We start from the raw sequence: 57,671 nt of genomic DNA on the forward strand, positions 1-57,671 counted from the left end.
CGGAGACCTTCACGAGGGCCTTGCGGGCCTCGGTCAGGTGACGAATCGCATCCTGGACCTCGGTGGAGGTGGCGTTCTCCTTGGCGAGCACCTTCTTCGCTTGGGCCAGCGCATTGGCGTAGGCCTTCCACGAATCGGCGGTGTAATCGTCCTGGTTCAGCTTCTCGGCTTCGGCCTTGGCAATGGCGTCTTCGAGCTGCTTGAGCTCTTCCTCAGTGGCCAGATCGGGATCCGGAGTCGGCGTCTCGTCGGCAACGACCTTCACGGTGAACGTGGCGGTCTTGGTCGAATCGGCCACAGACTGCACGGTCACGGTCACCTTGTCGGAGGCCTTCGAGGAGTCGAAGCCGAGCAGCTCGTACTCATCGGCGGCGAGCTCACGGGTGGTGGAGCCGCCGTTGCCATCGGCCACGGTCGCGGTGACGACCAGACCGGCAACGTCGAGCGCTTCACCAACCTTGTACTCGGCCTTGGCGGGCTGCGCGGTCACGGCGATGGAGAGGATCGTGCCTGCGGCCGGGTGCTCCGGCTCGGGCTGGCTCTCCTCCAACGCATTCTGCGCGTCGGTCAGGGCCTTGGCGGCGGCATCGACATCAGCCTGAGACAGGCCGGAGTCAAGGAAGGTCTGCTTGGCCGTCTTGGCTGCGGCGAGCGCATCCTCGAATGCCTTCCAGCTGGCCTCGGTGTAAGCAGAGCCATCGGTGCCGAGCTTGTCGGCCGCTTCAATCGCGCCATCAAGCGCCGTCGTATCGGCCATCTCAATGGACACGCCTTCGTCGGTCGGGTGAATGGTCTGCATCAGGCCGTCCGCGTCGAAGGTGATCTCGTCGATGGCGGTTTCACGGTGGTAGCCGAGGCCGGAGGTGAACACGCCGAGCGGCGTGTAGTGGCGATGGTAGGCCATGAGCCAACGGTCGTTGCCGTCCGCGTCGGTCACATGCACGTCGGACTGGTGCGCGGTACCTTGCAGGTTCTTGGAGGAATCCTTCTGCAGCAGCACACCCTTGTAGGTGATGGTGCCGTCGATGGAATCGGAGACGCCGTACCTCACATGGTAGTTCGGGGAGTTGGCGTCGTCGCACGACCAGGTCCAGTGGTACTTGCCGTCGCGGTAGGCGACGACCACGGACTCGCGGAAGCCGTTCAGACCGTTGAGCTTCTTCACCGTACCGGCCTTGATGCTCACCATGTCGTCGTTGAGTTCGGCGATGGCGGGCGAACCGTTGCCGTACAGGATGTACGACTTGCCGGTGTTCGGGTCGGTGAAGATGGACGGGTCGATGGCCTGTCCAACGGTGACGCCTTCCATCGTGCGAGTGACCAGCGGCTGATCGGCGGCCTTGAACGGACCGGCCGGGTTGTCGGCCACGGCCACGCCGATGGCGGATGTACCGTTCGGCAACTTCGCGCAGTAGTAGAAGTAGTACTTGCCGTTCTTCTTCTCGATGGTCGGCGCCCACGCGGAGCCCACGGACCACGGGGAGATGGCGGTGTTCTCATCGCCATCGGTGGTCGGCTGGTGGTCCTTATTGACATCGAGGATCACGCCCTCGTCGGTCCAGTTCACCAAGTCGGTGGAGCTGAACGCATGGAAGTAGTTGCCGCTCCAGCCGGAGAAGCCGTCGGTGGTCGGGTAGATCCAGAACTTGCCGTCGAAGTAGTCGATGTCCGGGTCGGCGTACTGGCCGGGCAGTACCGGGTTGTTGCCCACGGTGACCTTCTTCAGCGTCCAGGTCTGCGGCGCACCGTCGCCCAAATCAACGACCAAAGTACGGTCCTTAGCCAGGTCGGCCGTACCACCATTGGTGAACGCCTGACCATCAAGGGTGAGCTTGATGGAGTCGTCGCTACGGTTGACAGACACCTTGACGGGCACCTTGGTCGCGCCGCCACGGCGGTTGAGCACGGTGGTGACGGTCTTCGTGGACCAGTCGAGGGTGGAACGGACCTGAGAGTGGTCGTCAGTGCCACGCAGCGAGTTCGGGTCAGACGGCACAGTGCCCACAGAAATACCCTGCAGAGCAATCGGGCTGGTCTTCTCGACCTCCTGAGCAGTGAGCGCGCGGTTCCACACGTTCACATTGTCGAACGAACCCTTGAAGTATGGGTCGTTGTAGAAGGACTTGCCCAAGTAGGCCAGCAGATCGTTACCCAAATCGGTGACCTTGTTCTTGGTCGCCTTGTTCTGAGCCACCTGCGCACCGTCAGAGTACACGGTCATCACGTTGTCGTCCAACGTGACCGTGACACGATGCCATGCGCCGTTGCCAGACAACGTAGCGTTAGCCGCGTCCTCCGCACCATACGAGTTGGTGGTGATGCGGCTGGCGAGCTCGCCGGAGTTGTTGTACTTCAGGAAGTAGTACTTGGTGGAGTTCTGGCCGAAAGCGAACGTGAACTGGTTTTTATTGATCTCCGACTTGACATCCATCTGCACAGTCAGCTTGTCACGGCCGTCGAACAGGCCCTTCGGGAACTCGGCGTAGGTGCCGTCAGAGCCGTCGAGCTTAAGCACCTTGCCCTTGTCGGCATCCTCGGAGACCTTGGCGTTGCCGTTGAAGGTCAGGTCGTTGTTGTTCTCAGTGGTGTCGGTACCCTTGCTGTCTTCGAAGTCATACTCGGCAATCGGACCGGAGCCGTCCTCATCGGGAGTGACTGGCCCAGCGTCCTTGTTCTTGTCGAACACCTTCAGGATTGCGTTGTACTCGGTTTCGGTGACAGGCAGGATGGTGCCGTGACGCTTCTTCAGGGAACCGAAGTTCACATCAGAGGCAAAGCCCCAATCAGCCTTATCAGTGCTGCTTAAATCGGCAGAACGGTATGGGGTGTAACCCTTACCGGCTGCGTACTGGTCCCACATCAGACCATAGAGCATCTTCTTGCCCGCATCACTGGCCTGCACGTCATCTTCATTGTAGAAGAACAGCTCCGGGCCTTCCAGCTGCGCACCGGTCAGACCGGTACCAGTCAGGTCTCCGAAGGTACCGACAAGCGTCCACCGGTTCGGATCACTGTCAGTGTTGTAGTAACCATTCGCGATTGTGTCACCAGTGGTGAGCGTTGTGGCATACGGATCCTTGCTACGCTCGATGCCGAGGTACGTGTCGCCGGAAACACGGTAGTAGTAACCGTCATCGGCCTTAATCATCGTGGTATCGATAACGGACTTGACTCGGTCGATCCACTTGACAGGCGTTGTGAAGTTCACGAAATCACGCGTGGTGGAGTAGTACATGTTGGTGCGATCACCGGACTTGTTGTCGGAGTCGGATGCGGTGGCCCAGTACACCATGTACTGCTTGTTCACATCATCCCAGTGGGCTTCCGGAGCCCAAGCCATGCCGGCTCCCGGAATCTGAGAGGCAACGTCAACGGCGCGCGGTTCGCTCCAGTTGACGAAGTCATGCGACTCCCACACGATCAGGTTGGTGCTACCGGTGCTGGTGGCCGCGGCCGCGCCCCAACCGCCACGGTTGCGGATGCTCAGCTCGGTAGCGATGAGGTAGACAGTGTCGCCTTCCGGAGAGCGGACCAGATACGGGTCGCGCACGCCGTTGTCCTTGCCACGAGAGTTGCCGGTCTGGCTGTTGTTCCAGCTGAGTACCGGATCGCCGGACTCGCGGGTGTCATGCCAGCTCAGGCCATCCTTGCTGGTGGCGAAGTACATCTGCTCGTCGGTAGTGCTGCCTTCGGTGCCGGTGAAGTGCGCGAACAGATAGTCCGTGGTCTTCGGCTGTTCGACGGCGGCCTTGACGGTCAGCTCGAATTCCTTGGTTTCCGTGTTGCCGTCAGCATCGGTAATGGTGGCAGTGAGCGTCACCTTGGCGTCGGCCTTCTGGCGAGTGACGACGCCGGCTGCGATGTCGCCATCTGCAGCATCAGTAATGACCTTGGCGTCGCTGGACTTCCATGTAATCGCGGAACCATTAACCGAACCCTTGGCTGGAAGTGTGATGTCGGAATACGCATCGGTGCTGCCGTTGTTGATGGTCAGCGCGTTAGCGTCGGCCTTGGCGGCATCGGACTTCGTGGAATCGTAGGCTTCCTTGATTTGCTCCGCAGTGTGCGCGGAGCCGTAAATATTCAGGTTGTCGAGTGCGCCGGTGTAGTACTCGCCGTTCACCCAGTTGGCCTTGCCGATCTGCAGCACGCCGCCGTCTGCGCCGAGAATATCGGTGAGCTGAGCGAAGCTCGCGCCATCAGCCGGGGCTACGGTTGCGGCCTGCTCACCGTCAATGTACAGCGTGGAAGCGGCCTTGTCGATGACCAAATCGACGTGACGCCACTGGCTGGCGAGACCATCCTTGCTCACATTGCCGGTGGTGTCGCGCTTACCAGCGTTGTTGTAACGCTCAACGTTCACCGAAGTGGTGCGATCCATCACGCCGAGGTAACGCTCTTGCTGATAGGTCTGCGCATTCGTATTCGGTGCCGCAAATACCGACCAGCCCTGATTGGTGCTGGCGGACTTGGAATCATACGAAATCGTGACCGCATCCAGGCCCTTGAGCACAGCCGAATCATCCGACTTAGTCACATTCAGCCAGAAGCCAGAACCGAGCTGAGCTGCGGTAGTGCCGTCTTTACTGGCAGTTACTGCGGCGGCACCGTTGATGGTTGCCTTGGTGCCGGTTGCCTCATCGGTGAAGGTACCAGTGGCACTTGCCGTGACGTTGTTGAAGTCAAGGCTGGCAAGCAAATCACTGTCTGCCGATGCCTTGGCATTTGATTTCAGGGCTGCTGCCAGCGCCCGCTGTGCGGCCGATGAATCGGTGGTATCCGATTCAACCGCATTTGCTGCTGGCGCCAGCGCCATCAGCATCGGGACAGCTGCAAGAGCTGCCACCGCTTTCTTCCACTTACCCATATGTCTCCTCTGATTGTGGGTTTTGGTTTTGTGTTCAGTTATGGATTGAAGATTGAAGTTATGGTGATACTAGGTGCTCCCTCTCCGTCCGCCAGAAGCCGACTGAGAGGGAGCATTTGGATCCGCTCAGGCGCGACGCTTGCGCCAGATAGTGAGAGAGATGCCGGCAACGGCGAGCACAACCACGGCACCACCAAGGCCGAGCACGGCGGCACCAGAGGACGGCAGACCGGAGTCTGCTCCCGTACCAGCGTTACCGTTATCGCTGCCTGCACCATCGCCGGAACCGTCGCCCGAACCGGGCTTACCGGGCTCGGTCTTGGCACTCACGGTCACCACGAACGACGTGGTGAGCTGATCGTTGGCCTTGAGCGTGACGGTGACGGTCTTGGTGCCCACAGCGGACATGTCCACGTCGCCGACCGTGTAGTCGGCGGCATCGAGCGTCTTCACCGTGCCGTCCGACATCGTCGCCTCGATCACAAGACCATCGGCGGAGAACTGCTCGCCCACCGTGTACTTGGTCTTTGTCGGCTCGCTCTTGACGCGGATGCCGGTGATGGACGGCTCAACCGGCGTATCGGGCTCGCCGACGGTCACCGTAATGGTCACCGTGCGGTTGGCCGGAGCAACCTCCTGATCCTTGGTCAGCGACATGTCGAGCATGCCGTTGGCGCGCACGTTCACGGCCTTGGCCCACGTATTGCGGTCCTGATCGAACAGGCCACCCGCTGCGGAACCGGAGTGAATTTCCGGGTAGGGGCGTGCGTGGTAGGCCATGACGATGTTGCCGGCCTCATCATGTGCAAGCGAGATGTGGCCGGGGCCGGCCTGCTTGCGCTCGTACGAGGCCTCATCCGCACCGTAGGCACCGGTGTAGGTGTCGTTGGTGTCGAACGACGGGAAGTCGGCCGTGGTCCAGCTCGACAGATCCTGCAGGTCGGCATTCTTGGCGGCACGCATCACGTTGGTGTTGTAATACTTATCCACCGTGGCACCCGCATAGGCAATGTAGACGTAGTCGCCATGTTCGAACATGAACGGTGCCTCTACGATTGCCTGATCAGAACCTTCAGAGTTGTCTCCGGGGGTAGGCGCATACTTGCCGTACTCGAACTGCTGGCTGGCCTGATAGATGTGCTCAAGGCTGCCATCCACCAGCGGAGTGACGCCATCGCCCATCTTTGCCTTGGCAAGGTACAGGCCTGCGCTCTTCGGGAAGAGCCAGTAGCCCTGGGCCTTGCCGTTCTCCTCGCGCTCGAAGTACGTCACGTCGAATGCGGCGCCTTCCAGCACGGTCGGCTCGCCCCAGTTTTCGGCCTCGAGGAATCCGCCATCCTTGATGGACCGCTCGTCGCCGGTGTACGGGATGAGGATGGTGTTGTTGCACCAGCCACCGTTCGTGGACGAGGCACCCCTGTGGAAGCCGGCCACAATCCACCACTTGCCGTTAATCTTGTGGAACTCCTGGGCCCAAATGAACGCGCTCCAACCGTAGAACGAGTTGGGGTACTGGTCTTCGTGGCCCGGAGTGCCGTTCTCCGGCTTGATGATGATGTGTTCCTCAGCATCCTTCAGACCGTTGATGGTCTTGGCGCGCTTGAGGCCGATGGAACGGTAGCTGTCCTTCTGGTTGTTGGTCGAATCAGTGGACTTTACCTCATAGGTGGAACCGGTGAGGTAGTAGTAGCCATCGTCTTCGTTGTAGAAGATGTCCGGATCGGCGCGAGCGTCGTTGTACATGGCCTCGGTGGTCTGCTGAACAGTGCCCTTGACCTCATACGTGCCGGCCTTTGAGGTGTCCACGGCGGCCAGATCATCGGCGTTCCAGTCGACGTTGAAGGTCTTCGTGGAGCCGTCGTTGTAGGTCATTGTGGCCTGCGTTCCGGAAACCGCTGCGGTGACGTCCTCGGCGGAAGCACCGTTCTCCACGGTTGCGCCGCCCAGAGCTTTAACGCCGGTGTTCTGCAGATCGACATAGTTCTTGTAGAACGCATCGAATTCAGAGGAGCTCACAGCGAATGCGCGGGTCTGGCCTTCGCCGGCCCATGCGGGCAGACCTTCGGTCACGTCGCCCACACCCATCGCAACCGCGTCGGCCTTGAGCGTCTCGCCGACCGTTGCCTTGGCAGTCAGGTCGGAGAGCGTGGCCATACGGCCTTCGCCGCTCAGGCCATCGGTCCAGAAGACCTTGTAGCCCTTGGAGGCGGCATCATAGACGATGCGCGGGTTGGTGACCATGGAGCTGTCGGTCACGGTGATGGCGCGCTCGTTGGTGAACGTGGCACCGTCGCCCTTGCCATCCCACACGTAAATCGCACCGGTGGCGTTGTTCTGCGAGGAAACCACACCAAGGGTACCGTCCTTCGCACGGAAGAAAGCGGGCGAGCCCATCTGCGCATTCGGCTTGGCAGACTGCGAGCCGTCCCACTTGACCGACAGAATCGACTGCGAACGGTTCAGGGTCTCCCATTTGCTGCCATCGGCGGCCTTGGCGGCCACGTACAGCGAGTCGGCGCGACGATCGTCGTTGTAGGCGAGCGGGTCGTACTTGGCACCGTTCTGGTCGGAGCGATCGACATCCTTGACGTAGGAAGCGATTTCGCCGCCGTTGTTGAGGATTTCGGATTCGGCGGTGATGGCCTTATCCACGCCGTCGATGGTGGCGGTGAGCTTGACCTTCACGGCCTTCTCGCCGGACTTCGGCTGCGTGACCTTGCCGTCTGCGGCTACGAGCTTCGCACCGTCGCCGGTCGCGGACCAAGTAACCGTCTTGCCCAGCACAGTGCTCGGCAGGTCGCCGGTGATTTGCGCCGGGATGGCGAGCGCGGCGGCGTAGTCGGTCTTCGCGCTTTCCACGCCAAGCTCGTCGTCGCTCAGGGCCTTGCCCCAGATCTTGAAGTTGTCGAGCAGACCGGAGAAGTACTCGCCGTTGCTCCAGTTGGCCTTGCCGATCTGCAGCACGCCGCCATCAGCACCGAGGATGTCGGCGAGCTTCTGGCCGTTGTTGTTCACGGCTACCAGCTTGGAGTCGATGTACAGCTTGGCGGTTGCGCCGGAAATCACGATATCGACGTGCTTCCAGTCGGCGTTCGTCTTGGTGTATGAGACGTTGCCGGAGGAATCGCGCTTGCCGTCGTTGTTGTTGTAGCGTTCGACGGTAATACCGGTGGTCTTGTCGAGCACGCCGACGTAGTGTTCCTTGCCGTACTCCTGCTTGGTGGCGTTGGAGGCGGCGAAGAAGGTCCAGCCAGTGTTGTTGGAGGCATCGGGCTTGACGTCGTAGCTGATGGTCACGTCGTTCTTGCCCTTGAGCAGAGCGTCGCCGTTCTTGGCGGTGACGTTGAGCCAGAAGTTCTTGCTGAGCTTCGCGGCCTTGCCGTCCTTGCCGTCGGCGAGCGTGGCGGTGCCCTGCGTGGTGCCCGTCGCGTTGCCGCCGTCAAAGGTCTTATCGCCATCATCGAACGTGAAGTCGGCAAGCAGATCCGGGTCGGTCGGCTCGGTTTCGCCGGTCACGGTCACCTTAGCGGTCACGGTGATGGCGGTGGAGCTGTATAGCGTGCGGTTCTTGTTGGCGGTTTCATTGTCCACAAAGCCACCGGTCTGCTTCCAGCTGTTGTTCGCGTTCGCACCGGAGTTGATGAGGTCGTCCTCGTCGGTCTTCGACTCGCCGGCGGCGTTCGTCCACTTCCAATGGTTCTCGTTGGCACCGATGGTGTCGACCGTGCCGGTGACGGTGTATTCGCCGGGCTTGGAGGTGTCGACGTTGGAAACGTCCCACGTCACGTCGCGCTTGGCAGTGCCGTAACCGTTGGCAAGAGTGACCTGCTGCGTCTTCGGCAGCTTGGCAGTGATGTCCGTATCGGCAGCACCCTTATCCACCGTCACATCCTCGGCCTTCAGGTCGGCGTTGTCGGAAGCCTTGGCGTCAGCCGCGCGGATCGCGTCGTACTGGGCCTTGGTGAGCGAGACCACGCCACCGTGCTTGGTGTTGGCGGTGAGGAAGTAATCGTCGGCCTTCAGGACGCTCCACGGATTCTCGGAATCGAGGTTGTCGGCTTCGAGTAGGTTGTAGCCGTAGCGGGCACCGGAGGCGACAGATCCATAGTTGTCGACGAACATGTACCACTTGTTTTCGCCGTTGACCTTGAAACCGTTGGCACCTTCCTGCGCGCTGCCGAGCGTGTGTCCGATGTTGGTCTGGCGCAACACCCAGCCCTTGGCCGGGTCGGTCGCGTACTGGCCCTGGTCGTTGGCACGCCACCAATCGGCACGATCGGTGTATTCCATGAAGATCACGCCGGAACCGGTGGTGCGGTATGTGCGGGAACCGTTCTGCAGCATCGTGGTGTCGATGGTGTTGCCACGGTTGTACTTGCTGTTAGGCACGAAGACGCCGCCAAACATGTAGGTCTCATTGGTGAAGTCCTTGGTGGCGGCCCACAGCACGTGAGTCACCTTCTTGCCGGGCTGACTGTTCTCGCCATCGTATTTGGCGGAGACAGACCAATACACAACGAATGCGCCGCCCTGCTGGTTCTTCGGGTTGTCCTTATCGGAACCGTTGAGCTGACCGTCGTCGTTGAGATCATAGAAGTTCGGCACCCACGTAGCCTCAGGAGCCCATGCCATGCCGATCTCGGAGATGGTCTTGCCGGTCACGGAATCGGTGAGCGTCTGGCTCTTGTTCGGATTGGCAGTGTACTTGTCGGCGGTGGCGGTCTCCAGTTCCGTCATGTCGTTGAAGTGAATGAGATCTTTGGACGACCACACATGCAACTTGGTGCTGTAACCTGTAGCCCACGTGCCCCAACCGGCATTATCGCTGCCGAACACACGCAAATCGGTGGCCAGCACGTAGTAGGTCTTCGACTCGGGGTTGTAGGCGATGAACGGATCGCGCACGCCGGTGGTGGATTCGTTGCTCACAAGAATCGGCTCGCCGCCGTTGAGCGTGTCCCACTGGGTGGCGTCATCACCGCGTGAGATGTCGAGGTAGACCTTTTCGGCGTAGCCCTTGTTGTTTTCGATGAAGTGGACCATCACGTAGCCGTAGGCGTCATCGGCCTTGACCTCGGTGACGGTGACCTTGAGCTCGGCGGTCTTGGCGGCGTCAGCTTCGGAAGCCGCTGTAATGGTGGCGGTGCCGGCCTTCACGCCGGTGACCTTGCCGTTGGTATCCACAGTAGCCACAGCCGGATTATTGGATTCCCATGTCACCGTAGGCTCAGCGCCTTCAGGGGTGACGGTTGCGGACAGGGATGCGGAGTTGCCTTCCTTGAGACTCAGCTTGCCGTCCTTCACATTGGAACCGGAGATCTCGATTGCAGTAGGCGATGCGATGCCGAGATCGGCCGCGGAAAGCGCGGAGCCATAAATCGTGAGATTGTCGAGCAAACCGGTGAAGTATTCACCGTTGCCCCAGTTGCCTTTGCCGATTTGCAGCACGCCACCTGAGCCGCCAAGAATGCTCTTGAGATCCTCGCCGTTCACGTTGCTCGCCACGAACTTCTTATCGACATAGAGCTTCGCGGTCTTGCCGGAGATGACGAGATCGACATGCTTCCAAGCATCCTTCGTACCGGTGTTCTTGTCGATGGTGGCGATGTCGGATGCGCGGCCGTTGAGATAGCGTTCCACGCGGGTCTTGTCGGTGCGGTCGAGCACACCGACGTAGGTGGGGGCGCTGCCGTTCACCGCACCGGCGGTCGGCGCGGCAAACACAGTCCACTGGCCACCGGTCGCAGCCGCCTTGCTGTCATAGCTGATCGTCACATCATCAAGACCGTTGAGCAGTGCACTGCCATCGGACTTGGTCACGTTCAGCCAGAAACCGCTGCCGAGCTGGGCGGCCTTGCCGTTGTCGTCATCTTTTCCGTTGACGAGATTCGCCGTGCCTTGCACGGTGGCCTTAGCGTCACCCTGAGCACTGGCGAATGCACCATCGTCCGGGTCGCTATTGAAATCGAAGCCGGCAATCGGGTCAGCCGTCGCTGTATTGGCCGCCGCCCTGACGTTCGCACTGGTCGTGGTCGTCTGCACCGCAGGCGTCGCGTCGTCGGCCACGGCGGTGATCGGCATGATCAACCCCGCGCCCAACGTCGACACCGCCGTCAGGCAGGCCGCCAATCGTGTAACTCTCCTCACTGAGTTTCCTTCCTTGGGTCCTTGCTTCTTTGCAATACTGTGATGGATCATCGTTGCGCCATCGCAATATTTGTTATCGAATTGTTATCGAGTGACACCCGGTCGCTCCTTTATCGACCGCTTCTCGCTCCTGCTTCCGCTTCGCCGGAGCCTCTTCGTTCGCCAGCGCGACCCACTTCCGCCCGAACGACGGCCACCGGAAATCCCTACGAACGACACCGTTCGTGAACAGGAGCACCGATGTGCAATCGCACAGGTTTCTGTAAGCACTCACAATTCTAATGTGAGCGTTCACCTAAATTTGAGCACGCTTTGAGCGACGACGCGAAAGCGGTAACGCACATGCTGATTCCTTGCCATACCTGAAATACCCGGCACCCCTCTTAAAACCGGTTTCATCTCCCCGAATGAACATTTACCCCTTCTCAGCACCCCACAACAAACAAAATCGCACATCATCTGTGTGCAATATTGGCTTGTTGAGCCGCGTGGCCTGCATGTCCGCGTTATCCAGTTCACGGGATCATGCTGGTAAATCCCGTGAACTGAAGACATGTGCAATCGCACACGCAAAAGATTGGAATCAAGCCGAACTCGATGGCCGGCCATGTGCATTTCTGTAAGTTTCTGGTTCACGGGATTTTCAGCCGAAATCCCGTGAACCAGAAACGGCTCCGTACCGAGCGTATTTCCGAGTTGTAGGGCACGCGCCCGGGTACTCGCCACTCCCAGAGCCGATCAACCACCCGAAAATGGCGGAATACCAACGGGCTCTCATCGGCCGCAACGGCCAATACTTCAGCCATTGCCCTACAACTCGGAAAATACACCTCCACACGGGCCGATTTCGCGATTGGAGGCTTACGCCGCTCAGGCCTGGCGCTTGCGCTGGAGGGTCAGGGCGATGCCGGCGGCAGCGAGCGCCACGGCCACGCCGCTGAGGCCGAGTACGGCGGCACCGGTCTTAGACAGACCGAGCTTGTTGCCCGTCTTATCACCAGTAGCACCAGCGTCAATGCTCGAGCCGTCGCCCGGCTTAGTCGAATCGCTCGAGCCATCGCCCGAATCGGAACCGTCGACCTTCACCAACGCGGCCTGCGCCTTGTTCAACGCGGCGGTTGCGTCGTCGACGTCCTTCTGCGAAGCGTTCTCGTCGGCATAAACCTTCTCGGCGGAGGCCAACGCTGCGGCGAACGCCTTCCACGAGGCGGCGGTGTAGTCGGACTCGCGCAGCTGCTTGGCGGACGCGAGCGCCTTGGACAAGTCGGTCTTGTCGACCGTAACCGTGTCGTCGACCACCTTCACTGTCACGGAAACGGTCTTGGAGGCCAGCTCCTCGGAAGAGCTCATGTCGAACACCGGCATACCGTCGGCAGCCCAGTGCACGCGGCGTACGAACATGTCGCGGCCGGTGGCATTCACGGAGCCGAGGTTCTTCGTGGCATAGGCGTGGAACACGTAGATCTGGTTGCCATCTTCGTCCTCGCTCCACATGCCGTGACCGGTGCCGAGCTGCATCTCACCGTTGAACGGACCGGACTTCTGAATCGGGTAGTTGAGCACCGTCCAACTGGCCGGGTCGGTCAGGTCAGTACCGGAGGCATCCGCTACGGCCAGCCCAGTGGTGTATGTCTTACCCACGCCGGAACCGGAGAACATGAGGTACAGCTTGCCGTCGCGCAGGGTCACGTTCGGACCTTCGGCTATGGCGGCGTTCCACGCATACTCCGGGGTGACGATGCGCACCGGGGAGCTGGTCACATGGGCCGGGTCCTTCGGATCCATCGTGGCGATGTAGGTGGCGCCGAGCTGCTGCCAGGCGTAGTAGGACCTGCCGTCGGCATCCTGGAAATAGGTCATGTCGAGCGACATGCCCACTCCGCCGGACGCTGTGGCTGCGAGCTGCTTGTTACCGTTGAGCAGCGAGGCGTCATTGCGGTAGATCGGTGTCGGCACAGTCCAGTTATCGGGGTCGGCCGGGTCGAGGTCGTGACCGTCGGCATCCTGCTTGAGCTGCATGTACACCGACTTGCCGTTGGACCATGTGTTGCCGTATCCGGCCATGAACAGAATCGTGAGCCTACCATCAATCTCATGAATTTCTGGAGCCCAGAAGCTGTGCATGATGGCATTACCCTCGGAGTCCTTGTCGCCAGCCTTGAGCAGCGACACCTCCTTGTTGTTGTAGCCGTTCGACTGAATCAGGGCATTCGGGTTGCCCGGCTCGTCGGCGAGACCGGAAATCGTGTCGGCCATGCGGAACGGCATGTGGGGCGAACCATGCTGCCAAGTGACGTCACCTTGGATGTCATTGGAAGCGATCATCAGGAACTTGGTTTCGGTGACTTCCTTGCCGTCGGCCTCATGCGTCCACTGCCACTTATACACCGATGGATCGGCGCGGTCCTCAGCGAACGGAATCTGGTATTCGGTCTGCTTGACGGTGCCGGTGACAGTGTAATCACCCACCTTCGTCAGATCTATGCCCTCAGTGTTCCATGAGGAAATCGGCAGGGAGCCGGTAGAACCGTCGGAGTAAGTGAGGTCCACGTTCTTCGGCAGTTGCGCGGTCACCTCATCGATTGAGGCGCCCTTCTTGACGGTGATGTCAGTGAGATTGCTCGTGCCGGTGTTCTCAGAGCGGCCGTAACGGGTGTTGAGCGCCTTCACCGTGGCCTCGTCCACCGCGATGGTGGCACCGGAGCGGAAGTTCGCGATGCCCTGTACACCGTCGGCGGCGAGTACGCCGGACTTGGCGACGGAACCGTACAGTACGCTGCCGTGCTTGGATGTGGAGCCCTTGAGCGAATCGAACGTGGTGTACTTGGCCACGCCGTTGTCATCGGCCCAGCCGACAACATACTGCTTGCTGGCGGTGTCGTACACGGCGTACGGAGCGTTGACGCCGTTGGTCTCGCCAAGGTCGACGATGGAACCGGAGTTCTCCTGTTCGCTATAGGTGAGCAGGTCTTCGGAGGTGGCGATGAGCACGCTGGACTTCGCGGTGGAGTCACCGGTGGCGGTGCCGCGGTTGGTACGCACGGAAATCACGCCATAGGTGCCGTCGGCCATGCGGAACAGGCTCGGATCCTTGAGACTGCGATAGTCATTGCCGTCGAGGTTCTCGTTGAGCTTCTGCGCCTTCGGCGAGCGTGCGAAGAAAATGCCGTAATTCTCGTTGTACGGGGTGTACGAGCCGTCGGCGTTCTGCAGCGCGAGGTGCATGCTGTAGGCGACGTCGCCGTTGTTGGCCTCATTCTCGCCGGTGGCGTTGCGATCGTAGGCGGCGATGGTCGCGGACTTCGCGGCGGGCAGCACCTTTACGGTGAAGGCCTTGGTAATGGGCTCGATGCCGGCGAGACCGTTCTTGGAGAACTCGACGGTGATGGTACCGGTCGTGGCCTCGTCGCCATCGATGGTGATCTTGCCATCCTCGACGGCTACGTCCTTAGTGGACGTAACCGTGACGGTAGTGCCATTCACAGCCGCCGGGAGGGCGTCTCCGGAACGCACGACGGACGGGATCACGTAGCCGGCCGCGACTTCCTTGAGCTGTTCAGCGGCAGTTTTCGTGGTCGGGTTGACCGTGACCGTGAATTCCTTCGTAGCGGTCTGGCCACGGACCGTGACGGCGGCGGTCAGCGTGACAGTCTTGGCTGCCTCGCCCTTGGCGGGCTGGTTGACCGTGCCGTCAGTCGCGATGACGCTGCTATCGGAGGACGCCCACGTCACGCCGTTCGCAGTGGGCAGCGAAATGAACGGATCGTCGACCGTCGTGGGGATGATGATGCCGTTCAGCACGGAACCGGTGAGTTCACCGGCATGAATTGAGGCATCGGCAGTGCTGATCGCGGCGACCTGATCGGCGGTGAGCGCGGCATCGTATACGCGGAAGTTCGAGACCGCGCCCTTGAACAGGTTGTCGGGCCACGGCGAACGGCCGATGGTGTTGAGCGACTGGTCCTTGACGCTGGACAGTTTGGCCGGCACGGTGCCGGATGCCACCTGCGTGCCGTCGATGTACAGTTTCGCGGCGGTGCCATCAATGGTGGCGGTCACCGACAACCATTGGTCGGCCTTGGCCACGCAGGAGCTGGACTGCACGAGCGTCTCCGTACCGCCCGATTTCAGGCCGACGAGCGGGTTACGCGAACTGCCGCAGTTGAGCGTGGCGAAGAAATACTCCGTATCGGAGCTGTCGTTACCGATGTTCCACAGGAAATGGAAAGCATTGAGCATGCTGGAATCCGCTTTGACCTCCAACTGCACCGTGGCGGCGTCCTTGCCGGACAGCAGATTCGAGGGCAGCTTGACCCAGTCGCCGGTGCCGGTCTTGGCACCGCCGGAAAGGGTGAGGGCATCATCGGCCCAAAGCGAGTCGGCGGAGTTCTGTACTTCGGCCGCGCCAAGCGTAGCGTTCGGCGCACTGTTGGCCACGGTCTTGCCGTCACTTGGCTTCGTGGTGAAGTCGTAGGCGGCGATGAGATTATTGGTCGGAACGGTATCGGCCGCGACCGCCGTGGTCGCGCCGATTCCCATGCCGGCGAGCGCCATCGGCACTGCCAGCATCGCGCCGAGCAGGCGTTTGCCTATCGATGGTTTGGTTGTCATTGGTTTCCTCTTTCCGCGCGGTGATACTGCTTGTCGCGCAACAGATCTAGATGTTGAGTGGTGAAGTTCGGTAATGGCTATTGGAGCTATGGGGCTATAGAGCCTATGCGTCCGACAGCGTCGTCGGACGAACGTGCGATACGCCCCTCTGATGGGGCCGCGCCATGAAGCAAACAATCCAGTAGGCTGCTTGCTTCACAGCTCGACTCATCCAGAAGGGGCTTGGTCTACGCTGCAAACAGTTCAGGCGCGGCGCTTGCGGAAGGCGTAGGCGGCGCCGGCGGCGGCGAGCAGTATGACCGCGGTGATACCCACACCGAACACCGAGGCGCCGGTGTTGGACAGAGCGCTGCCCGGCTTGGCGGCGGGCTTTTGCGTGCCGTCATCCTTGCCATCGGTCTTGCCGGAATCGCCGGACTTCTTGACCAGCTTGTCGACGGCGGACTGGAGCCGAGACAGCGCCTTGTCCACTTCCTGCTGGTCGGTGGAGCTCTGCAACACCTGCTTCGCGTCGGCGAGCGCGGCGGCGAAAGCATCCCAACCAGACTGGTAATCAGCCTTGTTATAGCCCTTCACCTTATCGACAAGCGCCTGCAACTTGGACTTGTCCAGCGTGGAGCCGGGCTCGCCGGCCTTGATGGTGAACGTTGCCGAAGCAGTACCGGAGTACTTGCCAGCGCCGGTTACGGTCACTGTGGCGGTGCCGGGTTCGATGTTGTTCGTGTAGGCCACCGTGTAGTCGGCGCCTTCCTTGAGCGTCGCGCCATCGAGCGTAACGGTCACGGCCGGTTCCTTGGCAGCACCGTCTGCGGTGAACTCGTTGGGTTCGGCCGTGACGACCGCCCCGGAGATGTCAGTGCCAGTCACGGTGACGGTCGCCTCGACCGGCATACGGGAATCGTCCTGGGCGACGCCCTTGACGGTGAAAGTGCCGGTCTTGGCATAGGAAGCTGCGTCAATGGCATCCCACTCAACTGCAACGTCAGAAACGGAACCGTCCGCATGAGTCAGATGCGCGGTTTCCGGCAGCGTCGGCGCCACACCAACCGTCGTCTCGGCAGACAGCGCGTCAACGGACTTCACAGCCACAGCCGGAGCGTACGCCTCCAGCACCTTCTGATACTGGGCGCGGGTCACGGGCAGCACAGTGCCGTGGCGCGGCTTGCCGCCATCGGAATTGGTCGGGAAGTTCACCTCAGGCATCTTATTGCCGATAACGGTCCACTGACCGCTGGCGATATCCTCAGTCGCCATCGGCACATAGTGGTTTGGACCTTGATGATAGCTCGGCTGGTCGGCGAACAGGTAGTACTGGTAGCCGTTCACGTCGCCATCGTTGGCCTTGAATAGCGATGGACCTTCGCCGGAAGTGAAGGTTTTACCGTAACCGTTAGCCTGGCCTTTACCGATGTTCGTGGCAACTTCGCTCCATGCACTACCCTTAAGCGCATCGGCGTAGTTCTTCACGCCGGCACCACCAATTGCGGCAGTCAAATCTGTGGACTTCTCCTGACGCAAAGACATCGTGTTTTCATCTTTGTAGATGCGGTAGTAGGTATCCCCTACCTTTTGCACGGTCACATCGATGGATCCACTGCCTGCACCACCTCGGCGATCAACGTCAATCCACACTGTCGGGTCGGAGAAGTTGACGAAGTCATCGGTGGTGACGTACACCATGCGGTTGTAGGTCAGCTGCTTGCGGCTGTTCTCGTCGGTGTTGTCGTACAGGTTCGAGGCCCAATAGACCACGTACTTGCCGATTTCCTCGTCGTAGTAGGCCTCAGGCGCCCAAGTGTTGCCTGCGTAATCAGAGCTCACCTTGACGTGGCTTTGCTTGGACCAGTTGACCAGATCGTCGGACTTCCAAATCTCAATGTACTTGGAACCGTTAGCCTGTGCACCAGCAAAGCCATTCAGCCCGTTGAGGGGAGCACGACCGTCAATCTTCAGATCGGTAGCAAGCATGTAGAACTTGTCACCATCCTTGGACTTCATGATGAACGGATCGCGCAAACCCTTCTCGCCAAACTCGGAAGTGAACAGCGGAGTGCCATTGTTCAGCGTGTTCCAGTCGAGCGCATCGTTGCCCTTGGAAGCCGCGAGGCTGATTTTCTCGCCGCCCACGCCCTCGCCGGTGAAGAACGCCCACACGTAGGCCTCGTCCTTCTCTTCGGCGGCAGGCATCGGCTGAATGGTGACGGTGAAGGTCTTCGTTTCGGTGGCGGTACCGTACTTGGCAATGGCTTTGAGCGTCACAGTGACGGCATCGCTACCGGCGGCAGGGCGCTTAACAGTGACCGTTCGAGATTTGTCGTTCACGCCTTCGCCTAGTGTGGCGATATCCTTGCCACCGGTCACTTCCCACGAGATGGTCGAACCATTGTTGCCCTTGGTGGGCACGGAGAAGTTGCTACGGATGTCGTCGGAGTCCTCGATGGTGACGACGTCAAGGTCGGCCTTGGCTTGCTCGGCATCGGAGAGCTGCTTCGGCACGAGGACCGTGTAGTCGGCGGTTTTGGCGTTGTTGCCAAACGTGGCGGTGAGGATCACCTCGGCATCAGCTGCGGTTGCGGCCGGACGAGTGACTGTGGCCTTGCCGGTAGCGTTGTCAACGGCGATGGCTGCGTTGTCCGACTTCCACGCGATGCTCACGCCAGCGGCGCTGGTCGGCAGCGCGAAGTCCTCGGTAGCGGATGCGGGCACAGCGGCCTTGACAGCGGCCTCGGCCTTGTCGAGCACCTGAGCGTCATACAGCTTGGTCACGTCTGCGGCGCTGATGGCAGTGTCGTATACGGCGTAATCGTCCACGTCGAGCTTGGAGTTCGGGTCAGCGTAGGAGGACTTGCCAATGTAGGCGACGAGGCCGCCGTAATTGGTCAGGCCACCGGCCGGAATGGTGTAGGTGGCGTCTCCAACCTGCTTGCCGTTGAGGTAGAAGCTCATGGTGCTGTTGGTGCCGCTGATGACGGTGGTGTACAGAGCCAAATCGCTGGTGGCCTTGGTGCCGGTGGTGGCGGCGTTCGTCGATCCAGGGCCGACTTCGGTGCCCCACGGGCTGTTATTCGGGTCGGCCGCAGTGGCATTGGTCATTACGGATTTCGCGTAGCCACTCGGGTTGGCCGGGTTGAGCAGCCAGTAGCCGTTGGCCGGATAATTGCCGGTCTTGGCCGCGCCGATGTACGCGGCGGCGGTATTGCCGTTGCCGTAATTGTTCTTGAGCCAGATGGAGACGGTAACGTCCTTCTTACCGGCGATGGCCGTGGTCGGCACGCTAATGGTTTGCGAGCCGGTCAGGTTGATCTGGCCATTGGCCACCGTGGCGTCGCCGGATAGGGTGGCATCGCTGTTGGCCGCGCTGCCCTCGTTGGCGATGGTCTTGGACGTCAGTGCGTTATCGAATGAATAGTGGATGATCGGACTGGCATCGATTGGCGATGCGCTCTCGGCACTGGCCGTCATCGGCAGCACCAGACCAGCGAGCAGTGTTGCCACGCCGACCGTGAGTCCGGTTGCCTTTCGTATCAGCTTTCCCATGTTTCTCCTCATTGATAGGGTTGATTGTGGTTGCGCCTTCAGTTATGGAGCGAAGTTTTGTGGCCGCCCTCTGATGAGCTGAGCCGTGAAGAAAACGCCAGAGTCGTTTTTAGGCGAAGGCGAACGACAGTGAGCAAATATGAAGCCAGCTGAAAGCTGGTCCTTAATTGCGTTCGAGGTGGCCGCCGTTAGGCAGTCGGGGGAGAGACCTGCGGCGGCAGCCGCGGGATACAGAATCGGCCGAAGGCCATGCCGTTCTTTCGGTGGCTTCGCCGCGGTCTCTCCCCCAGTCAGCCTTCGGCTGACAGCCCCCCTCGTCAGAGGGGGGCTTGGTTGCCGTAGCAGCTCAGGCGCGACGCTTGCGCCAGAGGGTTAGGGAGATGCCGGCGATGGCGAGTGCTACCACGGCACCACCCAGGCCGAGCACGGCCGTACCGGTATTGCTCAGCGCGCTGCCGGGCTTGTTGACGTTGGTCTTGTCGCCGGTGGTCGGGGTAGTCGGCTTATTGCCGTCGCCCTTATCTCCGTCACCTTCGCCCGGATTGGTCGGAGCCTTCTGCAGGGCTTCGATTGCGGTCTTAAGGTCGGCTGCGGCGGTATCGACCTCGCCCTGATTCTCAGCGGCGAGCGCGGCCTTGGCAGTCTTCAGCGCGGCGGCAAGCTTGGCCCAGGAATCGGCCGTGTAGTCGGATTCCTTGAGCGCTTCGGCGGCGGCGATCTGCTTGTTGAGCTCAGCCAAATCGACCTTGCCCTGTTCAATGCCGTCAACCGTAGTATCGGATGGATTGACCAAACCATCGGTGTAGCCGTCGTAAGCAACCGCAACAGTGCCAGAGACGCTGGCCGGGAGGGTCACAGTGGCCTTGCCTTCGGCGTCGAGCTTCACGGTCTTGGACCAGTCGCCAGCAGAGAACTTCACCGAACCGGCGAGCGTGCCCTTATCGGCGGAGGTCACCGTGGCGGTGAGCTCGCGGGTGCCGGCGTTGTACACGGCCTTGGTGGTGGAGTCAACAGCCTCGATGTGCGTCGGGTTGGCAGCGGTCCAGGACTTCGTCACCTTGAGCACAGACTCAGGCACGTTCACGAACGCACCGTGACGCACCTTGTCCGGCAGACCGCCGTTAGCACCCTGAGTGATGTAGCCCTGAGCGCCCGGCTCGGCTTTGACCGGCTTCTTTTCGTTGTTGAAGTCCGGGTAACGCTTGGTCATCGGGTTGTCCCACGTGGTCTTGGAAAGCTCGGCACCCGTGGTCATAAATGCACGGTAGGCGAAGTTGTCGGACAGCAGAATGTAGCCGTCGTCGTCCTTCGTGTTGAGTTCGTCATCCTTGTTGAGCTTGATGGTCTCTGGTCCTTCGAACGGCAGCAACGCCTGCTCGAGCAGCTGCCAACCGGTGTTCGGGTCCTGACCCGGAGATGCCTCGGTGGTCGGTGCAGTCAGCACCTTGGAACGCTCAAGGAAGATGCTCTTACCAGTGGTGATGTAATCGCCAGCGGCACCGCCCTGCTCATTCTTGGTGAATCGGTAGTAGTAGCCACCGATCTTACGCACGGTGGAATCAATGCGCGAGTAGCCGGTGTCCTGCCACATCTGCGGCTCGGTGAAGTTCACGAAGTCGCGGGTGATGGCGTAACGCACCTGAGCATAGGAGCTATTGCCGGTTTTGTCGTTCTTGACCGGAGTGGTACGGGTGTCATCAGTGAACATGCGGGAAGAGAAGAACACCACGTAAGCGTTCAGGTCATCATCCCAGTAAGCTTCCGGCGCCCAGGTCATACCGGCGTTCGGCGTGTTGATGGTGATGCCGCCGTTGCCGTCGCCGTTGGTACGGGTCCAGTTCATCATATCGGTGGACTCGTAGACCTCAACTTTCCGAGAACCGTTAACCTGGTTCTGGCTCCAGCCCATTGACGAGACCTTGAGATCAGTGGCAATCAGGTAGTACTTGTCGCCTTCGTGGGAACGCAGCACGAACATGTCACGCAAGCCACCCGTGTCTGCATCATTGGTAAGTACCGCCTGGCCATTGTTGCGAGTCTTAAACGTGAAGAAATCGTTCTTCTCAGTGGAAGCCACCCAGGCCTTTTCTCCACCGTTGCTGTCGCTCTCAAAAGTGACGGCCGCATAGCCGGTGTCAGGCGCGATGCGGGTCTTCTCCTTGACAGTGACCTCGATGGTCTTGGTGACCTTCTCACCGCCGTTGTAGGAAGCGGTGGCGGTCAGCGTAACCGGCTTGGAATCACCGTCGCCGTAGGCCGGACGATTGATGATGCCAGCACCACGATACGGGTCATCGGCACCAGTGGTCCTGTTTTCGTACTTCTCGTTAGTGGACGTAATGAGCTTCTCGTCCGAGGACTTCCACGTAATCGCCGAGCCGTTCTTGGTGCCCTTGGCGACTAGCGGCAGATTCTCGGCCGCCGGAACTTTCAGCGCAGCAATCGCGGCATCGAGGTCGGCTGCGGCGGCGTTCTGGGCGTTCATCGGCTCAACGGTGACGGGCAGTTCGGCCTTCACACCACCCAGCTCAGTGGTGGCGGTGATGGTGGCAGTACCAGCCTTGACGCCGGTTACAGTACCGTCTGCGGCGACCTTGGCCACGGACTCATCGGAGGAGGACCAGGTGACGTTCTTGCTCACGGCGTCGTCCGGAGTGACGGTGGCGGTGAGCTTGGTGGAGTCCTTCTCAATCAGGGTGAGCTTGTTGTTCACCACACCGGTACCGGAAATCGCAACGGCGGTCGGCATGGTCAGGTCAGCGCCCCTGTAGACCTTGATATCATCCATTGCACCATTCCAGTACTCATCGACGGAGTAGAACGACTTGCCGATGTAGGCGGTGGTCGCACCGAGATCGCTCATCTTGATGCCGGTGTTGGCCTTGAAAATGATCAGGGCATTGTTGCGGAACACGGCAAGGTTGGTGCCGTCCACGACAATCTTGTAATCGGCCCAGCTGTTGTCGTTGCCGGAAACGGTGACCTTGGATCCCTGTTCGTTACCCCAGTTGTTGTTGGAGATAACGCCCTTGATGGCGGTCTTGCTGTTGTAGAACATCAGGTACTTGTTGGCGTTGGCCTGATCGGTGGTGTTGGCGTCGTTCGAGCCGTCCTTGCCGACGATGAACGAGAAGAACTTGCCGCTGTCGTCGTGACGAGTCTTGGACGCGAACTCCAGAGTGAAGGAGTCGCCGGCGTCCTTGAACAGCTGGTCATCGATCTGGGCGTACTGGCCATCGCCGCGCAGTGAGAGCGCCTCGTTGTTGCTGCGGTCACCGTACTGTTCGATCTTGGCACCGTCCTTCAGCGTCAGGTTGTACTTGCCGGTCGAATCGGCAATCGCGCTGTTCGTGGTGCCGTTTTTGCCCGTGAAGTCCCAGCTGGCGAGCAGCGTCGGTTCAGCAGCCTTAGTAGTCTGCACTGTCGCGGTATCGGTTGTCTGTGGTTGGGAATCTTCCGATTCCATGGCATACGTCGTCGGAACTACTGCCACCATCGTTGATATTGCAATCAACGATGCTGCCATCTTCTTCCAATGCTTCACCGCATCTCTCCTTGTCCTTTGCCTCGACCCACTTGTCGGGTGTCTCGTTCGCCTCTACGTGAACGCAAACATTATTTGCGATGATACCATTACGGCACTGAGACTCAGTGTGCCAGATTCCTTATGTATATAAGCACTTACAGGGGGGCAACCGCCCAGCCCGAACACTCCCCGTATGCCAAAAGCCCCCTTCCAAGCCAATCACTAATACCCCTCAATCGGCACCCCGCTCCGCCAGCCGCCCCAAACTGTTATCAATTTGTTATCTTTACCGCGCTTGCGTGGACAGAGAACGCTCAGACCTCGAAGATCGCCACATATTCGTGAGAGAACCCGCCTAGTCAATGAGATATGGATTGAAAACACGCTCGGTAACGGGGATATGGAGCATCAGCATGGTGCCGTAACCAAGGATCACCAGCAGGAACAGTCCACCGGGCATGTGGAACCAGCTGGCCGCCAGCAGTGCCACGAACACGGCATCCACGATGACCAGGGCCACGGTCATCGCGATGTGGGAGATGCCGAAGATGAAGGCGTTCTTCAAGGTGCCGGCCACGGTGTTCTCGAAGCGTGCCTGAAGCGCGAACACCCATTCGAAACCGATAAGCCAGAGGATGGTCAGCGCGAATTTGATGATGAGCAGCGGCGTGATCTGCAGGACGATCCATGACCAGACCAGTGCAATCAGCACCACCAAGAACGGCAGCCACAGCAGTGTGGCTTTGATGAAGTTGGCTTTGAATGACTTGAAGTAGTTGGCGGTTACGCCTTTGCCCTCGCCCTCGATGGAGCGGCGGCAAGCATCATGGCCGGCGGTCAGGGCCGCACCGATGGTGATGAGCGGAATCGAAGTGACCAGCATCAGAATGTTGATCCATACGCCGTCAACAAGATTGCTCCACGCGCGCATGAATTTCGAGTCCGGTGCCAGCCAGTTCATCAACTACTCCTCGTACAGCTTTTGGCTCCCCTCAGGGAGGGGAGCCAAATTGTCGGGCTCAACCCTTGACCGCTCCGCCTTCGGCCCTGCAATTACGGACTCGCCTACGACGAGGCTCATCATTAGCTTCGCCGCTGTCGCGGCTCAGCCTGGAGCCTGCTGGAAGCCCACTGGGCTTCCAGCCATGGGCTGACGACGCGAGTCGTCAGCCCTTGACGGCTCCCGCCATGACACCAGAGACTATATACTTCTGGCATACCAAGTAGAAGACGATGATGGGGATGATGGCCAGCACCAGGCAGGCCATCATGGCGCCCATATCCACGGAACCGTAGCCGCCCTTGAGGTATTGCACGGCGACCGAGACGGTCTTGTACTTGCCGAGGTCGAGCGTCAGGTACGGCAGCAGGTAGTCGTTCCAGATCCACATGGCTTCGAGGATGGCCACCGAGACGATCGACGGCTTCATAATCGGCACCACGATCTGGAAGAAGATGCGCGGCACTGACGCGCCGTCGATCATGGCGGACTCCTCAAGCTCCTGCGGGATGCCCTTGATCACGCCAGTGAAGATGAACACGGCCAGACCGGCACCGAAACCGAGGTACACGATGCACAGGCCCCACGGGGTATTGAGCTTCAGCATGTCGGCGATCTTGGAGAGGGTGAACATCACCATCTGGAACGGCACGATCATATTGAACAGGAACAGGGTGTAGAGCAGCTTCGCGGCCCAGTTGTTCACGCGCACGATCCACCATGCGCACATCGAGGTGCACACCAGAATCAGCGCCACCGAGCCGACGGTGATAAGCAGCGTCCAGCCGAAGGAGGCGAAGAACTGCGTGGTCTCGATGCCGCGCACATAGTTCTCAAGTCCCACGAACGCCTTGCCGGCAGGCAGGGAGAACGCGTTCTTGGAGATGTACGCCTTCTGCTTGAAGGAGTTGATCAGCACCAGGACGATCGGGAAAATCCAGAACAGGGAGACAACGGCAAACAGCACGGTCCATAATGCGCCATGCTTCACAGGCTTGTTCTCGTTCATCAGGCTGCCACCTCCTTGCTCGTGGTGAGCTTGTTCTGAATCAGGGCGATGACCGCGACCAGGATGAAGAACAGCACGGCCTTCGCCTGGCCGACGCCTTCCCAGCCCATACGGCCGTAGAAGGTGCGGGTGATGTTCAGCGCCAGACCTTCAGACATGTTGCTCGGCGCACCGTTGGTCAATGCGAGGTTCTGATCGTAGAGCTTGAAACCGTTGGTCACGGTCAGGAAGGAGCACACGGTGATGGACGGCATCATCAGCGGGATGATGATGCGGAACATGGTCTGCCGTCCGTTGGCGCCGTCCACGGCCGCAGCCTCCAGCACGTCGGTGGGCAGGGCCTGCAGGCCGGCGATGTAGATGATCATCATGTAGCCGATCTGCTGCCAGCACACCAGGATGACCAAGCCCCAGAACCCGTAGGACGCCTTATAGGTCAGGGCGCGGCCCCAGTGGGCCAGCACGCCGTTCAGGAGCAGCAGCCAGATGTAGCCCAGGATGATGCCGCCGATAAGGTTCGGCATGAAGAATACCGAGCGGAACAGCGTGGAGCCCTTGATCGCCTTGGTCAGCATGTAGGCGATGGCGAAGGCGATCACGTTGATCACGATGGTGGTCACGATGGTGAACGCGGTGGAGAAGCCGAGCGCGTGCAGGAATTCCTTGTCTTTCAACGCTTTGCCATAGTTCTTAAGCCCCACCCATTCACCGTCGGTAACGGTGGTGAATTCGCAGAAGCTTAAGTAGACGCCCATGATGAAGGGCACCAGGAACCCGATGATGAATGCGGCGAATGTGGGAAGCGCGAACAGCGCCCACCATCTGCGTATCGCCTTGCCAGCCATGCTGATCATGACTTTTCCTCCTCCTTGAGTCCGCTGCGTTGCGACACTGCATCGTGCGCCGGCTGCGGAGTTCAACTCAATGCGAGCTTGCCGATCGAGAACCGCATGCACGGCCTGTTCTCGTTCAAGCCTATGTTCATAGTAAACGTCGAATCATTATATGTCAAACGTTGTCATTTTAGGCGTTTCAAGTTCGAGCATACTCCGGTTCCAGCAATCTTCTTTCACCTAAGATAATGGCTATATAAAGCCAATCTAACGCCGACATAGACACTTTGCAAACGTTTGTAATACAATCGTTGTCATCGCCGCAGATCAATCAATCAGCATGTACACTGGAGTCAGTTGTGCATGTGTATTGCGATTTTCCATTCAACGCAAGGGGGCTGCAATGGCTACGAGCATTCAGGATGTCGCCCGCGAGGCCGGCGTCTCCATCTCCACCGTCTCACGTTCCTTCACCAGGCCGGATCTGGTGTCGGCCAAGACCCGCGAGCGCGTGCTCGCCATCGCCGACAAACTCAATTTCTCACTCTCCCGCTCGGCTGCGGCCCTGAAATCCGGCCGCTCCCTGCGCATCGCAGTACTGATGAGCGGCCATATCCGCCTGTGGTTCACCGCCTCGGTCATCGAGGGGCTCAACGAGGTGCTGCACACGCAGGGCTACGATATTTCGGTATTCCAGATTTCCAGCATCGAGGAGCGCAAGGAATTCTTCGAGATGTTGCCGGTACGCCGTAACGCCGATGCCGTGATTGTGGCGTCTTTCGATATCGACAACAACGAAATCGCGCAACTGGCTTCGGTCGGCGTGCCGATCGTCGGCATCAATTCAGTCGAACCCGAAGCCCGCGGCTTTACCGCCGCCGTCAATATCGACGATGTGCAGGGCTCCACGCTGGCCGCCCGCCATCTTATCAATCTCGGACATCGCCGCATCACCTACATCAGCACCAATCGCGAGGTGTCGCTGAGCTTCTCCGTGCAAAGCCGATTCGACTCATTCACCGCCTGCTGCCGCAGGGAAGGCATCGAGCCGCAGGTTATCGTCTGCAAGGTCGATGACGATGGACGTTATGAAATCAGCGACGTGGTCAACCAACTCATAAGCCAAGACGAGATGCCCACCGCCATCGCATGCCAAGAGGACGGCATTGCTTTGCCGCTTATGTTCCAGCTGGAGCGCAATGGATTCTCCGTGCCCGGCGACGTCTCGTTGATCGGCTACGACGATAGTTTCTACACCGGCGATATCGGCCTGACCACCATCCGCCAGGATCCGGTGGAAATGGCCCGCGTGGCAGCCCGCATGACGCTCGATCTCATTGACGAAAAGCCGATTGAGCAACCCTACATCGTGTTCCCGGCCCAGCTGAAGGTCCGCTCCTCCACCTCCCGCGTTAAGTAGGCTCACACAACAAAGCCCACCATAGAAAAAGTGTGAGGCAACCGCACAATAACGCTCAATCGCACATTGTGGGAAATGGCGAAAAATCGCCAATCTATGGACACACAGTGTGTGATTGAGCGGGTGCGTGCCTCACACTTTTTTGCGGCGGACGATTTTGTGCGAGACTCAGCAATACAAAGCGGCGCCCCCGGAGAAGGAAATGGCAGGGGCGCCGCGGATTGTTACTTATCGGCTATGGGACTCTATGAGACTCAGTGCGAAGCCTCGTATTCGGAAGCCCAACCGTCCACGAAGGCGGTCTTGACGGCATCCCACTTGCCGGTGCCCTGCGCGTACTCGAGCAGTGCCTGGCCGACCTTGTTCTTCCACTCTTCGGACGGCATCATGGTGAAGTTCCAAGAAACCTGGGTCTTGCCGGACTTCTGATCCTCAACAGCGGCTTCAGTCAGCGGGTTGTCAAACTTGACATCATCGAAGGTCTTGAACGGGGTGGTGAAGCCCATGTCCTGAGAGATGGCCTTCTTGCCGGTGTCGGAGGTGATCACCCAGGAGAGGAAGTCCTCGGTGGCCTTCTTGTCGGCGTCGGAGGCCTTGTCGTTGATGCACCAGTAGTTCTCGGAACCAGTGGCCAAGCCCTGCTTCTCTTCACCCTTGACACCGGTGTAGATTGGCATCATGCCCACGGATTCGGCCTTCATGCCGGCCTTCTGCAGGTCGGTCCAAGCCCAGGTGCCGTTCTGATAGAAGGCAGCCTCGCCGAGCGCGAACTCGGAGTTCGCATCATCGCCGGTCTTGGCGCTCAGCTGGGTGGGGTCGGTGGTGGAGTCGGTGATGTACAGGTCGAAGATCTTCTTGTAGTTCGGCAGATAAGTGCCCTTGATGGTGGCCGGCTGCTCGGTGACGTTGTCGTCCTTGAACTCATAGTAGAGCGGCAGGTTGGCCAGATGGGTCTTGAATCGCCAGTCGGAGCTGGAGTCGAAGCCGGCGGAGGTGAACGCGCCCTTGATGCCAAGCTCGTCCTTGCGGGACTGCATGTCGTCAGCCACGGCCTTCAGGGTGTCGAAGTTGTCGATTTCGTCCATGGACGTGGCTTTGGCACCATCCAGCGCGAAGTATTTGTTAAGGATGTCCTTGTTGTAGATCAGGCCGTAGGTTTCCATCACGTACGGCACACCGACCACCTTGTCGCCGTCTTTCAGGGCCACGTCCTGGTTGGTGAGTTCCTTATACACATCCGTGTTGGACATGTCGGCGGTGTACTTCTTCCAGTTCTGGTAGCCGACCGGGCCGTTCACCTGGAACAGGGTCGGGGCCTCGGTCTTGGCAATCTCGGACTTCAGGGTCTGCTCGTAGGTGCCGGAGGCCGCGGTCTGGACCTTGACATCAACGCCCTTCTCCTTGGTGTACTCCTTGGCCAGAGCGGCCCACTGATCAGCCGCTTCCGGCTTGAAGTTCAGGTAGTAGACCTTGCCCTTGGAGTCGTCGCCGGAAGTGGAGCTTCCACAAGCGGCAAGGGTTCCGAGGGACATTGCAGCGATGGCCGCCACTGCGACCGCTGACTTCACTGTACGATTCATCATCGAACCTTTCTCTTTCATCGTCGACCCGGCCATCCCCGGTCAGGACAGGTACGCTAACACGCACCTTTATGACTATCGACATGCACTATTGTGCAACGGTTTGCTTCTTTTTGCAAACGATAGCAATATCGGCGCGTCATAAATCATCATTTTCAGGCCATTGTCAACAAATATCCCATTAATTCGGTCATTTTTGCCTCATTATCGCAATGCAAGCGTTCGCAATTATGAGAGCGCTAACATATCTTTCATGGCAATCGATTGCCACTTATACCCATCAAAAAAACAACACGGCGACGCTATCGTTTGCAAATCATTTATCGACATACCGCAATTCCCACCACAAACAATAAAGGCCCGCCCGCAGCAGCAGGCAGGCCAGCGTAATCACAGCGCAACCGGGGCTAGGCGTTCCACCGTTCGATGACGTTATCTCCCTTATAGACGCTGAGCACCGAGTAGTGCGCCGTATCCAAACGCAGCAACCGCGCGAAATGCGGGTCCACGCCCAGCCATTGCGAGGTGAGGATGCGCAGGATGTGCGCATGAGCCACCAACAGCACATTATGGCCGTCTTTCAGCAGCGGCGTAATCTCATCGATGGCGCTCTTGGCGCGTACCGCTGCTTCTTCCAGCGTCTCGCCAGGCCCGGCATGGACCGGCACCTGCTCGCCCGAAGGTAAGGTCTCGACCCAATCGCCCTCCAGCGTGGGCGTCAGCGAGCGCGGCCCGTCACGCCACACATCCCATTCAAAACCGCTGGCCTCACTCACCTGCTGGCGCGTACGCCCCTCGGCTCGGCCGTAATCCCATTCAGCGATGCCGTCCAACACACCGTGGCCCGCAAAACCGGCCAGTTCAGCGGTTTGGCACGCCCGCTTCAGCGGACTGGAAAACACACAGCCCTGGCTGAATCCTTCGGGGAAAGCTTCGCGCAGGCGCCTTCCGGCATCCGCTGCCTGCTGCTCGCCGACCGCAGTCAACGGGATGTTCGTGCGCCCGGTATGCTGCCCGGATTCGCTCCACACGGTCTGGCCGTGGCGCAGCAACACCAAAAATCCGTTGCCGCCACGAGAGTTCTCGACGGCAACGGTGCCGTTCACGTTCTGTTCGCTCATGCCTCCACTCTAGTCTGCGCTCGTTCATGACTCCACCATTAACGCCCATCTTTTGCGCTGAGATGATTGAGATGCTATTAGACTGAGAGTCATGAGCGACGAAACGAACACCGACTTCCCCTCCAGCGCCGACCGTGCGGTCGACAGCCTGCACCGCATCGACGAGAAGGTCAACAGGCTGCGCGAGGACCGGCTCAACGACCCTGATTCTCTGGGCGACAAGCTCATCAAGTCGGCAGTCCCAGCGCTGGCAGGCTTGGTTGCCGGCAAAGCATTCCAGATGATATGGGACAAGGGCACAAGCAAACGCAATCTGCGCAAGGGACTGGCGGCAGACGCGCCGCAAAGTCTGGCAATGAGTCTGACATTCGCCGCCGTTTCGGCCGCACTCGGCGCAGTGGTTTCGCAGCTGTCGGATCGGGGCTCCAAGGCGTTCGTCGACCACCGCCATCGCAAGCCCAGCCGCTAATCCCCCGGTTGGATGATGGTTTCTGTTGGCTGACTGATGACTCATCGCTGGAATTTCGTCAAGGAACCATCAGTCAATCGACAGGAACCATCAGTCCAGCACAGTTCCGCCACACAATATCGGCATTTCACTGTGAGGTAATCCACCGTGGCGTCCGGCGTCTGCCGTGCGACAATAAAGCCATGGTTACCAACGCAACAATCGAGGCTCTTCTGGGCCGCCGCTCCATCCGTAAGTTCAAGGACGAGGCCATCGACGACGATACCCGCGCCACGCTCGAAACCGTCGCCCAACATGCCGCGTCCAGCCAGTTCCTTAACGACTGGTCCGCCATCCGTATCACCGACCCGGCCACCAAAGCCAAGCTCGCCGAATTCGGCCATCAGCCGTATATCGCCACCGCGCCGTTGCTGTACGTGTTCGTCATCGACGAGCACCGCAACGCACGCATCGCCGAACGCAAGGGTATCGATCCCGCTTCCGACGAATTCCATCTCAAGTACAGCTATCGCTTCACCCAAGCTCAGAACGACGCAGTGCTGGCCCTGCACGCCATGGAGACCGCCGCCTATTCGCTGGGACTGGGCTGCGTGATTCTCGGCTCTCTGCTCAACAACATCCCCGGCCTTATCGACGTGCTGAATCTGCCGGAATACACGTATCCGGTGCTGGGTCTGGCCATCGGCAAGCCCGATCAGAACCCGACCGTCAAGCCGCGCATGCCGCGCACGATGCAGTTCTTCGAGAACACCTACCCGGCTGACGCCGATGGCGTACTCGACCAGCTGCCCGCCTTCGACGAGGAAGTTCACCGGTACTACGATCTGCGCCAAGCCGACCGTCCGGTGGACGCCTTCAGCGATCAGGTCGCCACGATCAGTCGGCAGGATGTCAGCCATCAGACACTGCTCGACAAGGCCGCCGCTCAGGGCTTCCGTCTGGATCAGTGAGACCAGAACCAACGAGATAGCCTCGGATAGGCTCGTCACTGAGTCGTCTCGGTCTCAGCACTGCGACGACTCAGTTCCAACACCTCAACATTTCATCACCGGATACCGGCAAAATTGCACAACCATCCCGCCGGTGTCGCACCATCAACAAACGTTCACATATCAGTCCCATTATGCGGACAACCAACGGCCAGTTTTGCAAGAAAACCCGCCAAACCAGCAGTATTCGCACCAGTGGTGGGAATAGACTGCATGTGGCCGCAATGACTACGAACCGGAAAAGAGGGACTGGATGCGGACAGTTTGGCAAGTCTTTCTACGCGATTGCAGACGTATCTTACGCAATCCCGTTGCCGTTGTGGTGACGCTCGGCGTAGCAATGCTGCCCTCGCTGTACGCATGGTTCAACATTCTCGCCAACTGGGATCCCTATTCAGCCACCGGCAATCTGCAAGTGGCCGTAGCCAATGAAGACCAAGGCACCACCAACGATCTGGTCGGCCATCTCGATGCGGGCCGGCAGGTCGTCAAGAAACTCAAGCAGAACGACGAACTCGGCTGGCGCTTCGTAGACAATGAGGAACAGGCCGTCCACGGCGTGGAGACCGGCGGATACTATGCAGCCATCGTGCTGCCCAAGGATTTCAGCGCCAGCTTGGTCGAATCGGTGACCGGAACCTCCAAACAGCCGAAAATCAAGTATTACGTCAACGAGAAGAAGAACGCGATCGCGCCGAAAATCACCGACACCGGCGCCACCACCATCGATGAGCAGATCAACTCCGCCTTCGTCACCACGGTAGCCACCACCGTTGCCTCGGCCGTTTCCGAAGCGGGAGACGATCTCGACCAAGTCACCGGCAAAGTCCAGCACGATACGATCGATGATCTCAATACGGTGATGTCCACGCTGAACACCGTTCAGGATTCACTCACCGACTTACAGGACACGCTGGCCCAATCAGACACGATTCTCGCCGACGCCAAACAGACCACCGCCTCACTCAAGCAGACCGTCGCGGCCGCGCAGAATGCCTCCCGCCAGTCCGGCACACTGTTGGCGGAAACACAGGCCGGGTCACAAGCCTTCTCCACCACACTGGTCGGCGCGCTCGACAGCAGTTCAGCACAACTCTCCGGACTGGCCGTCCACGTCAACAACGCCGCCGGCAGCATCACCGGTTCCTTCAACAGCGCGCAGAACTCCGTCGACACCATCACCAACACACTTTCGGCCCCACTGAACGCCACCCAAACGTCAATCAGCGATCTGAAAGACGCGCTGACCAAAGCCGGCATCGGCAAAGACACCACCGACCCGGTCGGCCAGAACATCTGGAAACAAATCGATGCGCTCGACTCATTGATCAGCAAACAGCAGACACAGCTCAACACCTTCCATACCGACACCACACAGTTCATCAACTCCGGCAAAGACGCCACCACGAACCTTTCCGGAGCCATGACCAACACCACCACCGGCGGCATCGCGGCGCTGAATACCGCGCGCGGCTCGCTGACCGGCACCGTGATGCCGTCGCTCACCTCATCATTGAACAGTTTCGCCGCCCTGAACGGCACGCTGGATGGCACGTTGACTTCGTTGTCCGGCACCTTGGATCAGGCCGACGGGCTGTTCGACCAGCTTGTCGATACCCTGAACCAAACAAAAACCACCATCAGCAGCACGCAGGATTCGCTGCGCCAGGTGGCCAGCGATGTCGCCACCGTACGCACCGATATCGCCACGCTCGATAGTTCCGCCGCTTACCAGAAAATCCGGGATACGCTGCATCTGGATGACAAGGGATTCGGCGACTTCATGGGCAATCCCGTCACCCTGACCACGAAAGTCGTGTATGCCACCGACAATTACGGGTCCGCAGTCACCCCGTTCTACACGAATCTGGCACTGTGGGTAGGCGGTTTCGTGCTAATCGCCATCTACAAGCTTGAGGTCGACCGCGAGGGCATTCGCCGTATCACCGCTACGCAAGCATATCTTGGCCGCTGGCTGCTGCTGGTCACCATCGGATTCCTGCAAGCCGTCATCGCCACCATCGGCGATCTGGTGCTTGGCATCCAATGCGAGCATCCGCTGCTGTTCATCTTGGCCGGGATCTTCTGTTCGTTCGTATACATCAACATTATTTACGCACTGGCCGTGGCGTTCCGCCATATCGGCAAAGCCATCGCCGTAATTCTGGTCATTGTGCAGATACCCGGCGCCTCCGGCCTGTATCCGATTGAAATGATGCCGAACTTCTTCCGCGAACTGCACCCGTGGCTGCCCTTTACCTACGGCATCAACGCGATGCGCGGCCCGATTGCCGGCCTGTACGCGAACCATTACTGGCTCGACATGCTGCACCTGTTCTGGTATCTGCCGGCGGCACTCTTCGTGGGACTTGTCATACGCCGGTATGCGATGAACCTGAACGCGCTGTTCGACCGTCGTTTGGGAGATACCGACCTGATGATCACCGAGCACAACAGCATGGTGAACGAACAGGTGAGCTTGAACTCCGTATTCCGCACGGTGTCCGACAGCAAGGAACTGCGCGATATCATCGCCCATCGCGCGCACCGGTTCTTCGCACGGTATCCAAAGATGATCGTTGCCGGTCTGGCATTGCTGACCGTACTCCCGTTCGTATTCCTGGTGCTGCTGTTCGTCACCCAAGAGAAAATCGCCATGCTGACCTCCTGGATTCTGTCGATTATTCTTATCGACGCCTATCTCATTGTGGTTGAATACGCACGCGAAACCTACGCCATGCAGCTTGGCGTCAGTGCCATGAGTGCCGACGAGTTCCGCAATGTGATGCTCAACGGATATGTGTGGCGGCGTTTCCACGGCCACGGACGTCACGAAGCGGCGATGGGCAGCAATCCGGATATCGGCGAAACCACTGAACGACTCACACTGTTCGGCGATCAGGCCGCCGAGCCGACTGCGCACACCGCACAGTCCGGTCAGTCTGGGCAGTCTGGGCAGTCTGGGCAGTCTGGGCAAGGAGGCGCACGATGAAGCTTATCTGGAAAATATTCGTACGTGACGTGCGCCAAGCCACCCGCAATGTGATCGCCGTAATCGTGGCTATGGGATTGGTGATTGTGCCGGCACTGTACGCCTGGTACAACATCGCCGCCAGCTGGGACCCGTACGGCAACACCAAGGCCTTGAAGGTCGCCGTGGCAAACGTGGATAAGGGCTATAAGTCCGGTCTGATGCCGATCACCATCAACGTCGGCGAAACCGTGACCAGTACGCTCAGGGCCAATCATGACCTTGACTGGCAGTTTGTGGATCGTGCTAAGGCCATCGATGGCGTGAACTCAGGCGAATACTATGCCGCGCTGATTATTCCAAAGAGCTTCAGCTCCGATATGATGACGCTGTTTTCACCGAAGATCAAGCACGCCAAGCTCGAATACTATCTCAATGAGAAAATCAATCCGATCGCTCCGCATATCACCGACCAGGGTGCTACCACCGTGGCCACGACCATCGACCAGACATTTGTGAAGACCTTGGCGAGCGTGGCGCTGGATTTGGTTTCCAACGTGGCCGATTACGCGCAAAGCCCGCAAATGGAGCAGTACGTCAACAACGCCTCCAGTCATATTGCCACCATGTCGTCTCGTTTGACCGGCACTGCGTCGCAGATGGATTCCTATGCCAATCTGCTCGGGGCCGCCAACAGCATCATTGATTCCACCGATAAGCTGCTGGGATCAACAGGCTCAGCTGCGGCCACAACCAAAAAGGCGTTGAAACAGACCCGCAACGGCGTCTCCAGCCTCGACAAGGCATTGTCCGGAGCCACCGATGGCGTCGGTACGGCATTGCAGCAGGCCGGTTCATCCTACGACACCATTGCCAAGCAAATCGATGCCGCTTTTGCCGATGTGGGCTCACAATCCTCACAGATATCAAACAAGCTAACCGATATGCAATCCAAAGTGGAGGCTCAGGCCGACAGCTTTGGAAAGTATGCCGCCGCTTTACGAGATCTCGCCAAACAAGCGGCTTCACTGCCCGTGGGCGGAGATACCGTTGCCGCTCAACTGAACGCGGCTGCAGACCAAGCCACAAAGGCGCAGCAGAGCATGCAGCAAGCCGCCACCGCGTTGGGCGATGCGGCCACGCACATAGCAAACGGTACTGCCGATGCCGATACAGCGCGTCGAGATCTGAAATCACAAATCGCTGCCGCCAAACAATCGATTACTCAGGCTTCAGACACGTACAAGAGCACGCTGAAACCGCAACTGAACAATCTGACCTCGTCCATGGACGAAGTGACCACGCAGGCAAGTTCCGTAATCGACGGGCTTGCATCGACCGTAAGCAGCGTGTCAGGTCTTTCTGGCGGCGTTTCAGACAGCCTGACGGACATCCAGTCGGCCTTGACTGACGCAGCTAGCGCTTTGACCCGTTCGGCGAAGAAACTCGACAACTTGTCTTCCCAACTCGCCTCTATCACCAATGGCGGCACCATCGACCTGTCTGCGATTTCCTCTGCGAAGCCCGATGCCATTGCTTCCATGCTGGCGGCACCCGTAGCGGTCGACCGCATCGCGCTCTATCCCGTTGCCAACTATGGTTCCGCGATGGCTCCGTTCTACACGATTTTGTCTATTTGGGTCGGTGCGATCATTCTGGTCGCCATGTTGAAAGTATCGATTTCCGACCATGAGAAGGCTCGTATCTTAGGGTTGGGCAATGATCTGCCGCTCGGTTCGGAAGTGGGTCTTCGCGAGGCCATGATTGCCGGGCGGATTGCCGGACCGGCCGCCGCGTTGGATGTGCTGAAGAAGCCGCGTGCCGAGGCTCCCGGCAATGCGCGGCAGTTCGGTTTACGCTTGCACCACGAATATTTCGGCCGATACATGATTTTCGGTTTCCTTGCTTTGCTGCAAGGTACGCTGGTGTGCCTGGGCGATATGTTCTATCTCGGCGTGCAGTGTGAGCATCCGATTCAGTTCTTGATGGTCGGGTGGTTGTCTGCACTGGTGTTCTCGAATATTGTGTATACGCTGACCCTGTCGTTCGGTGATATCGGCAAAGCCATTGCCGTAGTACTGCTGGTTATGCAGGTAGCCGGTTCCGGCGGCACATTCCCCATTGAAACACTGCCGACGTTCTTCCAGGTCGTTTCTAAATGGCTACTGTTCCCCTATGCGGTGGATGCGATGCATTCGGCCATGGCAGGCTCATTCGGCATGGAATACTGGGTTTCCATGGGCAAACTGGCACTGTTCCTTGTCCCCTCATTGCTGTTGGGACTTATGTTGCGCAAGCCGGTAATTCGCTTCAACGATTGGGTTATCCGCAACCTTGAAAACACCAAGGTGATGTAAGTGTTGGACGAAGTGTGTCCGAGCGCCCTGAACGCTTAGCAGCCTACGACCTGACGTGTTTGGACCGTAACCTGTCTCAGACACGGCGTTGGCGAGGTCTGTGGAGCTTCTGACGCTAACGTCTACGTGGCTTGTAGCCCTTTTTACGACTGTGTGGCTTGAGTTGCTGGTTCAGCGGTACATGCCGGTAACTGGATTGCGGATCGCGATGCGTGAGATGCCAGCATCCGCAAAATTCGCAACGGTACACCCATAGCTCAACTCCGCGCTCGATTAGGCTTTGATCAGCGGCACGCTGAACCTGCGCCTTATCGTGATACATGATTTTATTCGACGTAGCGCAACGTTTAGGGGTGAAGTAATGCATAGCAGAAGCCAGTGTAGAGCGACCCCATAACCAAGCCAGTTGGCAGATTCTAGTGGTGGTTGCAACACCTGAGGTTTGAGCGGCCTTCCATGGTCACGTTGTCGGTTGTTGAGGTTATCACGCGGCGTCGAGCAGTTCGATGATCTTCTCGCTTGGTTTCATGAACCCGAGGGTTTTGCGTGGCCGGTCGTTGAGTTCCTCGGCGACCGCGTCGAGGTAGTCCTCCGGGTAGACGGATAGGTCGGTGCCTTTGGGGAAGTACTGGCGCAGGAGCCCGTTGGTGTTCTCGTTGGTGCCGCGCTGCCACGGGGAGTGCGGGTCGCAGAAGTAGACGGCCATGTCCAGCGAGGCGCCGATCCGTTTGTGCAGGGCGAGTTCCGCTCCCTGGTCCCAGGTCAGGCTGTTGCGCAGGAGTTTGGGCAGGTGCTGCATCTTGTCGATGATGTGTTTTGCTTCAATGTTTGTTCGACAGGTTCGGCAGTGTTTTTCCGTAGTGTGGGCTGATGGTTTTCCCCGGTGTCGTCATCGTTTCCCGGTGATGTGATAGGCATCGGTGCCGCCGCCTGTATATTCCCGAGTTGCCAATCGGTTTTGATTCGGCCGGTTGCCGCCGGCCGGCGCTCGGGAAGGAAAGGAACATGGCGATACCGATGCCCATTGTGCAAGATATCAGGAGACTCGACCGGCAGGGAATGTCGCGCGCGCAGATAGCGCGGCGTCTTCACGTGGATCGCGGGACGGTCGCGAAGTACGCGGATATGGAGGATTGCTCGCCCAAGCCGAAGGCGGATCGCAGGTACGGGTCGAAGATCGACCCGTACGCGCATCTGGTGGACGAGTGGCTGGAGGCCGATCGTCTGCTGCCCAGGAAGCAGCGGCACACGATCAGGCGCGTGCACGACCGTCTGCTGGCGGAGACGGATTACGACGGCGAGTATTCGACCACGATGCGTTACGTGCACCGGTGGCGCGAGGCGAACCGCGGCGTGCCGGATCGCGAGGGGTACGTGCGGCTCGAGTGGGCGGCGGGCAGCATGCAGGTCGATTTCGGCGTGGCCCGGGCCCGGATCGCTGGCGAGATGGCGGACGTGCATTGCCTGGTGGTCTCGTTGCCGTATTCGAACATGCGGTTGTGCGTGGCGTTGCCGGGCGAGAACGCGGAGTGTCTGTGCCATGGCCTGATGCTCGTGTTCGAGCATATCGGGGGTGTTCCTCCCGTGATCGTGATGGACAACGCGACCGGTGCCGGCCGGCGCAACGCGAAGGGCGAGGTCGCGTTGACCGGGGTGTTCTCCGCGTTCGTGGCGCATTACCGGCTCGAGGTCCGGTTCTGCAACCCGTATTCGGGCAACGAGAAGGGCAGCGTGGAGAACGCGGTCGGGTTTTTGCGGCGCAATCTCATGGTGCCGCCCATGCGCGCGGAATCGTATGGGCAGTTGAGCCGTCTCCTGCTGGAGCGGTGCGACGGGCTCGCCAGGGACTCGTATTGCCCGAGGTTGCTGGACGTGCCCGTGGCCGAGGTGTTCGACGAGGAGAGGGCCGCGTTGATGCCGTTGCCGTCCACGGCGTTCGACCCGGTTCGCTGGGAAAGCCGGACGGCCGACAAGTACGGGCTGGTCGACATCGACTCGAACCGGTACCTCGCCGGCCCCGATTCGGCGCGTTCCAGGGTATTGGCCGCGATCCGGTGGGACACGGTCACGCTCACCTCGCCCGCCACCGGCGAGCTCTTCGCGGAGTATCCCAGACAGTACGGACGGTCGCGCAATGTGGAGGATCCCGCGCTCGTGCTTCCCCGGCTCGCGGTCAAACCCCGCGCGTGGCGGGAAAGCTCGATCCGCCCGGACGTGCCCGACGATATACGCGCGTGGCTTGATTCCATGGACGAAAAGACGTTGAGGGAGAGCCTCAAAGCGATCGGGGACGCGTGCCGGGCGGCCGGGTTCGATCCCGCGATGCAGGCGTGCGGCGAGATCCTGCGCTCGAACAGGGACATGGGCCTGCACGCGGACTCGCTCACCCCTATCGCGTTGCGCATGCGCGACGGCGAGTGGGAATACCCCGGCGGGATCGAGGAGCCCGACCTGAGCGGCTACGACCGGTTCATCACCGGCACGGACGACGGAGGGGAAGAACGGTGAGCGTCAGACCCGATCCGGTGATCCCGGAGACCCGCCGCCGTCGCGCGTCCACGACCGAGAAGAGCGAGAGGATCCTGAAGATGAGCCGCAGCCTGACCCTGACACGCAGCGTGCTCGCGGGCACGCTCGCCGAGGCCACGCCCAACCAGCTCGACTTCATCGAACGATGGTTCACGGCCGAACTCGACTCGCGCGAGCGATCCAAACGCCTGCGCCTGCTCAAACAGGCCGGCTTCCCCGCCGACAAGACCCTCGACGGCTATGACTGGACCAACCTGAAGATGCCCGCCGACTGGGGGCGCGCGCAGCTCGAGAACCTCGACTTCGTCGCCGGATGCGAGGACCTCGTGCTCTACGGGCCCGTCGGCACCGGCAAGAGCCACCTGGCCATCGCGATCGGACGGCTCGCCTGCGAGCGGGGCGTCCCGGTGCGCTTCTTCACCGCGACCGGACTGCTCATGCGTCTGCGCCGCGCCCAGCAGGAGAACCGGCTCGACCGGGAACTCGCGAGCATCGGCAAGGCCCGACTTCTCATCATCGACGAGTTCGGCTACCTGCCCATAGACGAGGAGGGCAGCAGGCTCCTCTTCCAGATCATTTCCGATTCCTACGAGACAAGGAGCATCATCTACACCACCAACATCGAATTCAGCGGATGGGGACGCGTGCTCGGCGACAAGAACATGGCCGCCGCCCTCATCGACCGCACCGTCCACCACGGACGGCTCATCAGATTCGAGGGCCGCTCCTACCGAAGCGAACACGCCCTCATGACCAAATAACCAACACAACGCAGACAGGCAGCGGCCGATACCGCACACCCTGCGGAAAACCCGCTGCCTACACTGCGGAAAAACACCGCTCACAAAGCGGACGCCAACTTGCTAAAACACAGATGATGGCCTGCTGGACGTGTTCGGCGTCGTGCCCGTCGGGCAGGTGCAGCAGGATCGTGAACCTGGTGGTGCGCTCGACGAGCGTGCCGATGGCGCTTTTGTTGCGGCTGCCGGTGATGAGATCGCCCTCCCAGTGGCCCGGGACCGCCCGGTCCTCGATCTCCGGGGGTCGCTCCGAGATCATGGCCATGGGTTCGCGGAAACGGGGTTTGCGGCCTTGGCCGCCTTGGGGTCTGCGGGCGGTTCGCCCCTGCCTCATGGCGCGTTTCAGCTCCTGCTTGAGTTCGCCCCTGGCCTGCAGGTAGATGGCCTGGTAGATCGTCTCGACGCTCGCGTGCATATCCCCATTATCCGGGAAGTCCAGCCTCAGCCGGTTGGCTATCTGCTCCGGGCTCCAATGCCTGCGCAACCCGGCGGCGATCTCGTCCCACAGTCGCGTGCCCTCGGCCGCCTTGCGCGGTTTGGGGCGTTTGAGCCGGTCCGCGGCCTTCTGCTGGGCGCGGTAAGGCTCGTAACCGCCGGACTCGGGATTCCTGTTGCGCTCGACCTCGCGGCTGACCGTGCCGGGGTCGCGGCCCAGCAGGCGGGCGATGGCGCGGATCGAATCGCCCAGACGCAGACGGTCCGCGATCTGGATGCGCTCCTCCTGGCTCAGGTAGCGCGGATGGAGGGTCTTGGGTTTGTCCATGGTGGAACGATACCAGTCCACCAGGGGTTTCTCGTTCCTTCCCGTGGCGCGCGTCCTGCCGTTGCGCCACGCCTTGCCGGTGCGTTTCGAGACGCCGACCGCGTGCGCGGCCTGGGTGAAGTTCATGCCTTCCTCGTCCAGCAGGCGCACGTACTCGGCGCGTCTCGCCTCGCACATCAGCTTCCTCGTCGGATATTCGACGCCGTTGAACGTCCAACGGTGTTCCCCGCCACGGTCTTCGTTTCGGTGGCTTCTGGTCACCTGACCCTCCTTGCGGTAGGTCAGGTGTTGCAACGATCACTAGAACCCACCGTTTCTGGCTCCCCTCAGGGGGGGGGAGCCGTCCGCACAGCAGACCGGGGGGAGGAGGCCCGGGCGTCGGGATTCCACGGTCACGGACGTGCTGTTTTCCGGATTTCCTGCGGAAATGGGAACGCGCCGCGCCGTCTCTCTTCGGCCCCGACGGCGGGGCCGGCCGGGAATGGTCCCGGACGTGGGTCTCATGAGTGCGAGAAGCCCCGGGTGTTTTTGTGGGGGTGTGTGGGTTTGGGTCGTGAGTGTTTCGGGTATGCGAAAGCCCCTTGGGGCGTGTGCTCCAAGGGGCTTCCTGTACGTGTGGTGCGGCGGCGTGCTACTCTCCCACACCCTGTCGGGTGCAGTACCATCGCCGTGCCAGGCCTTAGCTTCCGGGTTCGGAATGGGACCGGGCGTCTCACCTGGGCCATGGCCGCCGCAAATCTTCTCTTATACGGTCAGACGCTGGGGTCTGCCGGCCTGTGGCGGCCTGGGAACCGGACAGCGGACGCGGATATGTCGATGTTTCGTCTTGTGGCCAGACAATGCTCATTGCCGTCTGGTGTCGTTTGCAGGAGGAAGATGCGGTCCAACCGCCAGGGGTTGGAATGTTAGTGTTGCCTTTCGTCCGTTAGTACCGGTCGGCTCCACCCCTCGCGGGGCTTCCACGTCCGGCCTATCGACCACGTGTTCTGCATGGGGACTACAGGAACTCGAAGGTTCCACGGAATGCTTATCTTGGAGCAGGCTTCCCGCTTAGATGCTTTCAGCGGTTATCCCTTCCGAACGTAGCCAACCGGCCGTGCCACTGGCGTGACAACCGGCATACCAGAGGTTCGTCCACCCAGGTCCTCTCGTACTATGGGCAGGCCTCCTCAGCATTCCAACGAGCGCAGAGGATAGAGACCAAACTGTCTCACGACGTTCTGAACCCAGCTCGCGTGCCGCTTTAATCGGCGAACAGCCGAACCCTTGGGACCTGCTCCAGCCCCAGGATGCGACGAGCCGACATCGAGGTGCCAAACCATCCCGTCGATATGGACTCTTGGGAATGATCAGCCTGTTATCCCCGGGGTACCTTTTATCCGTTGAGCGATGCCGCGTCCGTACACCGGCACCGGATCACTAGTCCCGACTTTCGTCCCTGCTCGGACCGTCGTCCTCGCAGTCAAGCCCGCTTGTGCACTTGCACTCGCCACCCGATTGCCAACCGGGCTGAGCGGACCTTTGGGCGCCTCCGTTACTCTTTGGGAGGCAACCGCCCCAGTTAAACTACCCGCCAGGCACTGTCCCTGAACAGGATGACTGTTCGAGGTTAGACATCCAATGCGAACAGAGCGGTATTTCACCTTACGGCTCCGCGCGATCTGGCGACCGCGCCTCTCGGCCTCCCGCCTATGCTACACAATCCACACCGAATGCCAATACCAAGGTATAGTAAAGGTCCCGGGGTCTTTTCGTCCTTCTGCGCTTAACGAGCATCTTTACTCGTACTGCAATTTCGCCGAGCTCCTGGTCGAGACAGTGGGGAAGTCGTTACGCCATTCGTGCAGGTCGGAACTTACCCGACAAGGAATTTCGCTACCTTAGGATGGTTATAGTTACCACCGCCGTTTACCGGGGCTTGAATTCACCGCTTCACCCGAAGGCTGACGGATCCTCTTAACCTTCCGGCACCGGGCAGGCGTCAGTGCATATACAGCGGCTTGCGCCTTCGCATGCACCTGTGTTTTTGGTAAACAGTCGCTACCCCCTGGTCTGTGCCACCCCCAAAAGCTCCCACAGCAAGTGTGTTCACCATCGGGGGTCTCCCTTAAACCGAAGGAACGGGAGTGATTTGCCGAGTTCCTTGACCAGGATTCGCTCGATCGCTTTGGTATTCTCTACCTGACCACCAGTGTCGGTTTGGGGTACGGGCGGCTTTGAGCCTGACGCCGAAGCTTTTCTCGGCAGCCGGGATCACCGGATATCGGGCCATAAGGCCCCCATCATCGCACCTCGGACCCATGCGGGACGGATTTGCCTGTCCCACGCCCTGCGTGCTTGACCACGGAAGACCACCTCCGCGGCCGGCTACCCTTCTGCGTCACTCCTGCGCTGACCTACTACAAGGATCGGTCCCAACAGGCCAGGGCATCCCGCCCCCGAAGGAGCAGTAAGCCCGGACCCGGAGGTTAGTACTCCAAGCCTCGGTTTTGGCGGCTGAAAGCCGGTACGGGAATATCGACCCGTTCATCCATTCGACTACGCCTGTCGGCCTCGCCTTAGGACCCGACTCACCCAGGGACGATGAACGTGGCCCTGGAACCCTTGGTCATCCAGCGGACGGGATCTTCACCCGTCTCTCGCTACTCATGTCTGCATTCTCACTCCCATGAAGTCCACGGCGCGTTCACACGGCCGCTTCGCCCCTCATGGGACGCTCTCCTACCCAGTACAAAATACTGCCGCGTCTTCGGTGGTGTGCTTGAGCCCCGCTACATTGTCGGCGCGGAACCACTAGACCAGTGAGCTGTTACGCACTCTTTCAAGGGTGGCTGCTTCTGAGCCAACCTCCTGGCTGTCTATGCGACTCCACATCCTTTCCCACTTAGCACACGCTTCGGGACCTTAGACGACGGTCTGGGCTGTTTCCCTTTCGACGACGAAGCTTATCCCCCGCCGACTCACTGCCGGGATACGCGTCACCGGTATTCGGAGTTTGGTTGCTGTTGGTACCCGATACGGGCCCGCAAGCATCCAGTAGCTCTACCCCCGGGACGTAATGACCCGACGCTGCACCCAAATGCATTTCGGAGAGAACCAGCTATCACGGAATTTGATTGGCCTTTCACCCCTAGCCCCAAGTCATCCCCCCGGTTTTCAACCCAGGTGGGTTCGGTCCTCCACGCGGTCTTACCCGCGCTTCAACCTGCTCAGGGCTAGATCATCCCGCTTCGGGTCCAGGACACGCGACTCAAACGCCTTTTAAGACTCGCCTTCGCTACGCATACCCCACACGGGTTATGCTCGCCACATGCCACTGACTCGCAGACTCATTTTTCGATAGGCACGCCGTCACCCCACAAAAGGGCTCCGACGGATTGTAGGCGCACGGTTTCAGAGACTGTTTCACTCCCCTCCCGGGGTACTTTTCACCTTTCCCTCACGGTACTCGTTCGCTATCGGTCAGACAGGAATATTCAGGCTTACCCAACGGTCTGGGCGGATTCGCACGGGGTTCCACGGGACCCGTGCTACTTGGGAGACGCGATCGGCAGACCATGCGCGTTCAGGTACGGGGCCCTCACCCTCTGCGGCCCGGTATTCAACCCGGTTCCCCTGACACATGGTTTTCTGCAACTGCCGGCCGGCCCGTCGGAGCCGGCGCACGCGATCCCGCAACACCCCGCGCGCAACCCCCGACGGGTATCACACGCGCAAGGTTTGGCCATCATCCGCTTTCGCTCGCCACTACTCACGGAATATCCTTTCCTGCAGGTACTGAGATGTTTCACTTCCCTGCGTACCCCCCGGCCGAAGCCGGTACCGACCCATGACGGTCGGTGGGTTCCCCCATTCGGAAATCCTCGGATCAAAGCCCTGTTGGCGGCTCCCCGAGGCATATCGCAGCCTCAAACGTCCTTCATCGGTCCTGTCTGCCAAGGCATCCACCATACGCCCTTGCAAGCAACACACACCACGAAAGTGCATGGCCGCAAGATTCCTCTAGCAAATTCCCAGACGACAAATCATCACACTAAAAATGATCACAAAACGATCGAAACGAACAATAGAGTTCGATTCGAAATCAACAGCAAAACAAAGATTCAAAAACTCTTGTTTTGCTCGCGTCCACTATCCAGTTCTCAAGCCACCACGCACCGCCACGCCATCGCGCCGGCACACGGCCGGCCCCCAGGCACGACGGGCATCGAATCGCGCCAGGCAAAAAGCCTGGGGTGGCGATCCGGGAGCCCAAAAGCGCATCCATACCACCCCGGCACCCACCGCACGACCGGCAGGGCAAAGCCAACGACGTCTTCCACACCAGCAACCCCGCCGCCATCGCACCATGCGACGCGCGGGGCGCACACCGTCGGACGAACATCCGACTGAATTCTCCGTAGAAAGGAGGTGATCCAGCCGCACCTTCCGGTACGGCTACCTTGTTACGACTTAGTCCCAATCACGAGCCTCACCTTAGACGGCTCCATCCCACAAGGGGTTAGGCCACCGGCTTCGGGTGCTGCCCACTTTCATGACTTGACGGGCGGTGTGTACAAGGCCCGGGAACGCATTCACCGCGACGTTGCTGATTCGCGATTACTAGCGACTCCGCCTTCACGCAGTCGAGTTGCAGACTGCGATCCGAACTGAGACCGGTTTTCAGGGATCCGCTCCGCGTCGCCGCGTCGCATCCCGTTGTACCGGCCATTGTAGCATGCGTGAAGCCCTGGACGTAAGGGGCATGATGATCTGACGTCATCCCCACCTTCCTCCGAGTTAACCCCGGCGGTCCCCCGTGAGTTCCCGGCATAATCCGCTGGCAACACGGGGCGAGGGTTGCGCTCGTTGCGGGACTTAACCCAACATCTCACGACACGAGCTGACGACGACCATGCACCACCTGTGAACCCGCCCCGAAGGGAAGCCGTATCTCTACGACCGTCGGGAACATGTCAAGCCCAGGTAAGGTTCTTCGCGTTGCATCGAATTAATCCGCATGCTCCGCCGCTTGTGCGGGCCCCCGTCAATTTCTTTGAGTTTTAGCCTTGCGGCCGTACTCCCCAGGCGGGATGCTTAACGCGTTAGCTCCGACACGGAACCCGTGGAACGGGCCCCACATCCAGCATCCACCGTTTACGGCGTGGACTACCAGGGTATCTAATCCTGTTCGCTCCCCACGCTTTCGCTCCTCAGCGTCAGTAACGGCCCAGAGACCTGCCTTCGCCATTGGTGTTCTTCCCGATATCTACACATTCCACCGTTACACCGGGAATTCCAGTCTCCCCTACCGCACTCAAGCCCGCCCGTACCCGGCGCGGATCCACCGTTAAGCGATGGACTTTCACACCGGACGCGACGAACCGCCTACGAGCCCTTTACGCCCAATAATTCCGGATAACGCTTGCACCCTACGTATTACCGCGGCTGCTGGCACGTAGTTAGCCGGTGCTTATTCAACGGGTAAACTCACTCTCGCTTGCTCCCCGATAAAAGAGGTTTACAACCCGAAGGCCTCCATCCCTCACGCGGCGTCGCTGCATCAGGCTTGCGCCCATTGTGCAATATTCCCCACTGCTGCCTCCCGTAGGAGTCTGGGCCGTATCTCAGTCCCAATGTGGCCGGTCGCCCTCTCAGGCCGGCTACCCGTCGAAGCCACGGTGGGCCGTTACCCCGCCGTCAAGCTGATAGGACGCGACCCCATCCCATACCGCGAAAGCTTTCCCAGAAGACCATGCGATCAACTGGAACATCCGGCATTACCACCCGTTTCCAGGAGCTATTCCGGTGTATGGGGCAGGTCGGTCACGCATTACTCACCCGTTCGCCACTCTCACCACCAAGCAAGCTTGATGGATCCCGTTCGACTTGCATGTGTTAAGCACGCCGCCAGCGTTCATCCTGAGCCAGAATCGAACCCTCCACAAAAAAACTTCATGAAAAGCATCCGAATAGATGACTCTCAAAACAAAAAATTGACGAGCACGTCCTTAAGGAAGGACGCCCTCAAAAAACCTCACCCCTCATCAAACCCTCCCGGGTACCCAACCACCACGACAGGCAATCAGGCGAGGAATGAACTGGCAATCATTGACTATAAAGAAGTAGTACAAACACGCTCTTGAGTTCTCAAACCACCACCACTCACCCACCTCGCAGCTCCCCGGAGGAGAACCACTCGCTGAGCGGCAGCAAGGAAATAACTTACACGCATTCACGGACTCGCGCAAATCGGGCGCACGAAGATAAGCCCAAATCGTTGAAACGACAGGCTTCGCTCGGCGTGTCGAAATCGACGTTTCGCACGTCTATATCTTCAGTCTAGAACTAGATATCGTCGAAAATTGGATTGAAAATTTTGGTCGATGGGCGTGTCGCGAATTACCTCTTACGGCGCATGTGGTGCACCGCCAATTATCGGAATCATCATTGATCCAGTACACCGATAAGAACCATTATGTTCGGATTACTATATGCTCGCCAGTCGTGCGCCAATCAACCGCCTGGTAGCGATGCGGTTGCCGTATCGCTTGCCTTGGCACGACCAACGACCGAATGGCATCAGCACATTCAGAACCGCCGGTCCGATCCATGCATCGCAGCACAGATCAGTCGTGGTCCCACGGGTATGGGGAGGCCCCGTTGCCGTGTGGGTGCCGGAGGTGTCCTGTTTGTGTCCGGGCATGCGAGAAGCCCCGGGTGTTTTTGTGGGGGTGTGTGGGTTTGGGTCGTGAGTGTTTCGGGTATGCGAAAGCCCCTTGGGGCGTGTGCTCCAAGGGGCTTCCTGTACGTGTGGTGCGGCGGCGTGCTACTCTCCCACACCCTGTCGGGTGCAGTACCATCGCCGTGCCAGGCCTTAGCTTCCGGGTTCGGAATGGGACCGGGCGTCTCACCTGGGCCATGGCCGCCGCAAATCTTCTCTTATACGGTCAGACGCTGGGGTCTGCCGGCCTGTGGCGGCCTGGGAACCGGACAGCGGACGCGGATATGTCGATGTTTCGTCTTGTGGCCAGACAATGCTCATTGCCGTCTGGTGTCGTTTGCAGGAGGAAGATGCGGTCCAACCGCCAGGGGTTGGAATGTTAGTGTTGCCTTTCGTCCGTTAGTACCGGTCGGCTCCACCCCTCGCGGGGCTTCCACGTCCGGCCTATCGACCACGTGTTCTGCATGGGGACTACAGGAACTCGAAGGTTCCACGGAATGCTTATCTTGGAGCAGGCTTCCCGCTTAGATGCTTTCAGCGGTTATCCCTTCCGAACGTAGCCAACCGGCCGTGCCACTGGCGTGACAACCGGCATACCAGAGGTTCGTCCACCCAGGTCCTCTCGTACTATGGGCAGGCCTCCTCAGCATTCCAACGAGCGCAGAGGATAGAGACCAAACTGTCTCACGACGTTCTGAACCCAGCTCGCGTGCCGCTTTAATCGGCGAACAGCCGAACCCTTGGGACCTGCTCCAGCCCCAGGATGCGACGAGCCGACATCGAGGTGCCAAACCATCCCGTCGATATGGACTCTTGGGAATGATCAGCCTGTTATCCCCGGGGTACCTTTTATCCGTTGAGCGATGCCGCGTCCGTACACCGGCACCGGATCACTAGTCCCGACTTTCGTCCCTGCTCGGACCGTCGTCCTCGCAGTCAAGCCCGCTTGTGCACTTGCACTCGCCACCCGATTGCCAACCGGGCTGAGCGGACCTTTGGGCGCCTCCGTTACTCTTTGGGAGGCAACCGCCCCAGTTAAACTACCCGCCAGGCACTGTCCCTGAACAGGATGACTGTTCGAGGTTAGACATCCAATGCGAACAGAGCGGTATTTCACCTTACGGCTCCGCGCGATCTGGCGACCGCGCCTCTCGGCCTCCCGCCTATGCTACACAATCCACACCGAATGCCAATACCAAGGTATAGTAAAGGTCCCGGGGTCTTTTCGTCCTTCTGCGCTTAACGAGCATCTTTACTCGTACTGCAATTTCGCCGAGCTCCTGGTCGAGACAGTGGGGAAGTCGTTACGCCATTCGTGCAGGTCGGAACTTACCCGACAAGGAATTTCGCTACCTTAGGATGGTTATAGTTACCACCGCCGTTTACCGGGGCTTGAATTCACCGCTTCACCCGAAGGCTGACGGATCCTCTTAACCTTCCGGCACCGGGCAGGCGTCAGTGCATATACAGCGGCTTGCGCCTTCGCATGCACCTGTGTTTTTGGTAAACAGTCGCTACCCCCTGGTCTGTGCCACCCCCAAAAGCTCCCACAGCAAGTGTGTTCACCATCGGGGGTCTCCCTTAAACCGAAGGAACGGGAGTGATTTGCCGAGTTCCTTGACCAGGATTCGCTCGATCGCTTTGGTATTCTCTACCTGACCACCAGTGTCGGTTTGGGGTACGGGCGGCTTTGAGCCTGACGCCGAAGCTTTTCTCGGCAGCCGGGATCACCGGATATCGGGCCATAAGGCCCCCATCATCGCACCTCGGACCCATGCGGGACGGATTTGCCTGTCCCACGCCCTGCGTGCTTGACCACGGAAGACCACCTCCGCGGCCGGCTACCCTTCTGCGTCACTCCTGCGCTGACCTACTACAAGGATCGGTCCCAACAGGCCAGGGCATCCCGCCCCCGAAGGAGCAGTAAGCCCGGACCCGGAGGTTAGTACTCCAAGCCTCGGTTTTGGCGGCTGAAAGCCGGTACGGGAATATCGACCCGTTCATCCATTCGACTACGCCTGTCGGCCTCGCCTTAGGACCCGACTCACCCAGGGACGATGAACGTGGCCCTGGAACCCTTGGTCATCCAGCGGACGGGATCTTCACCCGTCTCTCGCTACTCATGTCTGCATTCTCACTCCCATGAAGTCCACGGCGCGTTCACACGGCCGCTTCGCCCCTCATGGGACGCTCTCCTACCCAGTACAAAATACTGCCGCGTCTTCGGTGGTGTGCTTGAGCCCCGCTACATTGTCGGCGCGGAACCACTAGACCAGTGAGCTGTTACGCACTCTTTCAAGGGTGGCTGCTTCTGAGCCAACCTCCTGGCTGTCTATGCGACTCCACATCCTTTCCCACTTAGCACACGCTTCGGGACCTTAGACGACGGTCTGGGCTGTTTCCCTTTCGACGACGAAGCTTATCCCCCGCCGACTCACTGCCGGGATACGCGTCACCGGTATTCGGAGTTTGGTTGCTGTTGGTACCCGATACGGGCCCGCAAGCATCCAGTAGCTCTACCCCCGGGACGTAATGACCCGACGCTGCACCCAAATGCATTTCGGAGAGAACCAGCTATCACGGAATTTGATTGGCCTTTCACCCCTAGCCCCAAGTCATCCCCCCGGTTTTCAACCCAGGTGGGTTCGGTCCTCCACGCGGTCTTACCCGCGCTTCAACCTGCTCAGGGCTAGATCATCCCGCTTCGGGTCCAGGACACGCGACTCAAACGCCTTTTAAGACTCGCCTTCGCTACGCATACCCCACACGGGTTATGCTCGCCACATGCCACTGACTCGCAGACTCATTTTTCGATAGGCACGCCGTCACCCCACAAAAGGGCTCCGACGGATTGTAGGCGCACGGTTTCAGAGACTGTTTCACTCCCCTCCCGGGGTACTTTTCACCTTTCCCTCACGGTACTCGTTCGCTATCGGTCAGACAGGAATATTCAGGCTTACCCAACGGTCTGGGCGGATTCGCACGGGGTTCCACGGGACCCGTGCTACTTGGGAGACGCGATCGGCAGACCATGCGCGTTCAGGTACGGGGCCCTCACCCTCTGCGGCCCGGTATTCAACCCGGTTCCCCTGACACATGGTTTTCTGCAACTGCCGGCCGGCCCGTCGGAGCCGGCGCACGCGATCCCGCAACACCCCGCGCGCAACCCCCGACGGGTATCACACGCGCAAGGTTTGGCCATCATCCGCTTTCGCTCGCCACTACTCACGGAATATCCTTTCCTGCAGGTACTGAGATGTTTCACTTCCCTGCGTACCCCCCGGCCGAAGCCGGTACCGACCCATGACGGTCGGTGGGTTCCCCCATTCGGAAATCCTCGGATCAAAGCCCTGTTGGCGGCTCCCCGAGGCATATCGCAGCCTCAAACGTCCTTCATCGGTCCTGTCTGCCAAGGCATCCACCATACGCCCTTGCAAGCAACACACACCACGAAAGTGCATGGCCGCAAGATTCCTCTAGCAAATTCCCAGACGACAAATCATCACACTAAAAATGATCACAAAACGATCGAAACGAACAATAGAGTTCGATTCGAAATCAACAGCAAAACAAAGATTCAAAAACTCTTGTTTTGCTCGCGTCCACTATCCAGTTCTCAAGCCACCACGCACCGCCACGCCATCGCGCCGGCACACGGCCGGCCCCCAGGCACGACGGGCATCGAATCGCGCCAGGCAAAAAGCCTGGGGTGGCGATCCGGGAGCCCAAAAGCGCATCCATACCACCCCGGCACCCACCGCACGACCGGCAGGGCAAAGCCAACGACGTCTTCCACACCAGCAACCCCGCCGCCATCGCACCATGCGACGCGCGGGGCGCACACCGTCGGACGAACATCCGACTGAATTCTCCGTAGAAAGGAGGTGATCCAGCCGCACCTTCCGGTACGGCTACCTTGTTACGACTTAGTCCCAATCACGAGCCTCACCTTAGACGGCTCCATCCCACAAGGGGTTAGGCCACCGGCTTCGGGTGCTGCCCACTTTCATGACTTGACGGGCGGTGTGTACAAGGCCCGGGAACGCATTCACCGCGACGTTGCTGATTCGCGATTACTAGCGACTCCGCCTTCACGCAGTCGAGTTGCAGACTGCGATCCGAACTGAGACCGGTTTTCAGGGATCCGCTCCGCGTCGCCGCGTCGCATCCCGTTGTACCGGCCATTGTAGCATGCGTGAAGCCCTGGACGTAAGGGGCATGATGATCTGACGTCATCCCCACCTTCCTCCGAGTTAACCCCGGCGGTCCCCCGTGAGTTCCCGGCATAATCCGCTGGCAACACGGGGCGAGGGTTGCGCTCGTTGCGGGACTTAACCCAACATCTCACGACACGAGCTGACGACGACCATGCACCACCTGTGAACCCGCCCCGAAGGGAAGCCGTATCTCTACGACCGTCGGGAACATGTCAAGCCCAGGTAAGGTTCTTCGCGTTGCATCGAATTAATCCGCATGCTCCGCCGCTTGTGCGGGCCCCCGTCAATTTCTTTGAGTTTTAGCCTTGCGGCCGTACTCCCCAGGCGGGATGCTTAACGCGTTAGCTCCGACACGGAACCCGTGGAACGGGCCCCACATCCAGCATCCACCGTTTACGGCGTGGACTACCAGGGTATCTAATCCTGTTCGCTCCCCACGCTTTCGCTCCTCAGCGTCAGTAACGGCCCAGAGACCTGCCTTCGCCATTGGTGTTCTTCCCGATATCTACACATTCCACCGTTACACCGGGAATTCCAGTCTCCCCTACCGCACTCAAGCCCGCCCGTACCCGGCGCGGATCCACCGTTAAGCGATGGACTTTCACACCGGACGCGACGAACCGCCTACGAGCCCTTTACGCCCAATAATTCCGGATAACGCTTGCACCCTACGTATTACCGCGGCTGCTGGCACGTAGTTAGCCGGTGCTTATTCAACGGGTAAACTCACTCTCGCTTGCTCCCCGATAAAAGAGGTTTACAACCCGAAGGCCTCCATCCCTCACGCGGCGTCGCTGCATCAGGCTTGCGCCCATTGTGCAATATTCCCCACTGCTGCCTCCCGTAGGAGTCTGGGCCGTATCTCAGTCCCAATGTGGCCGGTCGCCCTCTCAGGCCGGCTACCCGTCGAAGCCACGGTGGGCCGTTACCCCGCCGTCAAGCTGATAGGACGCGACCCCATCCCATACCGCGAAAGCTTTCCCAGAAGACCATGCGATCAACTGGAACATCCGGCATTACCACCCGTTTCCAGGAGCTATTCCGGTGTATGGGGCAGGTCGGTCACGCATTACTCACCCGTTCGCCACTCTCACCACCAAGCAAGCTTGATGGATCCCGTTCGACTTGCATGTGTTAAGCACGCCGCCAGCGTTCATCCTGAGCCAGAATCGAACCCTCCACAAAAAAACTTCATGAAAAGCATCCGAATAGATGACTCTCAAAACAAAAAATTGACGAGCACGTCCTTAAGGAAGGACGCCCTCAAAAAACCTCACCCCTCATCAAACCCTCCCGGGTACCCAACCACCACGACAGGCAATCAGGCGAGGAATGAACTGGCAATCATTGACTATAAAGAAGTAGTACAAACACGCTCTTGAGTTCTCAAACCACCACCACACCAGCCAGACGGGAAACCAACCAGAGGAAGGAACCCGCCGCGCTGAGCGGCAACAGGTGAATAACTTACACGCATGTCCGGATTCACGCAAATCAAGGCGCACAAAAACCCCAGGAATCGGCATAACAGCGCGGTTCCCTCGGCGTGTCGCACAGAGCCCACTTTGCTCTGATGAGGCTAGGTTAACCCCTCAAATGTTTCTGAAAAGCATCAAATCCACTATTCGGCTGGCGTGTCGCGAGAGTTTTCAGCTTGTCGGCCCTGCGTTCATCTCTCGGCAACCACACTGCCGGCGCACAATCGGCGCATGACAGCGCTCCGTCATCGGATTTCGTTCATGAATCGCGGGTATACCTGTAGTTATGACCAAGAAGATTGCTGTATTAACCGGGGCGGGCATTTCCACGTCCGCCGGCATCCCTGATTTCCGCGGTCCGGACGGTGTGTGGACCAAGCATCCTGACCAAATGAGCGTTTACGACATCGATCTGTTCCTGCGCAACAAAGAGGACCGCGAGTACTCCTGGCGCTGGCAAAAGGAATCGCCAGTATGGAATGCGCAGCCCGGCACTGCGCATAAGGCGCTGGTCAAGCTGGAACAAGCCGGCATGCTGACGCTGCTGGCCACGCAGAACTTCGATGCGCTGCATGAGAAGGCCGGCAACAGCGACAACGTCATCGTGAACCTGCACGGCACTATCGGCACCTCGCATTGCATGAAGTGTCATCAGGAATATGCCACGGCGGACATCATGGCCCGTTTGGATGAAGAGCCCGACCCACATTGCCATCGCAAACTGAAGTATCGTGGCGATATGCCGTGCAATGGCATTATCAAAACCGATGTGGTGTATTTCGGTGAGGCGTTGCCGGACGGCGCGATGGAGAAGTCGTACAGTCTGGCCACCAAAGCCGACGAACTATGGGTAATCGGATCGACCCTTGAGGTGTACCCGGCGGCGAGCATTGTGCCGGTGGCCGCGCAGGCGGGCGTGCCCATCACCATTATGAATATGGGTCACACGCAATATGACCATCTTGCGAGCCGCTTGATTCATGAGGATATCGCCGTTGCCCTGCCGAAGTTGGTGGACGAGACGATTGCGGAGAACAAGTAGCCCTCAGCATAACGAAAGCGCCGGTGGGTGGGTTAAGCAACTGATGATTGTCGGTTAACCACCCACCGGCGCTTTTGCGCCACCTCCCGCCAGCGGGAGGTATTGGAGCACACTTCTGCGCGGCTTCCCGCCAGCGGTATTGGAATCAGTAGATGCGCTTGGGCTGGAATCCGGCTTCCCTGAGTGCCGCGAGGATGCGGTCGATGTGCTCGGGGCCGTTGGTCTCGACCGTGACGCCGAGAGACACCGCGTTGGTGTAGTGGCCGGATGCCTTGAACTGGTCGTGATCAAGCTGAATGACGTTGGCGCGCTGCTCGGCAAGCAGGGTGGCCACCTTGACGAGCTGGCCCGGAGTATCCGGCAGCTCGACCTCGAAGTTCATGATGCGGCCGCGGGCGATCATACCTTTCTGAATCACCGCACCCATGGTCACGGTGTCGATATTGCCGCCGGACATAATCGGAACCACCACGTGCGGGCCGGTGGCGGCGGCGAACTTGCGCGAACGCAGGTTCAGGTGTTCCAGCGCAGCCAGCGAAACGGCGCCGGCCGCCTCGACCACCAGCTTATGCTTCTCGAGCATGAGCAGAATCATTTCGTTGATGTCGCGCTCGGTGACGGTGACCAGATCGTCCAGGAACTCGTTAATCAGAGCGAAGGGCAGGTCGCCGGGGTGCTTGACCGCAACACCTTCGGCGGAGGTAACCACATGGTCAGCCGGAGACACACGACCCGCGGCCAGCGAGTCCTTCCAGGCCGGTGAGCCCTCCGGAATCGCACCGATTACGCGCACTTCAGGCTTGAATGTCTTGATGGCGAGCGCCACGCCGGCACCCAGGCCACCACCACCGAGCGGCACGACCACGTCAGTGACGTTCGGCACGTCTTCAAGGATCTCCAGACCGATGGTGCCTTGGCCGCAGATGACTTCGTAATCGTCGAATGGCGGCACGTAAATCATGCCTTCCTTGTCGGCGAGCTCAGCAGCGTGGGCGGCGGATTCATCGAACACATCGCCGTACAGCACCACGTCGGCACCGTAGGCCTTGGTGGCATCGACCTTCAGCGGCGGGGTGATCTGCGGCATGCAGATGGTGGCCTTGGCTCCACGCTCGCGGGCCGCATAGGCCACACCCTGGGCATGGTTGCCGGCAGACGCGGTGACGATGCCGTGAGCGATCTGCTCTTCGGTGAGCGAAGCAATCTTGTTATAGGCACCGCGGATCTTGAAGGATCCGGTGACCTGCAGGTTTTCCGGCTTCAGGAGAATCTCATGGCCGGTCATCTCGCTCAGCACCGGAGAAGGAATGATCTCCGTGTGGCGGGCAGTGCCTTTGAGTCGTTCGGCGGCCAGCTTCAGTTCGGCTGCATGATCACGTTGCAGCGCCTTCAAAACATCCTTTTGTTCCATAGCTTTCCATTGTAAGCACCACAATGCCGAGAGACACCAGCTATCTCGCTTCACAGAGGTACATTCGGCCTTTTGCAGACAGCTATCTGTTTTCATAGGGGTACCGAGAAGCAAAAACCCCGGGTATAAGCCTTGATTTTCAATGCTTATACCTGGGGTTTCGACGTTACGGTACCTCTCTCAAGACAGATAGCATTTCGGGATAGCCCCGAAGTACCTCTTTGAGCGGAGAAAGGCACTCAATGCACTACAACTGGATGACGGCTGCCTCCCACGGGTCGAGCTCGCGGTTGGCAAGGGAGGCCACGGTGTGCGGAGCGTCATACGTGCTGATCACCACATTCGGCTCGGCGATTCCGACGGCGGCTAGTTCGGCAGCCTCACGTGGCAGGTCAACGGTTCGACTGGACATATTGACTACGACCAACAACTTCTCAGCGTCGAGCTCACGGGTAAAGGCATAGACGTGCGGATCAGCGGCGTCAATCAGTCGCCAGTCGCCGGCGGCCACGACCGGGCTGTTGTGACGCAGCGCAACGAGTTGCTTGTAGAAGGAGTACACCGAATCCGGATCATCGAATTCACCGGCGGCGTTGATCTCGGCATGATTCGGATTCACGGAAATCCATGGCTCAGTGGCGGCGTCCGGAGCGGTGAAACCGGCGTAGCCGGAACCGTCCCATTGCATCGGAGTACGCGCGTTGTCACGGCTGCGCGCGGCCAGACCGGCCATCATTGACTCAGACGACTGCACCTTGGCCTCCTCGACCCTCTGCCGGTAGGCATTCAAGGATTCAAGGTCACGGTACTGGTCGAGACGCGTGAAGTGGGCGTCGGTCATGCCCAGTTCCTCACCCTGATAGATGTACGGGGTGCCGCGGTGCATGTGCAGCATCAGGCCAAGTGCCTTGGCCGAACGGACGCGGGATTCCTCCGCGGAGTCGTCGCCCCAGCGGGAGACCACGCGCGGCTGATCATGATTGCCGGTGAACAAGCTGGCCCATCCTGCGTTCTGCACGGCAGTCTGGTAACCGGCCATAATGCTCTTGAATTTCGGCAGGTCAAGCGGCAGCGGCTTCCACTTGGTACCTTCGCAATCAAAATCAACATGCTCGAACAGGAAGAGCATGTCCAATTCACCGTTGCCCGGATCAGTGATGTGCTCGTTACGCTGAGCCGTGACGCCTGGCGCCTCGCCCACAGTCAGGAAGCCTTCACGCCCCTCGAATACCTCACGTCGCATTTCAGCCAGGAATTCATCCTGACGGGGGCCGTCCGCACAGAACGGATTCGGGTTGGAATAGCCCTCCTCGCCCACAGGAAGATCCTCAAGCTCCGAGCCGTACTCGCCCGGCAGCTTGCCGTTCGAATCGGTGCGCTTGGAGATCAGGGTGATGACGTCCATGCGGAAGCCGTCGACGCCTCGGTCAAGCCACCAGTTCATCATGTCGTACACAGCGCGGCGCACGGCAGGGTTCTCCCAGTTGAGGTCCGGCTGCTTCTTCGAGAACTGATGCAGGAAGTATTCGCCACGCTCGGGGCAGTATTCCCATGCGGAGCCGCCAAAGTAGGAGCCCCACTGATTGGGCTCGGCGCCGGGCTCGCCGGGCGTGGTGCCGGGACGAGCCGGACGCCACCAATACCAGTCGGCGTGTTCGTCGTCTTTGTTCTTGGATGCTTCAAACCAGGCGTGTTCATCGGAAGTGTGATTGACAACAAGATCCATCACGATCTTGAGCCCACGCTTGTGGGCCTCGGCCAGCAGCTCGTCCATATCGTCGAGCGTGCCGAACAGAGGATCAATGTCCTGATAGTCGGAAATGTCATAGCCGTTGTCGTCTTGCGGAGACTTATAGACCGGGGATAGCCACAGCACATCCACGCCAAGATCAGCTAAGTAATCAAGACGCGACGTGATGCCCTTAAGATCGCCGAATCCATCGCCGTTCGTGTCTTGGAAAGAGCGCGGGTAAATCTGATAGACCACCGCGTTGGACCACCACGGATTGGGGGTGGCGCCGTTGGTGCGGATGGCGTCGGGGATTATTGCGCGGTTGAAAGTAGTCATCATTGGCTCCTTATTGATATCTATATTGCTCGTTGCTCACAGTCTAAAAATTGGCGAATTACATTCCCATTGGAGAACTGCGTTGGTGTGCCGGAAAATAAATATCAATCGGCATATGCGCTTTCATGATTGCACCCGGAAAACACGCAGTCGGCCGTACTCGATCTCGCAAGTATGGGTTTCTCCCGGATTCATATCAATCGTCGCACCATGGTCATCGATG

General features: G+C 59.5%; 22 protein-coding genes, 6 rRNA genes and 2 pseudogenes (2 of these 30 only partly in view). 8 read left to right on the forward strand and 22 right to left on the reverse strand.

Annotation, left to right across the window (positions count from 1 at the left end; translation table 11 throughout):
• The 8 genes from BLLJ_RS09550 to BLLJ_RS09585 form a co-directional block, all read right to left on the reverse strand.
• A protein-coding gene (locus tag BLLJ_RS09550) for a family 43 glycosylhydrolase (RefSeq protein ID WP_013583007.1) crosses the window boundary here: on the reverse strand, positions 1-4,867 show its 5' portion. 128 nt of this gene lie to the left of the window's left edge; 4,867 of the gene's 4,995 nt are visible here — the first part of the coding sequence; it begins with the start codon at positions 4,865-4,867; the stop codon falls past the left edge of the window.
• 126 nt (positions 4,868-4,993) lie between these two features.
• A complete protein-coding gene (locus BLLJ_RS09555) occupies positions 4,994-11,014 on the reverse strand; it encodes a LamG-like jellyroll fold domain-containing protein (protein ID WP_226746657.1) in 6,021 nt (2,006 codons plus the stop codon).
• An 870-nt stretch (positions 11,015-11,884) separates the two neighbouring features.
• Entirely contained in the window at positions 11,885-15,625 is a 3,741-nt protein-coding gene (locus BLLJ_RS09560; protein WP_013583009.1) for a family 43 glycosylhydrolase, read from the reverse strand.
• Positions 15,626-15,868: 243 nt separating this feature from the next.
• Entirely contained in the window at positions 15,869-19,162 is a 3,294-nt protein-coding gene (locus BLLJ_RS09565) for an immunoglobulin-like domain-containing protein (RefSeq protein WP_013583010.1), read from the reverse strand.
• Between the two features lie 346 nt (positions 19,163-19,508).
• Complete coding sequence (locus tag BLLJ_RS09570) at positions 19,509-22,706, reverse strand: alpha-L-arabinofuranosidase (protein ID WP_013583011.1); 3,198 nt, start codon at positions 22,704-22,706, stop codon at positions 19,509-19,511.
• A 337-nt stretch (positions 22,707-23,043) separates the two neighbouring features.
• Positions 23,044-23,649: a YesL family protein gene (locus BLLJ_RS09575; RefSeq protein ID WP_013583012.1), complete on the reverse strand. Its 606-nt coding sequence runs from the start codon at positions 23,647-23,649 to the stop codon at positions 23,044-23,046.
• A gap of 205 nt (positions 23,650-23,854) precedes the next feature.
• Positions 23,855-24,697: a carbohydrate ABC transporter permease gene (locus BLLJ_RS09580; protein ID WP_007056981.1), complete on the reverse strand. Its 843-nt coding sequence runs from the start codon at positions 24,695-24,697 to the stop codon at positions 23,855-23,857.
• Complete coding sequence (locus BLLJ_RS09585; RefSeq protein WP_007052964.1) at positions 24,697-25,551, reverse strand: carbohydrate ABC transporter permease; 855 nt, start codon at positions 25,549-25,551, stop codon at positions 24,697-24,699. Before BLLJ_RS09585 ends, BLLJ_RS09580 begins: the two co-directional genes overlap by 1 nt.
• Positions 25,552-25,933: 382 nt before the next feature.
• Between BLLJ_RS09585 and BLLJ_RS09590 the strand changes: the two genes are divergently transcribed.
• Positions 25,934-26,950: a LacI family DNA-binding transcriptional regulator gene (locus BLLJ_RS09590; RefSeq protein ID WP_007054086.1), complete on the forward strand. Its 1,017-nt coding sequence runs from the start codon at positions 25,934-25,936 to the stop codon at positions 26,948-26,950.
• Between the two features lie 254 nt (positions 26,951-27,204).
• Here the strand turns inward: BLLJ_RS09590 and BLLJ_RS09595 are convergent, their stop codons facing one another.
• Together BLLJ_RS09595 and BLLJ_RS09600 are read right to left on the reverse strand one after the other, a co-directional pair.
• Complete coding sequence (locus BLLJ_RS09595; RefSeq protein WP_013583013.1) at positions 27,205-28,551, reverse strand: ABC transporter substrate-binding protein; 1,347 nt, start codon at positions 28,549-28,551, stop codon at positions 27,205-27,207.
• Between the two features lie 386 nt (positions 28,552-28,937).
• Entirely contained in the window at positions 28,938-29,651 is a 714-nt protein-coding gene (locus BLLJ_RS09600) for a histidine phosphatase family protein (RefSeq protein WP_013583014.1), read from the reverse strand.
• Between the two features lie 91 nt (positions 29,652-29,742).
• On the opposite strand from BLLJ_RS09600, the gene BLLJ_RS09605 reads away from it, so the two are divergent.
• The 4 genes from BLLJ_RS09605 to BLLJ_RS09620 all read left to right on the forward strand — a co-directional run bounded on the left by BLLJ_RS09605 (position 29,743) and on the right by BLLJ_RS09620 (position 36,437).
• Positions 29,743-30,120 (forward strand): DUF4235 domain-containing protein, encoded by a 378-nt coding sequence (locus tag BLLJ_RS09605; RefSeq protein WP_013583015.1) that lies wholly within the window; start codon positions 29,743-29,745, stop codon positions 30,118-30,120.
• Positions 30,121-30,302: 182 nt separating this feature from the next.
• Complete coding sequence (locus BLLJ_RS09610; protein WP_007052970.1) at positions 30,303-31,070, forward strand: nitroreductase family protein; 768 nt, start codon at positions 30,303-30,305, stop codon at positions 31,068-31,070.
• Between the two features lie 292 nt (positions 31,071-31,362).
• Complete coding sequence (locus BLLJ_RS09615; RefSeq protein ID WP_074709969.1) at positions 31,363-34,101, forward strand: YhgE/Pip domain-containing protein; 2,739 nt, start codon at positions 31,363-31,365, stop codon at positions 34,099-34,101.
• On the forward strand, positions 34,098-36,437 hold the full coding sequence (locus tag BLLJ_RS09620; protein WP_007052973.1) for a YhgE/Pip domain-containing protein: 2,340 nt from the start codon (positions 34,098-34,100) through the stop codon (positions 36,435-36,437). Before BLLJ_RS09615 ends, BLLJ_RS09620 begins: the two co-directional genes overlap by 4 nt.
• Before the next feature lie 115 nt (positions 36,438-36,552).
• Here the strand turns inward: BLLJ_RS09620 and BLLJ_RS10750 are convergent, their stop codons facing one another.
• Both BLLJ_RS10750 and BLLJ_RS10990 read right to left on the reverse strand, forming a co-directional pair.
• On the reverse strand, positions 36,553-36,804 hold the full coding sequence (locus tag BLLJ_RS10750; RefSeq protein ID WP_007052974.1) for a hypothetical protein: 252 nt from the start codon (positions 36,802-36,804) through the stop codon (positions 36,553-36,555).
• A 117-nt stretch (positions 36,805-36,921) separates the two neighbouring features.
• Positions 36,922-37,248: pseudogene (locus BLLJ_RS10990) on the reverse strand (IS30 family transposase); the annotation flags it as partial.
• A 194-nt stretch (positions 37,249-37,442) separates the two neighbouring features.
• On the opposite strand from BLLJ_RS10990, the gene istA reads away from it, so the two are divergent.
• Positions 37,443-38,945, forward strand: coding sequence for an IS21 family transposase (gene istA, locus BLLJ_RS09630; protein ID WP_013140934.1), 1,503 nt, complete (start codon positions 37,443-37,445; stop codon positions 38,943-38,945).
• A 17-nt stretch (positions 38,946-38,962) separates the two neighbouring features.
• On the forward strand, positions 38,963-39,727 hold the full coding sequence (istB, locus tag BLLJ_RS09635) for an IS21-like element ISBlo1 family helper ATPase IstB (RefSeq protein ID WP_012472066.1): 765 nt from the start codon (positions 38,963-38,965) through the stop codon (positions 39,725-39,727).
• Positions 39,728-39,839: 112 nt separating this feature from the next.
• Here istB and BLLJ_RS09640 read toward each other — a convergent pair.
• The 7 genes and pseudogenes from BLLJ_RS09640 to BLLJ_RS09670 all read right to left on the reverse strand — a co-directional run.
• Positions 39,840-40,790: pseudogene (locus tag BLLJ_RS09640) on the reverse strand (IS30-like element ISBlo4 family transposase); the annotation flags it as partial.
• Between the two features lie 357 nt (positions 40,791-41,147).
• A 5S ribosomal RNA gene (gene rrf, locus BLLJ_RS09645) occupies positions 41,148-41,264 on the reverse strand.
• Between the two features lie 170 nt (positions 41,265-41,434).
• Positions 41,435-44,500, reverse strand: a 23S ribosomal RNA gene (locus BLLJ_RS09650).
• Positions 44,501-44,932: 432 nt separating this feature from the next.
• A 16S ribosomal RNA gene (locus BLLJ_RS09655) occupies positions 44,933-46,457 on the reverse strand.
• Between the two features lie 867 nt (positions 46,458-47,324).
• Positions 47,325-47,441 (reverse strand): 5S ribosomal RNA (gene rrf / locus BLLJ_RS09660).
• 170 nt (positions 47,442-47,611) lie between these two features.
• Positions 47,612-50,677 (reverse strand): 23S ribosomal RNA (locus BLLJ_RS09665).
• Positions 50,678-51,109: 432 nt separating this feature from the next.
• Positions 51,110-52,634: ribosomal RNA gene (locus BLLJ_RS09670) — 16S ribosomal RNA — on the reverse strand.
• Together the 16S, 23S and 5S rRNA genes form the textbook arrangement of a ribosomal RNA operon.
• A gap of 579 nt (positions 52,635-53,213) precedes the next feature.
• On the opposite strand from BLLJ_RS09670, the gene BLLJ_RS09675 reads away from it, so the two are divergent.
• Entirely contained in the window at positions 53,214-53,969 is a 756-nt protein-coding gene (locus BLLJ_RS09675; protein ID WP_007051834.1) for an SIR2 family NAD-dependent protein deacylase, read from the forward strand.
• Positions 53,970-54,114: 145 nt separating this feature from the next.
• Here BLLJ_RS09675 and ilvA read toward each other — a convergent pair whose 3' ends face one another.
• From ilvA to BLLJ_RS09690, 3 genes are all read right to left on the reverse strand, one after another.
• Positions 54,115-55,380: a threonine ammonia-lyase gene (gene ilvA / locus BLLJ_RS09680; RefSeq protein ID WP_007051833.1), complete on the reverse strand. Its 1,266-nt coding sequence runs from the start codon at positions 55,378-55,380 to the stop codon at positions 54,115-54,117.
• A 247-nt stretch (positions 55,381-55,627) separates the two neighbouring features.
• A complete protein-coding gene (locus BLLJ_RS09685; protein ID WP_013583018.1) occupies positions 55,628-57,448 on the reverse strand; it encodes a glycoside hydrolase family 13 protein in 1,821 nt (606 codons plus the stop codon).
• 123 nt (positions 57,449-57,571) lie between these two features.
• A protein-coding gene (locus BLLJ_RS09690) for a Sip1-related alpha-galactosidase (RefSeq protein WP_007054605.1) crosses the window boundary here: on the reverse strand, positions 57,572-57,671 show its 3' end. Its footprint extends 1,763 nt past the window's final position; the window shows 100 of its 1,863 coding nt (coding positions 1,764-1,863); the start codon falls outside the window, past its right edge; its stop codon occupies positions 57,572-57,574.

The organism is Bifidobacterium longum subsp. longum JCM 1217 (assembly GCF_000196555.1).
In the GTDB taxonomy this organism is placed as follows: Bacteria; Actinomycetota; Actinomycetes; order Actinomycetales; family Bifidobacteriaceae; genus Bifidobacterium; species Bifidobacterium longum.

What these genes read in the sequence shown, in the direction of transcription:
- BLLJ_RS09580 (WP_007056981.1), bottom strand. Translation starts at nt 24,697, where the DNA reads ATGAACGAGAACAAGCCTGTGAAGCATGGCGCATTATGGACCGTGCTG.
- BLLJ_RS09595 (WP_013583013.1), bottom strand. Translation starts at nt 28,551, where the DNA reads ATGAAAGAGAAAGGTTCGATGATGAATCGTACAGTGAAGTCAGCGGTC.
- BLLJ_RS09610 (WP_007052970.1), top strand. Translation starts at nt 30,303, where the DNA reads ATGGTTACCAACGCAACAATCGAGGCTCTTCTGGGCCGCCGCTCCATC.
- BLLJ_RS09560 (WP_013583009.1), bottom strand. Translation starts at nt 15,625, where the DNA reads ATGACAACCAAACCATCGATAGGCAAACGCCTGCTCGGCGCGATGCTG.
- BLLJ_RS09600 (WP_013583014.1), bottom strand. Translation starts at nt 29,651, where the DNA reads ATGAGCGAACAGAACGTGAACGGCACCGTTGCCGTCGAGAACTCTCGT.
- ilvA (WP_007051833.1), bottom strand. Translation starts at nt 55,380, where the DNA reads ATGGAACAAAAGGATGTTTTGAAGGCGCTGCAACGTGATCATGCAGCC.
- BLLJ_RS09620 (WP_007052973.1), top strand. Translation starts at nt 34,098, where the DNA reads ATGAAGCTTATCTGGAAAATATTCGTACGTGACGTGCGCCAAGCCACC.
- BLLJ_RS09565 (WP_013583010.1), bottom strand. Translation starts at nt 19,162, where the DNA reads ATGGGAAAGCTGATACGAAAGGCAACCGGACTCACGGTCGGCGTGGCA.
- BLLJ_RS09675 (WP_007051834.1), top strand. Translation starts at nt 53,214, where the DNA reads ATGACCAAGAAGATTGCTGTATTAACCGGGGCGGGCATTTCCACGTCC.
- BLLJ_RS09685 (WP_013583018.1), bottom strand. Translation starts at nt 57,448, where the DNA reads ATGACTACTTTCAACCGCGCAATAATCCCCGACGCCATCCGCACCAAC.
- BLLJ_RS09615 (WP_074709969.1), top strand. Translation starts at nt 31,363, where the DNA reads ATGCGGACAGTTTGGCAAGTCTTTCTACGCGATTGCAGACGTATCTTA.
- BLLJ_RS09575 (WP_013583012.1), bottom strand. Translation starts at nt 23,649, where the DNA reads ATGAACTGGCTGGCACCGGACTCGAAATTCATGCGCGCGTGGAGCAAT.
- BLLJ_RS10750 (WP_007052974.1), bottom strand. Translation starts at nt 36,804, where the DNA reads ATGCATTACTTCACCCCTAAACGTTGCGCTACGTCGAATAAAATCATG.
- BLLJ_RS09590 (WP_007054086.1), top strand. Translation starts at nt 25,934, where the DNA reads ATGGCTACGAGCATTCAGGATGTCGCCCGCGAGGCCGGCGTCTCCATC.
- istA (WP_013140934.1), top strand. Translation starts at nt 37,443, where the DNA reads ATGGCGATACCGATGCCCATTGTGCAAGATATCAGGAGACTCGACCGG.
- BLLJ_RS09585 (WP_007052964.1), bottom strand. Translation starts at nt 25,551, where the DNA reads ATGATCAGCATGGCTGGCAAGGCGATACGCAGATGGTGGGCGCTGTTC.
- BLLJ_RS09605 (WP_013583015.1), top strand. Translation starts at nt 29,743, where the DNA reads ATGAGCGACGAAACGAACACCGACTTCCCCTCCAGCGCCGACCGTGCG.